44 protein-coding genes and 1 pseudogene are annotated in these 51,922 nt (G+C 31.8%); 23 read left to right on the top strand and 22 right to left on the bottom strand.

Translation table 11 applies throughout. The features are described 5' to 3' along the window. Positions 1-780: T9SS type A sorting domain-containing protein (locus KO494_RS15865; RefSeq protein ID WP_215968605.1), on the top strand; the 780-nt coding region annotated here is incomplete at its 5' end. A gap of 63 nt (positions 781-843) precedes the next feature. On the opposite strand, the gene KO494_RS15860 is transcribed toward KO494_RS15865, so the two are convergent. After that, entirely contained in the window at positions 844-2,577 is a 1,734-nt protein-coding gene (locus tag KO494_RS15860) for a M14 family metallopeptidase (protein WP_215968604.1), read from the bottom strand. A gap of 98 nt (positions 2,578-2,675) precedes the next feature. On the opposite strand from KO494_RS15860, the gene KO494_RS15855 reads away from it, so the two are divergent. Together KO494_RS15855 and KO494_RS15850 are read left to right on the top strand one after the other, a co-directional pair. Beyond that, positions 2,676-4,337: a SulP family inorganic anion transporter gene (locus KO494_RS15855; RefSeq protein WP_215968603.1), complete on the top strand. Its 1,662-nt coding sequence runs from the start codon at positions 2,676-2,678 to the stop codon at positions 4,335-4,337. 106 nt (positions 4,338-4,443) lie between these two features. Then, a complete protein-coding gene (locus KO494_RS15850) occupies positions 4,444-6,624 on the top strand; it encodes an ATP-binding protein (RefSeq protein ID WP_215968602.1) in 2,181 nt (726 codons plus the stop codon). Here KO494_RS15850 and coaD read toward each other — a convergent pair. Both coaD and KO494_RS15840 read right to left on the bottom strand, forming a co-directional pair. Then, complete coding sequence (coaD, locus tag KO494_RS15845; protein ID WP_215968601.1) at positions 6,614-7,072, bottom strand: pantetheine-phosphate adenylyltransferase; 459 nt, start codon at positions 7,070-7,072, stop codon at positions 6,614-6,616. The two genes, KO494_RS15850 and coaD, sit on opposite strands and share 11 nt — an antisense overlap. A 147-nt stretch (positions 7,073-7,219) precedes the next feature. Beyond that, on the bottom strand, positions 7,220-8,200 hold the full coding sequence (locus KO494_RS15840) for a D-alanine--D-alanine ligase (protein ID WP_215968600.1): 981 nt from the start codon (positions 8,198-8,200) through the stop codon (positions 7,220-7,222). Between the two features lie 142 nt (positions 8,201-8,342). On the opposite strand from KO494_RS15840, the gene KO494_RS15835 reads away from it, so the two are divergent. From KO494_RS15835 to yaaA, 3 genes are all read left to right on the top strand, one after another. Next, positions 8,343-8,897 carry a PASTA domain-containing protein gene (locus KO494_RS15835; RefSeq protein WP_215968599.1) on the top strand — a complete coding sequence of 185 codons (555 nt, stop codon included), beginning with the start codon at positions 8,343-8,345 and terminating at the stop codon, positions 8,895-8,897. Positions 8,898-8,968: 71 nt separating this feature from the next. Further along, the gene (locus KO494_RS15830) at positions 8,969-10,009 is read left to right on the top strand and encodes an RluA family pseudouridine synthase (protein ID WP_215968598.1); all 1,041 of its coding nucleotides are present in this window, start codon (positions 8,969-8,971) and stop codon (positions 10,007-10,009) included. 297 nt (positions 10,010-10,306) lie between these two features. Then, positions 10,307-11,065, top strand: a complete 759-nt coding sequence (yaaA, locus tag KO494_RS15825; RefSeq protein WP_215968597.1) for a peroxide stress protein YaaA — start codon at positions 10,307-10,309, stop codon at positions 11,063-11,065. 58 nt (positions 11,066-11,123) lie between these two features. Here yaaA and KO494_RS15820 read toward each other — a convergent pair whose 3' ends face one another. Continuing rightward, entirely contained in the window at positions 11,124-11,255 is a 132-nt protein-coding gene (locus tag KO494_RS15820) for a 30S ribosomal protein THX (RefSeq protein ID WP_215968596.1), read from the bottom strand. Positions 11,256-11,369: 114 nt separating this feature from the next. On the opposite strand from KO494_RS15820, the gene KO494_RS15815 reads away from it, so the two are divergent. The 3 genes from KO494_RS15815 to KO494_RS15805 all read left to right on the top strand — a co-directional run bounded on the left by KO494_RS15815 (position 11,370) and on the right by KO494_RS15805 (position 13,162). Beyond that, positions 11,370-12,092: a TRAFs-binding domain-containing protein gene (locus tag KO494_RS15815; protein ID WP_215968595.1), complete on the top strand. Its 723-nt coding sequence runs from the start codon at positions 11,370-11,372 to the stop codon at positions 12,090-12,092. Positions 12,093-12,164: 72 nt separating this feature from the next. Continuing rightward, a complete protein-coding gene (locus KO494_RS15810) occupies positions 12,165-12,509 on the top strand; it encodes a hypothetical protein (protein WP_215968594.1) in 345 nt (114 codons plus the stop codon). Next, on the top strand, positions 12,509-13,162 hold the full coding sequence (locus KO494_RS15805; RefSeq protein WP_215968593.1) for a uracil-DNA glycosylase family protein: 654 nt from the start codon (positions 12,509-12,511) through the stop codon (positions 13,160-13,162). The genes KO494_RS15810 and KO494_RS15805 overlap by 1 nt, the downstream gene beginning before the upstream one ends. A 1-nt stretch (position 13,163) precedes the next feature. On the opposite strand, the gene KO494_RS15800 is transcribed toward KO494_RS15805, so the two are convergent. The 3 genes from KO494_RS15800 to KO494_RS15790 form a co-directional block, all read right to left on the bottom strand. Beyond that, entirely contained in the window at positions 13,164-15,458 is a 2,295-nt protein-coding gene (locus KO494_RS15800; protein WP_215968592.1) for a TonB-dependent siderophore receptor, read from the bottom strand. After that, positions 15,451-16,347 carry a FecR family protein gene (locus KO494_RS15795; RefSeq protein WP_215968591.1) on the bottom strand — a complete coding sequence of 299 codons (897 nt, stop codon included), beginning with the start codon at positions 16,345-16,347 and terminating at the stop codon, positions 15,451-15,453. The genes KO494_RS15800 and KO494_RS15795 overlap by 8 nt, the downstream gene beginning before the upstream one ends. A gap of 83 nt (positions 16,348-16,430) precedes the next feature. Beyond that, positions 16,431-16,946 carry an RNA polymerase sigma factor gene (locus tag KO494_RS15790; protein ID WP_215968590.1) on the bottom strand — a complete coding sequence of 172 codons (516 nt, stop codon included), beginning with the start codon at positions 16,944-16,946 and terminating at the stop codon, positions 16,431-16,433. Between the two features lie 144 nt (positions 16,947-17,090). Between KO494_RS15790 and KO494_RS15785 the strand changes: the two genes are divergently transcribed. From KO494_RS15785 to KO494_RS15760, 6 genes are all read left to right on the top strand, one after another. After that, positions 17,091-19,163, top strand: coding sequence for a LamG domain-containing protein (locus KO494_RS15785; RefSeq protein ID WP_215968589.1), 2,073 nt, complete (start codon positions 17,091-17,093; stop codon positions 19,161-19,163). A 207-nt stretch (positions 19,164-19,370) separates the two neighbouring features. Further along, positions 19,371-20,699, top strand: a complete 1,329-nt coding sequence (gene ffh, locus KO494_RS15780) for a signal recognition particle protein (RefSeq protein WP_215968588.1) — start codon at positions 19,371-19,373, stop codon at positions 20,697-20,699. A gap of 133 nt (positions 20,700-20,832) precedes the next feature. Further along, entirely contained in the window at positions 20,833-21,711 is an 879-nt protein-coding gene (locus KO494_RS15775; RefSeq protein WP_215968587.1) for a bifunctional 5,10-methylenetetrahydrofolate dehydrogenase/5,10-methenyltetrahydrofolate cyclohydrolase, read from the top strand. 17 nt (positions 21,712-21,728) lie between these two features. Further along, on the top strand, positions 21,729-22,439 hold the full coding sequence (locus tag KO494_RS15770; RefSeq protein WP_215968586.1) for a TIGR02206 family membrane protein: 711 nt from the start codon (positions 21,729-21,731) through the stop codon (positions 22,437-22,439). 372 nt (positions 22,440-22,811) lie between these two features. Beyond that, positions 22,812-23,564 carry a T9SS type A sorting domain-containing protein gene (locus KO494_RS15765; protein ID WP_215968585.1) on the top strand — a complete coding sequence of 251 codons (753 nt, stop codon included), beginning with the start codon at positions 22,812-22,814 and terminating at the stop codon, positions 23,562-23,564. A 207-nt stretch (positions 23,565-23,771) separates the two neighbouring features. Continuing rightward, positions 23,772-25,511, top strand: a complete 1,740-nt coding sequence (locus KO494_RS15760; RefSeq protein ID WP_215968584.1) for a hypothetical protein — start codon at positions 23,772-23,774, stop codon at positions 25,509-25,511. Between the two features lie 3 nt (positions 25,512-25,514). Here KO494_RS15760 and KO494_RS15755 read toward each other — a convergent pair whose 3' ends face one another. The 8 genes from KO494_RS15755 to KO494_RS15720 form a co-directional block, all read right to left on the bottom strand. After that, positions 25,515-25,937: a VOC family protein gene (locus KO494_RS15755; RefSeq protein WP_215968583.1), complete on the bottom strand. Its 423-nt coding sequence runs from the start codon at positions 25,935-25,937 to the stop codon at positions 25,515-25,517. A 40-nt stretch (positions 25,938-25,977) separates the two neighbouring features. Beyond that, complete coding sequence (locus tag KO494_RS15750) at positions 25,978-26,928, bottom strand: DUF4440 domain-containing protein (RefSeq protein WP_215968582.1); 951 nt, start codon at positions 26,926-26,928, stop codon at positions 25,978-25,980. 170 nt (positions 26,929-27,098) lie between these two features. After that, positions 27,099-27,845, bottom strand: coding sequence for a pseudouridine synthase (locus KO494_RS15745; RefSeq protein ID WP_215968581.1), 747 nt, complete (start codon positions 27,843-27,845; stop codon positions 27,099-27,101). A gap of 73 nt (positions 27,846-27,918) precedes the next feature. After that, the gene (locus KO494_RS15740; protein WP_215968580.1) at positions 27,919-28,743 is read right to left on the bottom strand and encodes an alpha/beta hydrolase; all 825 of its coding nucleotides are present in this window, start codon (positions 28,741-28,743) and stop codon (positions 27,919-27,921) included. 1 nt (position 28,744) lies between these two features. Continuing rightward, on the bottom strand, positions 28,745-29,110 hold the full coding sequence (locus tag KO494_RS15735; protein ID WP_215968579.1) for a cupin domain-containing protein: 366 nt from the start codon (positions 29,108-29,110) through the stop codon (positions 28,745-28,747). Positions 29,111-29,150: 40 nt separating this feature from the next. After that, on the bottom strand, positions 29,151-30,122 hold the full coding sequence (locus KO494_RS15730; RefSeq protein WP_215968578.1) for a YitT family protein: 972 nt from the start codon (positions 30,120-30,122) through the stop codon (positions 29,151-29,153). 61 nt (positions 30,123-30,183) lie between these two features. Continuing rightward, positions 30,184-30,735 (bottom strand): hypothetical protein, encoded by a 552-nt coding sequence (locus tag KO494_RS15725; protein WP_215968577.1) that lies wholly within the window; start codon positions 30,733-30,735, stop codon positions 30,184-30,186. A 119-nt stretch (positions 30,736-30,854) separates the two neighbouring features. Beyond that, positions 30,855-32,378 carry a helicase HerA-like domain-containing protein gene (locus KO494_RS15720; RefSeq protein WP_215968576.1) on the bottom strand — a complete coding sequence of 508 codons (1,524 nt, stop codon included), beginning with the start codon at positions 32,376-32,378 and terminating at the stop codon, positions 30,855-30,857. A 181-nt stretch (positions 32,379-32,559) separates the two neighbouring features. Here KO494_RS15720 and KO494_RS15715 point away from each other — a divergent pair, with 181 nt between their 5' ends. Then, positions 32,560-33,192, top strand: a complete 633-nt coding sequence (locus KO494_RS15715) for a 7-carboxy-7-deazaguanine synthase QueE (RefSeq protein WP_215968607.1) — start codon at positions 32,560-32,562, stop codon at positions 33,190-33,192. A gap of 49 nt (positions 33,193-33,241) precedes the next feature. Here KO494_RS15715 and KO494_RS15710 read toward each other — a convergent pair whose 3' ends face one another. Next, positions 33,242-33,787, bottom strand: coding sequence for a DUF2911 domain-containing protein (locus tag KO494_RS15710; RefSeq protein WP_215968575.1), 546 nt, complete (start codon positions 33,785-33,787; stop codon positions 33,242-33,244). Positions 33,788-34,049: 262 nt separating this feature from the next. On the opposite strand from KO494_RS15710, the gene asnB reads away from it, so the two are divergent. From asnB to secDF, 6 genes are all read left to right on the top strand, one after another. After that, positions 34,050-35,723, top strand: a complete 1,674-nt coding sequence (gene asnB, locus KO494_RS15705) for an asparagine synthase B (RefSeq protein ID WP_215968574.1) — start codon at positions 34,050-34,052, stop codon at positions 35,721-35,723. Positions 35,724-36,106: 383 nt separating this feature from the next. Then, positions 36,107-38,056, top strand: coding sequence for a DNA topoisomerase (ATP-hydrolyzing) subunit B (gene gyrB / locus KO494_RS15700; RefSeq protein WP_215968573.1), 1,950 nt, complete (start codon positions 36,107-36,109; stop codon positions 38,054-38,056). 315 nt (positions 38,057-38,371) lie between these two features. Further along, positions 38,372-39,340 carry a hypothetical protein gene (locus KO494_RS15695; protein ID WP_215968572.1) on the top strand — a complete coding sequence of 323 codons (969 nt, stop codon included), beginning with the start codon at positions 38,372-38,374 and terminating at the stop codon, positions 39,338-39,340. Positions 39,341-39,463: 123 nt separating this feature from the next. Beyond that, a complete protein-coding gene (locus KO494_RS15690; RefSeq protein WP_215968571.1) occupies positions 39,464-40,390 on the top strand; it encodes a malate dehydrogenase in 927 nt (308 codons plus the stop codon). Positions 40,391-40,575: 185 nt separating this feature from the next. Then, positions 40,576-41,196 carry a hypothetical protein gene (locus KO494_RS15685; RefSeq protein ID WP_215968570.1) on the top strand — a complete coding sequence of 207 codons (621 nt, stop codon included), beginning with the start codon at positions 40,576-40,578 and terminating at the stop codon, positions 41,194-41,196. A gap of 165 nt (positions 41,197-41,361) precedes the next feature. Next, positions 41,362-44,331, top strand: coding sequence for a protein translocase subunit SecDF (gene secDF / locus KO494_RS15680; protein WP_215968569.1), 2,970 nt, complete (start codon positions 41,362-41,364; stop codon positions 44,329-44,331). Positions 44,332-44,614: 283 nt separating this feature from the next. On the opposite strand, the gene KO494_RS15675 is transcribed toward secDF, so the two are convergent. The 6 genes from KO494_RS15675 to folE form a co-directional block, all read right to left on the bottom strand. Further along, complete coding sequence (locus KO494_RS15675) at positions 44,615-46,198, bottom strand: hypothetical protein (RefSeq protein WP_215968568.1); 1,584 nt, start codon at positions 46,196-46,198, stop codon at positions 44,615-44,617. Between the two features lie 191 nt (positions 46,199-46,389). Further along, positions 46,390-46,884, bottom strand: a complete 495-nt coding sequence (locus KO494_RS15670; RefSeq protein ID WP_215968567.1) for a DUF192 domain-containing protein — start codon at positions 46,882-46,884, stop codon at positions 46,390-46,392. A gap of 6 nt (positions 46,885-46,890) precedes the next feature. Continuing rightward, positions 46,891-47,817 (bottom strand): prolipoprotein diacylglyceryl transferase, encoded by a 927-nt coding sequence (gene lgt, locus KO494_RS15665; protein ID WP_215968566.1) that lies wholly within the window; start codon positions 47,815-47,817, stop codon positions 46,891-46,893. A 143-nt stretch (positions 47,818-47,960) separates the two neighbouring features. Then, positions 47,961-48,209, bottom strand: coding sequence for a membrane protein insertion efficiency factor YidD (yidD, locus tag KO494_RS15660; protein WP_215968565.1), 249 nt, complete (start codon positions 48,207-48,209; stop codon positions 47,961-47,963). Between the two features lie 91 nt (positions 48,210-48,300). Next, positions 48,301-49,794, bottom strand: coding sequence for a cysteine--tRNA ligase (gene cysS, locus KO494_RS15655; protein ID WP_215968564.1), 1,494 nt, complete (start codon positions 49,792-49,794; stop codon positions 48,301-48,303). A 25-nt stretch (positions 49,795-49,819) separates the two neighbouring features. Then, complete coding sequence (folE, locus tag KO494_RS15650; protein ID WP_215968563.1) at positions 49,820-50,497, bottom strand: GTP cyclohydrolase I FolE; 678 nt, start codon at positions 50,495-50,497, stop codon at positions 49,820-49,822. 200 nt (positions 50,498-50,697) lie between these two features. Between folE and KO494_RS15645 the strand changes: the two are divergent. After that, positions 50,698-51,922 (top strand): annotated as a pseudogene (locus tag KO494_RS15645) (hypothetical protein); the annotation flags it as partial.

The following is a 51,922-nucleotide window of genomic DNA, read 5'->3' as shown; positions in this document are numbered from 1 at the left end:
GATGTAGCAGGAGCAGCAATAGTGGTAAGTGAAATAGATGTTTGTGCAGCTTCTGCAGGTACCATGTATAGTAGTAGCCCAATTAGTTGTTTAAGTTCTGGTGAGGCAACTATAAATGCAATGCAAAATGAAGCAGCGAATATACCTGAAGGATACCAACAGCTATTTGTTTTAACCGAAGCTTTTTCTTTAACTATAATAGGTGTTTCAGCGACTCCTGAATTTAATGTAACTAACTCTGGTTTTTATCGTATACATAGTTTAGTATATAATCCAGATACCTTAGATTTAAGTGTGGTTTTGCCAGGATCTACAACAGGTTTTGATGTGTTAAATATTATAGGCGATAACAATATTTGTGCATCTCTGGATGTACATGGAGCAATAAACCTTGTAATTGGTAATAGATGGTTTTGTTATTTCTTTAATTACTATCATAAAACTGGAATAGACGATAGTAAAACAGTAAATGCTTTTGTAGATACTTATAACAGTTTTGAGACTTTTAAAAAGGATTATATTCAAAACAATACAGAAATAAAAATGTATCCAAACCCAGTAATGAATAATTTAAATATGGATATTGTCTTATTTGATAATGAAGTAATGCGCTATACTTTATTAGATATGAGCGGAAGATTAATTAGTAATGGAACAATTAATACAGCAAATGATGGAAAAGAAAAATTAAATGTTAGTGCCTTACAAAATGGAATGTATTTAATGAGGCTACAATCAGATTACAGGACTGTAGTTAAAAAAATACAAGTCAATAAGTAAGTTTAATTGTTTAGTTACTTTTGAAAGAGTCGTTGTTAATATGTACAACGGCTCTTTCTATTTTTATTCTATACGGTAAACAGGGTATTGTAAATGTGCTTTTTCATAGTTTTCACTCTGTTTATGTAGCCAATCTAATTGTGCATACCAATTATTAGCAAAATCTTTATTATAAGATTTTTTGGTATTAAAAGCAATTTGCAATTTAGGGTTTCTTGCTAAAAGAGCTTTAGCTTTATCTTCCCAAACATAAGGTGAAAAATGTTCTTTTTGTTGTAAAATAGTATCGAAAAAATTCCAGTTAAAGAAAGAATCTGGCGCTTGTGGTTCTAAAGTTTCTAATAAATAACGAAGCGCTCTTTGATTTGTATTAATAATATAATCCCCTTTTTGAAATGTAATGTTTTTAGTAGAGGATTTTACCGAAGTATTATAATGAGGATAATGTCCTTCGTACGCTTGTTTTCTTGTTTCAAAAGCATCTATTTTATACGATTCGACTTCTATAATGGTATCGTTTTTTAATTCCGTAATTTCTACTTGATTTGCTTGTAATAAATCCATCACATGCCACCATCCTTGAGGAATGATATAGGCTCTAGGAATAGTAACGCTATCTGTTGGTTTAAAATAATTCTGATAACGTACTTCTTTAGTAAACGGTTTTGTATTGTTAAACTTTAATCTATCTTTTCCTGTTACAGTACTTGCAATTCTTTTTCCTTCAAAACCTTTAAAGTGTAATGCCGAAGCTTTAGTTGTGTCTACTTTCCAGTTTAAAGGGTAGGTTTTATTCGCGAGTAATTTTTGATTCGCATTTGTACGAAGCGCTTTAATGTTTTTACCTTCAGTTTCCGTAATTTCAAGCATACTTTTCATTAACTCATAAGTTCCTTCTACACGCTGTTTGTATGGTTTTAGCATGTGTGTTTCTACCATCATTCCTAATGTGTTAAACAGTGTTGTGTAACCAGTAGAATATCTTGGTGAATCCATAAATTGACTAAAACCAGTTTCTGGAACCGTATTAAATACATTAACATAAGGAGTGATATCCCAATTTTTAGCTGCAAGTTTTTCTTCTAAATTAGGCATCATATTGGTGTGTAAATAGTTTCCTAAATCACCACCAAGTTTGTTGTGCTGTGTAAATAAATGGGTTAATGTATATTGGTAATCAGCTCCATTACTTACATGGTTATCTATAAAAACATCAGGTTGTACTTTGTGAAATATTTCAGCAAAGGTTTTAGCGTTTTTGGTATCACTCTTAATAAAATCTCTGTTTAAATCATAATTTCTGGCATTTCCTCTAAAACCATATGCTTTTGGGCCGTTTTGGTTGGTTCTTGTGGTGCTGTTTCTATTTAAGCTACCACCAACATTATAAACAGGTATGGTTACTAAAACGGTGTTTTTTGGTATTTCTATTTTTCTGTTTACAAGGTCTCTAAATAATAGCATGGTTGCATCAATACCATCACTTTCTCCTGGATGAATACCATTATTAATGAATAGAATTTGCTTGTTTTTTCTTATTTCCTGAAAATTAAAATTCTTTTCAGGATTCCATGTAACAATATGTAACGGTTTACCAGCATCTGTTTCGCCTATAGCTTCTATAGTAACTTCAGGAAAAGCTTTGGCTAACTCTGTATAATATTGTATTACTTCAGGATAGGTTGCTGTTTCGGTGCCTTGGCTTTTTTCAAAAATAGTGGTAAAATTAAAATTAGAGTCTCTTTTTTCGGTTTTACATGCTGTAATTAAAATGAATAAGAAAAATATTTTCTTCATCTTCAAACGTTTTAGTAGATTGTTAAAGGACAAATATAGCAATATGCTCTTGCGTTTCTGTTAATTAACTTTACTTTTGCTGTTTCAAAAGTAAAGACATGACAGAGTTTATAAGAAAAATAGTTCCTAATGCAAAGGATGACGTTTTAGCAGGAATTACAGTTTCTCTAGCAATGATACCAGAAGTAGTAGCATTTGCGTTTGTAGCGCAAATAGATCCTTTAATGGCTTTGTCTGGAGCATTTATAATAGGAATAATTACCGCTATTTTTGGAGGAAGACCAGGTTTAATTTCTGGTGCAGCAGGTGCAGTTGCTGTTATATTTGTAACTATGATTGCAGATGGGCACACCAAAGGAATGCTAATGGATACTCCTATTGAAAATATGGGTTTTTTCTACCTAATGGCTTGTGTGGTGCTCATGGGAATCATTCAAATATTTGCAGGAGTTTTTAAATTAGGACGCTTTGTACGTTTAATTCCGCATCCAGTAATGATGGGGTTTGTTAACGGTTTGTCTATTGTTATTTTTATGGCTCAGGTAAAAATGTTTTCGCATAAATCCTTACAAGTTTCGGCTGCAGGTGTAAAAGAATATGTTAGCACATACATGCAAGGGGCAGAATTGTATACTATGATTGGTTTAGTGTTGTTAACTATGGGGATTATTTGGGGTTTACCAAAAATTACTAAAAAATTACCAGCAGCATTAACCGCTATTTTGGTAACGAGTCTTATTGTTATTGGCTTTAATATGGATGTTTCTACTGTAGGTTCTTATATTATTGAAGGAGGAGGAACTGGTTTAAAAGGGGAGTTTCCTACACCTAATATGGAACTTTGGGAAAAATTACCTTTTAATTTAGATACCTTAAAGTTTATTGCATTGCCTGCGTTTTTAGCAGCTTCGGTTGGTTTGATAGAAACTTTAATGACCATGAATTTAGTAGATGAGTTAACAGAAACTAGAGGAAATGGAAATAGAGAATGTGTTGCACAAGGAGCAGGAAATATTGTTTCTGGTTTGTTTGGAGGTACAGGTGGTTGTGGTATGATTGGCCAAACGGTAATTAATATTAATGCAGGAGGAAGAGGAAGATTGTCTGGTATAATGATGGCTGTTACCTTATTGTCGTTTATTTTATTTGCAGATAAATTAATAGAAATGGTGCCAATAGCAGCTTTAGTTGGTGTTATGTTCATGATGGTTATTGAAACCTTTGCTTGGTCTAGCTTTAGAATTTTAAAGAAAATACCAATGTCTGATGCAGTGGTACTTATAACCGTATCTTTAGTAACAGTGTTTGTAGATTTAGCGGTTGCAGTATTTGTAGGTGTAATAATTTCGGCCTTAGTTTTTGCTTGGGAAAATGCTAAGAAAATTAGAGCAAGAAAACGTGTTAAAGAAGATGGTACCAAGGTATACGAGATTTGGGGACCTCTTTTCTTTGGAAGCATTTTAGCCTTTAATGATAAGTTTGATGTAAAAAATGATCCTGAAAAAGTAGAAATAGATTTTGTAGAGTCTCGTGTTAGTGATCATTCTGCTATTGAAGCTATTTTTAATTTAGTAGGAAAATATGAAGCAGAAGGAAAAAGTATTAAGCTAAAGCATTTAAGCGAAGATTGTAAGTTATTACTGTATAAATCTAGCCCTAAATTTAGAGATGTTATTGTTGAGGATATAGAGGATCCAAGATATCATTTAGCTGCAAATCCAGAAGATTTCCCAAAACCACTTTCTGAGTATAAATTGTAATAAAAACGGATTTCTATATAAATTTTATTGAAAAGTATGTTTTTATTGTGTTAATCTATTCTTATGTTTTATAGGTTTGTTATATTGTATGCCATAAATTTAACCTATGAAACGTGTATTATTTGCAGTATTACTTCTTGTAACTACGCCTTTATTACTTCAAGCACAAGATATATCTGATAAAGAAGCTGATTCAATTAATGATGTGCTCTTACGCGTCAATGACTTAAATAATAAGAGTGAGTATGGTAAAGCTGTTGCATTAGCAAAGCAAACTCTTGAATATTTAGAGGATTCAAAAAGATATAAGCTTATAGGAAAAACACTTAATGGTTTAGCGTTTTCATATGCAGAATTAAAGGATAAAGACAAAGCTTTTCAATATTCTTTTCAAGCACTCGATTACTTTATAAAAGCAAAAGACACATTGAGTATTGTTGTTATATATAATGATATTGGAGTGACTTATGAAGATTTTGGCTTAATTGAAGAAGCCAATAATGCCTATCAACAAGCAATTGATGTTTCCAGATTAAGTAATAAACCCCATAAATATATAATTTACCCCAAAGTTAATATAGCTAAAAATTTAATTGAGTATTCTGGTAATTATAAAAAGGGATTGGCCTATTTAAATAAAGCTATTCATACTTCTAAAAAACTGGGCTTAGACGAAAAAAAGGACCATGTTTTTGTGCAGATTTTTCTAAGTTACGCTTATGCTTTGCATAAATTAAAACAGTTTGATGCCTCTGAAATCTATTTTCAAAAGGCATTAGATTTAGCTAGTAATGAAAAGTATTTACGTGCTATTGAAGGTATCTATAGTAAAAAAACAAAGTTGTATACAGAGGATGGAGATTATAAAGAAGCTCTTAATATGATGGGTAAATATATTGAAATTAGAGATTCTATTAATACTATAGATAATATGTCTCTAGCTAAAACCATAGAGGCAAGGTATAAAGTAAAAGAAAGCGAAGAAAAACTTAGCTATTTAACCAAAGAAAAAAACATTAAAGAAGCACAATTGGTAAAATATAACCAATTTATGGCGCTTCTTTGTATCTTAATAGCGCTATTAATTTTAACTACCTATTGGACTATAAAAAAGAATAAACAGTTACAATTAGCTCGAGATGTGGCAGAAAATTTATCTAAAGTTAAAAGTGATTTTTATTCAGAAATTAGTCACGAGTTAAGAACCCCTTTATATGCTGTTATTGAGTTGTCAAACCTGTTGCAAAAAGAAGATCTTAAGGTGCAACATAAAGAATATTTAGAGTCTCTTCAGTTCTCTGGAAATCAATTATTATCCTTAATTAATAATGTTTTAGAGCTCAATAAAATGGATTCAGAAACCATTAAAATTGAACAAACAAAATTCTATTTAAAAGATATTATTTCTAATACTATTGATAGTATCGAGTTTGCCTTGAACGAAAGTAATAATGAGATTTGTTTAGATTATGATGATACAATACCAAAAGAGCTTGTAGGAGATGCTTTAAAGTTAACACAGGTCTTTATTAATTTAATTTCTAATGCTACAAAATTTACTAATAATGGCACTATCACTGTAACTGCTAAAATGATTAAAGAGAGTGCTAATGATGTGAAAATTCATTTTGAAGTAATAGATACAGGTCTTGGTATAGCAAAGGAAAAACAAAGTCTAATATTTGAAAATTTCTATCAAGAACATGCTAAAATTGAAAAATCATATCGAGGAACAGGTTTAGGTTTGTCTATTGTAAAGGAAATTCTTAAAGCAATGGGAGGTGAAATAAAAATAGAAAGCGAAGAAGGAAAAGGTAGTACATTCTATTTTGATTTAAAATTTAATAAAGGAAAAGAAACCAGTAAATTAAATGATTTACAAAGTAAGCAATTAAAGGAAATTGAAGGTAAGCGCGTCTTAATAGTTGATGATAATAAAATTAATCAACTAGTAACAAGAAAAGTAGTAGATCATTTAAATATAAAATCTTCAACCGTAGATTCTGGACAAAAGGCTATAACGTTAATTAAAAAAGAATCTTTTGACTGTGTGTTAATGGATTTACATATGCCACAATTAGATGGATATGAAACCACAAAAATTATAAGAGAATTTAATACAGAAATTCCTATTGTTGCTTTAACTGCAGCATTTATAGATGATGTAGAAGAAAAAATAAAACAACAAGGTATGGATGGCTATATATTAAAACCTTTTAATAAGTCAGTTTTTGTAGTAACCTTACATGAAGCTATTTTTTCTAAAAACAAAGTACTTACTGTTTAACTCTAACGCTGTCAGGTACTAAAACAGTATAATCGCCATTATTTCTTATAACTTCTCTAACAATACTAGAACTTATAAATGATGTTCTTGCAGCGGTTAATAGAAAAACAGTTTCTATTTTAGATAATTTTCTGTTGGTATGCGCAATAGCTTTTTCAAATTCAAAATCGGCAGGATTACGTAAACCACGAAGTATAAATTGGGCTTTTATTTCTTTACAAAAATCTATGGTTAAACCTTTATAAGTAACTACTTTTACTTTTGGTTCGTCTTTAAAGGCTTCTTCTAAAAAGCGTTTTCTGTCTTCTAAAGAAAACATGTATTTTTTTTCAGAGTTTACACCAATAGCAACTATAACTTCGTCAAAAAGTTTTACACCGCGTTTTATAATATCATAATGGCCATTTGTTATAGGGTCAAAAGATCCTGGAAAAAGTGCTCGTTTCATATTTATTTTTAAATTCTGTAAACCTAAAAGTTTTAAACTTGTTGTTTAGGTGTTTACCGTGTAATTTATTTTATTCCCTCTAAGGGAGAATTTCTATTATCAAATATAATTATTTATAAGCGGCTTAATGCTGCTGTAAATAGCTTCTTATTTTAAAGCTTCTTCAATAGCATTGTTAAATAATTCAGGCAGTGTTATTCCTGCAACAGCAGCTTGTTGTGGTAAAATACTTTGTCTAGTTAAACCAGGAACTGTGTTTACTTCTAGTAAATGAGGTTCTCCATCTTTAAAAATAAATTCACTTCTGCTAAAACCTTTCATTTTTAAAATTTCATACACTTTTTTAGCAATAGTATTCACTTTTTCTTCTTGTTCTTTTGTTAATCTAGCAGGAGTGATTTCTTGCGATTCGCCTAAATACTTTGCTTTATAATCAAAGAAATCATTATTAGGTACAATCTCTGTAATTGGTAATACTTTGGTTTTTCCTTTATAGGTAATTACACCAACAGAAACTTCGGTGCCATCTAAAAAAGACTCTATAATAATTTCATCATCTTCTTTAAAGGCAATGTCTATAGCGCTCTGTAAGTCTTCCTTTTTATATACTTTGCTAATACCAAAACTACTACCTGCTTTGTTTGCTTTAACAAAACAAGGTAATCCTACTTTTTTAATAATGGCATCTTCATTTGTTGCGTCACCTAAGTTGATATAAAAACTTTCAGCGGTTTTAATTCCGTAAGGTTTTAAAATACTTAAACAGTCTCTTTTATTATAAGTAATACTCGCTTGGTACATACCACAACTGGTTTGAGGTATATTAAGTAATTTAAAATACGCTTGCATATAACCATCTTCTCCAGGAGCACCATGTATGGCGTTAAAAACACAATCAAAAGTAATTTTCTGCTTTGCTATAGTAACAGAAAAATCGTTTTTGTCTATTGTAAATTCAGCATCGTTTGCATCTACATAAACCCATTTGTTTTTAAAAATGTGAATTCTGTAAGCGTTATATTTATTAGCGTCAAGCAGCTCATAAACTACGTTTCCGCTTTTTAATGAGATTTCATATTCGCTAGAATATCCTCCCATAATAATGGCAATATTTTTTTTGTTGGTCATACTTTTTTAATTTCTGAGCATGCAGAAACCTTTATTAATTTATACTAAAATGGTATTAAATTTAGTTAAGCTAAAATATCATTAATTAATCAAAAGTAAAAACAGTTCTGTTTTTATATATTTGCCTATCTAAAATAAGATCATGAGTATCGTTAAATTTATTGCAAGTAAAACATTTTTAAAGCAACTTGGCTTAGCCGTTTTAGCTATAGTAGTACTAACTTTTCTTGTGTTAAGATGGTTAAGTTATACTACCAATCATGGTAGTTTTGAAACTGTTCCAGAACTAAAAGGGAAGTCTATAGAAGTAGCAGAAATAGATTTGAAATCAAATAATTTGGTAATGCAAATTCAAGATTCTGCTAATTATAATCCTAATTACCCAAAATTTTCTGTAATAGATCAAGACCCTCCTTCTGGCGAAAAAGTAAAAAAAGATCGTAAAATTTATATAACATTAAATCCTTCTGGATACCGTAAAATACAAGTGCCAGATTTAAGAGAGCGTACATTCAGGCAAGCAAAACCAATGTTAGAAGCCTTAGGTTTTTCTATTGGTAAAATAACGTATGTAGATTATTTAGGAAAAGATGAGGTGGTACGTTTAACTTTTAAAGGCGAAAAAATTAACGCTGGAGATTTACTACCAAAAACCTCTATAATAGATGTAGTTTTAGGAAACGGAAAAAGACCATAATCTTTCCGTATAAACGATTACAAAATAACAATTAAGCTTATTTTAAGCGAAGTCGAAAGACAAAATTAATAATGATAGAAGACTACACACCAGAAAACCAGAATGAACAAGATGACTTGTATGAGCATCATGCCTTTACTGTAGATAAAGGGCAGGCGCCTTTGCGAATTGATAAGTATTTAATGAATAAAATTGAAAACGCAATTCGAAATAAAATACAAACAGCTGCCAAAAACGGAAATATCTTTGTTAATGACCAACCTGTAAAATCTAATTATAAGGTAAAACCTTTAGATCAAATTCGTGTGATGTTTGAGCATCCTCCATTTGAAAACCTATTGGTAGGAGAAGATATTTCTTTAGATGTGGTTTATGAAGATGATGACCTCCTTGTAGTAAACAAACCCGCAGGAATGGTGGTGCATCCTGGTCATGGTAATTATTCTGGCACACTAATAAATGCGCTTATTTACAGGTTTGATAACCTGCCAAACAATTCTAGTGAGCGTCCAGGATTGGTGCATAGAATAGATAAAGATACTAGCGGACTTCTTGTAGTTGCAAAAACCGAAGAAGCCATGGCGCACCTTTCTAACCAATTTGCCAAAAAAACCAGTGAGCGCGAATATGTAGCACTAGTTTGGGGAAATATGGAAGAAGATGAAGGTACCATAGAAGGTAATATTGGTAGGCATCCAAAAAACAGATTGCAAAATACCGTTTATCTTGGTGATGAAGCAGATAACGGTAAGCCTGCAGTAACACATTATAAAGTTTTAGAGCGTTTAGGCTACATAACAATGGTTTCTTGCAAGTTAGAAACAGGTAGAACACACCAAATACGTGTGCACATGAAACATATTGGGCATACGCTATTTAATGATGAGCGTTACGGAGGAAACCTTATTTTAAAAGGTACCACTTTTACCAAATACAAACAGTTTGTAGATAACTGTTTTAAAATCTTACCAAGACAAGCGCTGCATGCAAAAACATTAGGCTTTGTACACCCAAAAACAGGTGCTTTTATGCGTTTTGAGTCTGAAATTCCAGAAGATATGCAACAATGTATTGAAAAATGGAAACACTATGCCAAGCATGTAGATAATTAGGCTTTTAATTACAGTAAGCCCAACCAAATAAAGTTTGAGTTGGGCGTTACACTACTTCGCAAAAGCTTTGTAGTGTCGTGCTTTACGTTATATCTTTTTTTCGTGCCTCAAAAAAGGATGCCACTGCAATCACTAACGCAAATTAGATTTCATAATAAACACTTATACTCGTATAGAATATTTCAGTTTACATCAGTTAAAAAGTAAAGAAGTAAGTTGTAAATTTGAGGTATAAGAAAAAGAATTTTAATTAAAAGTTGTGTCTTCCGTTTTTACGGAAATAAAAATAAATACGCCATGAAACTAGTAATATCTCCAGCAAAATCTTTAGATTTTGAAACCCAATTGCCAACAACAAAAAGTACAGAAGCTATTTTTTTAAACGAAGCAGAACGCTTAAATAAATTGCTTAAAAAAAAATCAGCAAAAAGCTTATCTACGCTTATGCATATTTCAGATAATTTGGGGCAACTTAATTTTGAGCGTAATCAAGAATGGAACCTGCCTTTTACAAAAGAAAACGCAAGACCTGCAGTATATACTTTTTCTGGTGATGTGTATAAAGGCTTAGATGCAAATACAATTCCAACAGATAAGTTAGACACCTTACAAGATACCGTTCGTATCCTTTCTGGGCTGTATGGTGTGCTAAAACCATTAGACTTAATACAAGCCTACAGATTAGAAATGGGAACCAAAATGCCAATAGGTAAAAACAAAAATTTGTATGAGTTCTGGAAAAAGAAAGTTACAAAAGCTTTAAATGAAGAACTGGAGGAAGGTGAGTTGTTTTTAAACCTGGCAAGTAACGAGTATTTTAAAGCTGTAGACGTAAAAGCATTAAAAGTACCAGTAATTACTGCAAACTTTAAAGATTTAAAAAATGGTAAGTATAAAGTAATATCCTTTTTTGCAAAGCAAGCAAGAGGTGCAATGGCTAGGTATATTATAGATACAAATGCCAAAACCATCGAAGATTTAAAAGGATTCAATTATGATGGTTATGGTTTTAGTGAAGCAATGTCAACAGAAAAAGAACTGCTGTTTATTAGGTAATAAATAACCTGAAAAGACAGTAACTTGTTGTTAGCTGGTTTAAAAAAATAAGTAAAGACTAGGCTTTAGCCTTTTTAGTAATATCTATCTTAGCTTCTGGTTTTATACGCTTTTTTATTCTTGGTCTTCTCGCACCAAAAGTACCTCTGTGTATTTTACCACGTTTTGTTTTTTTGTCTCCTTTACCCATAAATATTTAATTTTTTATCTTCCTTAAAGTAGGAAATTTTCAATTACATTTAAAATACAAAATTTATATTATTTTTTGTATCATTTTTTTAGCTTTAAAAATTATTTAACATCTATGTATTTTTATTTTATAGTAGCCTTGCAAGCATTTTGTATCTATCATCTTGTTAAAAATAGAAGAGCGTATTATTGGGTTTTCTTAATAATCTTCTTGCCTCTTATTGGTTGTGCTATCTATTTAATAACACAAGTGTATAATAAAAAAGATGCCGAAAAAGTATCTGAAGAAATTGTTACCATACTTAATCCTACCAAAAAAATAAAGGACTTAGAAAAAAAGCTGGAATTTGTAGAAACCTTTCAAAATCATGTGAATTTAGCAGATGCATATTATGAAATAGGAGACTATAAAAATGCAATTAAACAGTATGAAGCAGTTTTAGATAAAGACCACCAACATGATTTTTATGTTATTAGTAGTTTAATAAAATCTTATTCTAAAACAGAAGATTTTAATGTGGTGGTACGCTATGCAAAACAAATAGAGAATCAACCTGAATTTAAAAAATCAAAAATACAATTTCTTTACGGCTTAGCGTTAGAAAAAATAGGTCAAGACCAAGAGGCAGAAGCACAATTAAAGGCAATTGATGTAAGGTATTCTAATTATCAGGAACGTTTGGTTTTGGCAAAATTTTTAAAGGCTAAAAATAAAACAGAACAAGCAAAAGATATTTTAAATGAAATCTTTGCAGAATCTAAAAACATGACAAAAACCAATAAAAATAAATATAGTGCTACTATTGCAGAAGTAGAAAAACTAATACATACATATTAATTGGTTTTTAACTAAATAGGCGCGCTATTCTTTTGTTTGCATAATAAACAAAGAAATTATAAAAAAAGTAAAATGAGTACGGAAGAAAAAAAAGTAGTTTGGTCATTACAAAATAACAAACGTACAGAAGCAGAACGAAATGTTTTTAAGCCAACAGGTGTTAAGAAAAAACAGCTTTCCACATTACAATATATAATTATTAGCTTGCTAGTTGTTTTAATTTCTAGTTTTTCATTAACGTTTTTGGCAGAAGAATCATCAAAAATCTGTTTTATACCTAGTTTTTGTTTTCAGTCTAAAGAAAATACTTTACTATATACGCTTTATATTTTTGGCAATATACTTATTGTATTACTTGCTATTATAGTTGCTTATAGTATTGGTAAAAAAATAGGAGATAAAATAAAAAAAGAATAGTGTTTTTACACAAACATCCATACCAGCCATTCATACAAAAAGACACCAAAAAGTTAATTGTTGGCACGCTTCCTCCACCAAGATTTAGCCTTGGTGAGTTGTTAGAAAAAGACGTGCATTTCTGTTATGGGAGTTACTATAATTCGTTGTGGCTGTATCTAGATAAAATTCATAATTTAAATTTACGTTATGATAATTCACAAGCAGCTATTAACGAACGAAAAGCTTTTCTTATACAGCATAAAATAGGGGTTTGCGATATTGTTGCATCCTGCGAACGTGAAAAAATAGATGCTTCTGATTTGGGTATGCAAAACATTAAACTTCGAAACATTATTGGCTATTTAAAAAAACACCCAACCATTGAAACTCTTTTGTTTATTGGTGGAAACTCTAAAAACGGACCTGAATATTTTTTTAGAAAGCATATAAAAGAATATAATATAAAATTAAATTTAGTTTCTAATGAAGTGCCAAGAGTGCATCAGTTTTATTTGCAAGAAAGAATAATCAAAACGGTTTCTTTAACTTCTTCCTCAGGATCTGCAAATAGAGCCATTGGCAGTATGCCTCTATATAAACAACTTAAAGCAAGTAATCCTAAATTTAATACGTTTGATTTTAGAGTAATGCAGTATCAAGAATATTTATAATCTAAAAATACAAACGAAAGCTTAAATTTGGTGTAATGCCTAACGATTGGTTTTCTACTTTCGAAATGTTGTCATCTGTATCTAAAACATAGTATCTGTTAATCGTGTTTTTAGTGTTAAAAAGATTCCAAACAGAAGCGCCAATTTTAGCACGAATTCCTTCCGAAATTTTTAAATCTTTAGTTGCCGAAAAATCGACACGTAGATAATCTTTTAAAGAATTATTGTTTGGTAAACTGTAATTAATTTTACCAGCTGTAATGGTGTTGTCAGGTGTGGTATAAGGCTTTCCAGAATGCCAATTTACACCTAAGGCAAACTGGAATTTGTTTACTGTGTAGGTGTTAGAAAAATTAACAGCGTGTGGGATGTCTGCATTATTAGGAAAAGGGTTTTCGTTATTCAAGTTCTTAAACCTGTAATCGTTTTTGCTATACGAATAACTTAACCATGTATTGAAATTGGTAAACTGTTTATGAATTAAAAAATCAATTCCTTTTACTTGATAGCCTCCTATTGCTTTTACATACTGAAACTGGTTTTGAAAGCCTTGGCTTCTGGTGGTGATACCATCTACTTCTTTATAAAAAACTTCCGCACTAATTAGTAATTTATTCTTGTTGTAGTTTAATCCTAAAGATGCTTGTTTACTTTTTATGATTGGAATATCGGTGTTGTTTGCTAAAATCCAACGACGTTTTTCTATTCCTAAAAAATCATCCTGTAAATCAATGATTTGCGAGGAGGTTTGACTCTTAAATTCTCCAAGAAGTTCTACTCTAAAATGATTGGCAAACCGTTGGCTAAAACTTATTCTTGGTTCTGCTAAAAAGGCATCTAATTTTGGAATGAAATTAAATCGTATTCCCGCTTTTGCATTGGTGTTTTTGTTGTTAGATATTAGTTGTCCTTCAGCGAAAGCAGAATGACTTCTAATAACTTCCTTGATATAACTTCTAAATACTGGATTATTAACGTTTTCTAAATTACTAATGCCGACTTCAAAAAACTGATAGCCAATTTGAAGGTTCGTGTTTTTATTAACATCCCATTTTGTGTCTAGTTTTATAGCGCTATCAAATACTTTGTTTTCTTGAATTAAACGTTGGTTATTCAGAATGTCAAAATTCTTGGCATCTAATTTATAGTTAGAAATGGATGCGTGTAGGTTAGACGTTAATTTAGAACTCCATGTTCTTGTGTAGTTAATGCCACTAGCCAAATTACGCTGAATAAGGCTACTGTTTAAAGATTCATTAACATTGTTTATGGTAGATTGCTCTTCGTAATCTAAATTGTTATGAATGGTTAAAAAGCTAATTTGGAGTTTGTCTTTTTTAGAAAGGTTTACTAGCAATTTTCCTGAGAAATCATAAAAGTAAAAGTTTTCGTTTTTAGATATAGTATTGTTTTGTTCTTCCTGATTACTTTCAAAATCCGAATCTTGAAAAATGCGTTTAAAATACTGCTTGTAAGTTGGAGCAGTTACAAAATCGGTAAACGAACGTCTTACTGAAAGTTGTAGCTCTGCATGTTTACCAATTGGCGTTTTTATGTATCCATCGGCATGCACTAAATTAAAACCAGCTCCAGCTTTAAAATCATTTTGAAGGGTTTTAGATAATTGCATATCGATAACACTAGAAACACCATCTCCATATTGTGCTGAGGTTCCGTTTTTAGATACATTTACTTGGTTGGTTAAATACGGATTAAATGCGGAGATAAGTCCGAAAAAATGACCAGATTGATACATTTTAATACCATCCCAAAGTATGAGGTTTTGGTCGTGTGTTCCGCCTCTAATATTAATATTAGAAACCGTTTCATCTACACTTAAAACGCCAGGAAGCGCTTGGATGGTTTGCAACACATCGGGTTCTATTAGACCTGGTAAAATACCAAATTTCTCTGGTTTGATGGTAATACTTCCCGAAGTGTTTTTGTTTATTCCTGTGGTTAAATAATTCGTAATTACTACTTCTTCTAACCTTTGAATGGTAAAAGGTTGCACTTCTTGTCTTGCAATAGTGATAAACTGGTTGTTTAATTTGTTGAATTTTAACTGTGTTTGTTTTTCTAAAGCAGTTAGAATAACCTCTAAGTTTTCATGGCTATCCAAAAACACTTCAATATCTTTAATCGTGCTATCTGCATAAGAAAAACTAACTTTAAATTGTTGCTCGATTATAGTCAATACTTGCGCTAGAGGTAGCTTTTTGTTTTGTGAAAAAACAGTCAAGTAACCCAAAAAAAAGAAAATTAATAATAGCGCAATTTTTAGCGGTTTATTCACGCGATAAAATAATGGTTTTGTTTGTTTTTGTATAGCTTAATTGTAAAGGTTGCGTAATCGATTTTAGTGCAATGTCTATGTTTTTATGTGTAAATTTTCCTGTATATAAGGTATTGGTTTCAATATTGGTAGTATCAAATTGCACATGGTATTGTCTTTCAAATTCTTCTAAAACCTTGTTTAAAGGTACGCTTGAAAAAGCACTAATATGGCTTAGCCATTCTGGTTGTTTGACGAAAGTAGTTGTAGCTGTTGTCACTTTTCCATTTAATATTAAAAAAGAATCTCCAGCTTTTAAAATAGACTTTCCGGTATTGTAATTTATTTGCACGCTGCCTTCGTAACAAACTACTTCAAAATAATCTTCACGTTGTTTTACATTAAATTGAGTACCTAAAACGGTTATCGTTCCTGCGTCTGTTTTTACATGGAAGGTGCTACCTTTTTCCACTTTAAAGAAAGCTTCGCCATCTAGAGTAATGGTTCTGTTTGTATTCCAATTCTTTTTATTGAAGCTAATTTTAGAAATTGCATTTAAATGTACCAAGGAATGATCAGGAAGCTCGATACTCGATTTTTCAGCAAAATCTGTAGTAAAAGAATGGTCTAAAGTTGTGGTGTAATAGTAGATACCCAAACAAATAGCTAGAATAGCTGCGACTTTTAGCATGGGTTGAAACCATTTCTTTGTAGTCGATTTTTTCGCATTTATACCGCGTAAGGTGGTTTCTAAAACTGCCTCTGTATCAAACTCTGGAGCCTTAAAACCTTTGCTGTATTTGGCTAATTTAGTTAACGACTCATAATCTTCAAGCGCTTCAAATGCTTGAAGTTCTTTCGGACTTAAATCGTTATCTAACCATTTTAAAATTAATTCTTCTTTATTCATTGTATGCTATTCAAGTATATAACAAGTAGGGGTTAAAAATTCCTACCTTGAAATTAAAACTATTATTGCTGTAAAAACAGAAATCATAATTCTTCAATATCTTCTCGTAATTTTTTTAAAGCACCATAAATTCGTTTTTCAACTGCTTTGGTGCTAATATCTAAAAGCGATGCAATTTCTTTAAATCGTTTTCCTTCCACACGATTCATTAAAAAAGCAACACGTTGTGCTTCGGTTAAATTAGCAATGGCATTTTCTAGTTTTTTGCGGTATTCCTTTTCTTCCATTAAAAATTCTGGCGACTCATTAGAATGCTCTGAGGGTTTTATTTTCTGATGTTTTAAAACTACTTTTTGATGTGCAACGGCATTCAGCATTAAATTATTTGCTACTGTATATAAATAGCTTTTTGCTTTTTCAGGAGAAACAGTATTGCAATTTTGCCAAAGTTTTATAAAAGCATCTTGTACTTTGTCTTTAGGGTTTAAATGATCCCCAAATTTATAATACAAAAAGTGATGCAAGTCTTTAGCATATTTGTTAAATAGGGCGTTGAAACGATTTTCATTACAGACATTATTGTTTAAAGACTTTTGCATTAATAGATAAAAAGGTTTCTGCAAAGTAGGAATAATTTTTTTTAAAAGTCAAGGTAGGAATTTTTTAAGCGAAGATGTTATAGTAGTATAAGGCACATAAAAGTTGCTATGAAAAGAAACAGTTATTAATAAAAAAACTTAATTATGAAAACCAACCAGTTAAAATTTTTCTTTTTTTTCTCCTTGCTTTTTTTGTTGTTATTTTCGGCATGTCAAGAAGAAGTAGTAGAGATTACAGACCCAGATAATGAAGAAACGATTGCGCCAAATTCCAATTTGGCTAATTTAATGCGTAATGTTGCTTCTAATGATGGTTCTATAGATAATATTATCGATTATGCCAATTGTCTAGAGGTTGCTTTGCCAGTAACCGTTACTGCAAACGGTGTAACAATAACCATAGAAAGTATTACAGACTTTGATGCTTTAGAGTCTATTTTAGATGCTTTTTCAAATGACGACGACGACGTAGAAATAACGTTTCCAATAACGGTTATTTTTAATAATTATACCCAATTAGTTATTAATAATCAAACCGAATTAGAAGCACAAATAGAGAATTGTAATGACGAAGATGAAGAAGATGATGATATGGAATGTATCGATTTTCAATTTCCTATTTTCATTTCTATATATAATACAGCTTTTCAGGTTATAGATACGGTTACCATACAGGATGATGAAACCTTATATACTTTTATTGAAAATTTAGAAGGAGGCGTTTTAGCTAGTATAAACTTCCCAGTTACCATGTTGTTAGCTAACGGAGATACCGTTGTTGTAGAAAACAACGCAGAAATGGAAGCTGCCATTGAAGCTGCAGAAGATACTTGTGATGAAGATGATGATTACGATTGGAATGACGATGATGATTGTGCTGAAGCATATATTGCGTCTTCATTGATAGAATGTCATTGGAATTATGTTACAAGCTTATATGCAACTTTTGTTGCAGAACATTTTGTCTTTTTAGAAGATGGAACCGCAGAAATTTACAACGATGTAACTGGTGATTTAGTAACTACAGGAACTTGGAGCTTGTCTTCAGGTAGCAATATTACTTCTTTAAACCTAGAGTTTAATTTAGAACCATATGCGTCTTTAAATTTAGTTTGGGAAATGATTTCATGTGATGATGATAGATTTGAATTTTTTAATGAAAATAATAGTTTAGTGTTAGAACAGGATTGCGAAAATGATGCGATAGAAGATTGTAATGTAAACCTTGCCGAATTAGAAGGCTTGTTATTGCAATGTGAGATAGAAGCATATACTTATGACGCTTCTGATAATATTTTAGATGAAAATTATTTACTGTTTGAAGCTAATGGAGAAGTAATTGTTAATGGAGAACTTGCTGTTACAGAAGTTGGTTCTTGGACGCTTATTGAAACTAATTCTAGTTATGCATTAACTATTGGCGGATTGGCTTCTTTTGATTTATTAAATGGAGAATGGTTGCTTTTGGGATGTGAAGAAGATGCATTTATCTTTAGTCAGGAAACAAATTCAGGTAATATAATCATTTTGGAGCTCGAGCAAGATTGTCAAGATTGTAACAATCCAGAAGTTTTAATAAACGATTTGGTTATATATATGCCTTTTGCAGAAGAAGCTCACGATTTAATAAGTGGTTTTAATACAGAAAACGTTACCAACACATTTGTAGAAGATAGAGCAGGGAATTCTTCATGTGCTATAGCTTTTTCAGGAAATGATACATTAGAAATCCCTGTGAATACAAACAGTCAACTGATACAAGGAGATAGTTTTTCTATAAGTTTATGGTTTAAAATGCAAAATACAACGGCAGGAGATTTAGAACTGTTTTTTAGATCACCAGGAAATGCAACACAAGGGTTTCAATTGGGAGTTTATGATTTAAATACGCCTTTATTTGCAGATAATACAAGTTTTTCTCTTTGGGATAATGACTGGAATGGTGAAGTAGATGTAGCATGGGAAAACACCAATTGGCATCATCTAGTACTAACAGTAGATGCGGATAATACCGTTAGACTATATAGAGATGGTGTACAAAGAAATATCGATGAAAACTCAAGTCTAAATATTGGTTCTCAAGCTTCAGATAGATATATTATAGGGGAAGGATTTGTTGGTCATCTTGATGATTTAAGAGTGTATAAAAGAACTTTAAGTCCAAATGAAGTAGGAGAGTTATTTAATTTGGAAGGAGAATGTTATACCTGTTTATAAAAGAGGCTTAGCGAGTGACTTATTAATAAAAAAGAGGCTTCTTAAAAGAAGTCTCTTTTTTTTGTTTTTAATTGTGAAAACTAAAATAGAGCCAGTTGTTTTATAAGGATGTAATAAATATGCTTTAATTCCAATTAAACAAGCTTTTCAATTAAAGAAAAACAAAATATTTCTTTACTTTTGCAACTATTGAAATAAAAAAAATTTATGTTTAATAATTTAAGTGAAAAGTTAGATAAAGCGTTACATGTACTAAAAGGGCATGGAAGCATTACAGAGGTTAATGTTGCCGAAACCTTAAAAGAAGTGCGTAGAGCGTTATTAGATGCCGATGTTAACTTTAAAATTGCGAAAGAATTTACCAATAGAGTAAAGGAAAAAGCACTTGGACAAAACGTATTAACTAGCCTGCAACCAGGACAGTTAATGGTTAAGCTTGTTAAAGATGAGCTTACTGAGTTAATGGGAGGTGATGTAGAAGGTCTTAATTTAACAGGTACACCAAGCATTATTTTAATGTCTGGTTTACAAGGTTCTGGAAAAACAACTTTTTCTGGTAAACTTGCTAATTATCTTAAAAATAAAAAAACAAAGAAACCTTTATTGGTTGCTTGTGATGTGTATCGTCCTGCAGCTGTAGATCAACTGCATGTAGTAGGAGATCAAATTAAGGTTGAGGTTTTTAGTGATAAAGGAAACACAGATCCTGTGGCTATTGCACAAGCAGGTATAGCTCATGCAAAAGCAAACGGACACAATGTAGTAATTATTGATACTGCTGGTCGTTTGGCTGTAGATGAAGCCATGATGACCGAAATTTCTAATATACATAAAGCAATTCAGCCACAAGAAACCTTGTTTGTAGTAGATTCTATGACAGGTCAAGATGCTGTTAATACAGCAAAAGCATTTAATGATGTTTTAAATTTTGATGGTGTAATTCTTACCAAGTTAGATGGAGATACTCGTGGTGGAGCAGCAATTTCTATTAAATCTGTAGTAAACAAACCTATTAAGTTTATTGGTACAGGTGAAAAAATGGAAGCTATTGATGTTTTCTATCCTTCACGTATGGCAGATCGTATTCTTGGAATGGGAGATGTGGTTTCACTTGTTGAAAGAGCACAAGAACAATTTGATGAAGCGGAAGCTAGAAAACTGCAAAAGAAAATTGCCAAAAATCAATTTGGTTTTGATGATTTCTTAAAGCAAATTCAGCAAATCAAGAAAATGGGGAACATGAAAGACCTTATTGGAATGATTCCTGGAGCTGGTAAAATGATGAAAGATATAGATATAGATGATGATGCTTTTAAAGGTATTGAAGCCATTATTCATTCTATGACACCGCAAGAGCGTACTAACCCTAGTGTTATTAATGCAAGCCGTAAAAAGAGGATAGGTAAAGGATCTGGTACTTCGGTTCAAGAAGTAAACCAGCTGCTAAAGCAATTTAATCAAATGTCCAAAATGATGAAGATGATGCAAGGTGGCGGCGGAAAACGTATGATGAACGCAATGAAAAACATGAGGTAACTCATGTTTTTTTGTTTGTAGTATTTTGTAAATAAAAATGTGTCTCCTCGAGCGCAGTCGAGAGATTTCACTTATAATTTGATATGTATTAAGGTCTCGACTGCGCTCGACCTTAAAGATTTAAAATAACAACATGACAATTTTAGACGGAAAAAAAGTAAGTAACGACATTAAAGATGAAATTACTGAACAAGTAAAAAAAATGGTGGCAAAAGGAGAAAAAGTGCCACACCTAGCTGCAATTATTGTTGGTAATGATGGAGCAAGTTTAACCTATGTTGCAAGTAAGGTTCGTGCTTGTGAGCGTGTTGGTTTTGAGTCTACAATGGTAAGAATGTCTAATACCACTAGTGAAGTAGAGTTATTAGATAAGATTGAGGAGTTAAATACTAATAGCGATGTTGATGGTTTTATTATTCAATTGCCATTACCTCCACAAATTAACACACAAAAAGTGTTAATGGCAGTGAATCCAGATAAAGATGTAGATGGGTTTCATCCAATGAATTTTGGTAAAATGGCATTAGATATGTCTACCTTTATTCCTGCAACTCCATTCGGTATTTTAGAGCTTCTAGATCGTTATGGTGTAGAAACTAAAGGAAAACACACTGTAGTTATTGGTAGATCACATATTGTAGGTAGACCAATGAGTATTTTAATGGGAAGAAAAGGTTTTCCAGGAAACTCTACTGTAACCCTTACACATAGTCACACAAAAAATATTACACAAATTACAAGTCAGGCAGATATAATTATTTCGGCATTAGGTGTGCCAAATTTCTTAAAAGCAGAAATGGTAAAAGACGATGCTGTTATTATAGATGTTGGTATTACGCGTGTTGCAGATGAAACAGCAGCAAAAGGATACGTAATTACTGGTGATGTAGATTTTGAAAATGTAAGTAAAAAAGCAAGTTTTATAACTCCTGTTCCTGGAGGAGTAGGGCCAATGACTATTGCTATGTTGCTTAAAAATACTCTTTTAGCTAGAGAAAGACATATGCAGTAAACTGCTTATATTGCAGTATGAATTTTCTGCAAATTTTAATAGTAAACTTACAGCGAGTAACTATTGGTAGTGTACAACATGTATTGCCAATAATACTCGCTGTTTTGTTTTGCGTAATTTTATTTCGTTTTGCTAAAAAGGCTTATCAAAAACAAAAAGAACGCATTTTTGGTATGCTTGGTATTTTTGTTTCTTTAACAATAATAGCTTTTCATAGTTATAAAATAAGTTTAGGTAATTATAATGTTTCTACAGATTTGCCTTTGTTTTTGTGTAGCTTCCTTGCTTTAATTATTCCTGTATTTACACAATATAAAAAATACTGGATGTATGAAGTTTTGTTGTTTTGGATAATTGCAGGAACCTCACAAGGTGTAATTACTCCAGATATAGCAGAAGGTTTTCCTAGTCTTGATTATTTTAGGTATTGGATAGTGCACTTAGGCTTACTCATAATTGTTTTTTACGCAACCATTGTATTAAGAATGCGGCCTAAATTAAAAAGTGTATTTAAGTCCTTTTTGGCATTACAAATCTATATGTTTCTTTTAATGGGTGTTAATTACCTGTTAGATGCTAATTATTCTTATTTAAATCAAAAACCAGAATCTGCTTCTGCTTTAGATTATTTTGGAGATTGGCCTACGTATCTTTTTGTCGTTGAAGCTTTGTTGCTACCTTTCTTTCTTCTTATATATTTTCCTTTTTACTGGATTAAAAAAAAATAGTTTTTTAAATAAATTGACCTTTAAATGGTTAGCGTTTATTTTTATAGAATACTTCTTTTTTTTCTGAAAATAGAAATGTTTTTTATCAAGAAATGTTACAGTAAAACTGTTAGTTTGACTTTTTTAATTCAAAATAAAACTATTTTTTGTGTAAATGTTTGTTTTTTAGTCTTTTGAGGTAGAGGGATAATGCAAAAATACCGTTTGTATTTTGTAGGAAAATCAATACGTATTATCTTTTTTTCAAAATATAATATGTTTTAATAGTTATTTGTGTGATTTTAATAAAAATACAAAGGGTTTTAAAAAGGTGTTTTTTATAGAGTGAGTTTTTGCTAACTTTAAAAAGTATAACAATAATAAATATATTTTATGAAAAACAAATTACTTTTTTTAGCAACAATTTTTTGTGTGTGTATTGCTCAGGCTCAGAATACTAGCGCAACAGCACCAACTGTAGATGGATCTGGTTCGCTGGCAACAATTTTAGGTGTAACTTCACTTACAGCTTCAGGTTTACCAACTACTTGTACAGATGATTCTGGAGCAGATAGTTTTTATAAACATGTGGTTTCTGCTGGTGAAAACTCAGTGACTATTGGTTTAAGTACTAGTGTAGTAGGTTTGTCATTAAATACAGATGTAAGGTATCAAATTTTAAAAGAAAATAATACTGGTGGTTTAGATGCTGTTATTTGTAATTCTTATAACATTTCTGGTTTTGTAAGTGTTTCTGGTTCTTTTTCTGAAACAATAACAGGTGTTTCTGAAGGAGATGTGTTTTATTTACGTTTATTTAACCCTTCTGGTTTCTTATCAAGTGTTTTAAGTTCGCTTTTAGGAGGTTCTACGTTAGCAATGACGAGCGTGTATGACCCTTCACTAAGTATCACAGCTCATAATGATGCTGCATTTAAATATGTGGTTACTAATGATCAAGTGCAATTATTTAATAATGTAAATTATAATACATTTGAAATCTATGCAATAGATGGTAAACGTGTAATTGAAAATACATCAAATGAAGTTGTTAATACTATTGATATTTCTAGCTTAAATAGAGGTGTTTATGTATTAGTACTTAAAAAGGATACAACAAGAAAAACAATTAAATTTGTTAAATAATTTTGTGTAAATTTTTAAACAATAAATAGCACTTGTAGCGTGTTATTTTGTAAATGAAGTAGGTTTAAAAGTACTTGTTAGTAAAGTGCTTTTAAACCTACTTTTCTTTTTTTGTTGGTTTGCAAGCAATAAAATAGGAGATAGTTAAATAAATATTGCTTTACCATTATAAAAATAATGAGTATCTTTTTTGAAAATATATTCTTTATGAAATTATTAAAAGTAGCTTCCTTTTTTTTAGTTGTTTTTTTATTTACTTGTACTTCACCTTCCAAGAAGGAAACATCAAAAAATAAAATTGAGGTGTCTTTTTCAGATGCTGTAAATACACAAAACTTAGATGGTAGGTTATTGTTGATTTTTGCAGAAAGTGAAGAAACAGAACCGCGTTTTCAAGTGTCTGTAGGACTAGATGCACAACCCATTTTCGGCCTTAATGTAGAGGATTTAAAACCCAATGAAAAAGTAACGTTTAATGATACTGTTTTTGGGTTTCCGTATAAAAGTTTATCACAAATAAAACAAGGGGTTTATTATGTACAAGCCGTTTTACATGTATATGAAACTTTTAATTTATCTACAGGTCAAACCGTGAAATTACCAATGGATAATGGCGAAGGCCAACAATGGAAAACCTCTCCAGGAAATTTATATAGTACACCAGTAAAAGTAACCGTTACTGAAGATGGTATACAAGACTTACATGTTGTTTTAGATCAGGTTATTCCAGAAATTAAAGCTCCAGAAGACACAGCGTGGATAAAGCACATTAGGTTAAAGTCAGAATTACTTTCTGAGTTTTGGGGTAAAGACATGTATTTAGGTGCGCATGTGTTGTTGCCAAAGGGTTTTGATGAACATCCAGAAGCTAAATACCCATTAATGGTTTTTCATGGTCATTTTCCATCAGATTTTGGAGGGTTTAGAACTACGCCTCCTGATGCTAATTTAGAGCCTGAATATTCAGATAGGTTTCAATTAGAAGGATATAATATAATACAGCAACAAGAAGCTTATAATTTTTATAAACGTTGGAATGAACCCGATTTTCCTCGCTTTTTAATTATAGAAATTCAACATCCAACACCATATTATGACGATTCGTATGCAGTAAATTCTGCTAGTCAAGGACCTTATGGAGATGCTATAACCTATGAGTTAATTCCGCATATAGAAAAACTTTTTAGAGGTCAAGGCGAGGGCTGGTCTCGCTTTTTGTATGGAGGTTCCACAGGTGGTTGGGAGGTCTTGGCAGTGCAAGTAAAGTATCCAGATGCGTATAATGGTTGTTTTGCAGCTTGTCCAGACCCAATAGATTTTAGAGCTTATTGCCTAACAAATATTTATGAAGATGACAATGCGTATTATGCAAAGAGCAAGCATAAAAAGATGGAAGTTCCGTCACATAGAGATTATTTAGGAAACGTGAGTGCTACTGTAAAAGAAGACAATCACTTAGAGCTGGTTTTAGGAGATAAGTCACGATCAGGTGGGCAATTTGATATTTGGGAAGCTACCTATTCGCCACAAGCAAAAGATGGCTATCCAGAAAGAATATGGAATAAGTATACAGGAGAAATTAATAAAGATGTTGCGCAGTTTTGGAAAGAAAATTACGATTTGCGCCATGTTTTAGAACGCGATTGGGATAAGCTTGGCGAAAAGTTAAAAGGTAAAATTCATATTTACTGTGGTGATATGGATAATTACTATTTAAATAATGCCGTGTATTTAATGGAAGACTTTTTAGAAAGTACCACAGATCCTTATTATGATGGTGAAGTAGATTATGGAGATCGAGCAGAGCATTGTTGGAATGGTGATCATGAAAACCCTAATCATATTTCTAGATTGCGATATAATAGTATGTATGTGCCAAAAATTATGAAACGTATTTTAGAGACGGCACCAGAAGGAGCAGATTTAACAAGTTGGCGCTACAAATAATATTTACTTGGCAAATAACTGATTTATATCTTTAAAGGCTTTAAACTCTAACGCGTTACCTGCAGGGTCATTAAAAAACATAGTAGCTTGTTCGCCTGCTAAGCCCTCAAAACGAAGGTATGGTTCAATAATAAAAGGTATGTTTTTTTGTTTTAAGTCTTCCGCGAAAGCGTGAAAAACATCCCAATCTAAAACTACGCCATAGTGTGGTACAGGAACCGCTTTTCCGTCAACAGGATTAGTAGTTGTATCCTCGTTGGTTTTTGCTTTGTAATGTATCACTAATTGGTGGCCAAAAAAATTAAAATCTACCCAATGCGTACTACTTCTGCCTTCTTCACAGTTTAAAACGTCTCTATAAAATGTTCTGCAGTCTTCTAAATTATGTACAGGAATTGCAAGGTGAAAAGGAGAGATTTTAGCCATAATAACAAGTGTAATTTTTAGAAGTTAAAAGTAAGTAAAATTACTCTGAAACGGTATTCCAGATGTCTAAAAGTATTTTCCAGTCGTTATTTATTTTTTTCCATACAATAACATATTTACCTTTCCAAGAAACTTCTTTTTGCTCTTTTGTTAGTGTTTTTCCTTCGTAATAGCCATAATCATAAGCAAAACTGTCTTTAATTATTATTTCTGAAGGGGTTACTTTATGGTATAGTGTTTTTACGCCTTCTGGTAAAACCCATTTCTTTTTAATGTCTGTTTTTCCGGTAATAATTGTAGTGTTATTCGGAAAAATTTTAGCATCATCTGTATATTTATCAACTAATGCATCATAATCTGCTTGCATGCATGCTAGTGAAAAAGCTTCGGTATTTTTTCGAATAATTTCTTCGTCTGAAAGTGTTTTGTTTTCTTTAGTACAATCAATTTTCCAGAAAGGATACGTGATGTTTCCTGTTTTATCTATCCATTCACCAACCCATTTATAACCGGAATCATTAATATCATAAAAGGTTAATCTGCTAAATCCTTCAGTTCCATTTGGAGCGTTCTGTTCTTTTAATAATATAATATTACCAGCTTTATTTTTGTTGCCTTCCCAAGTGGATAAAGAGGTGGTTGGAGATCCTGAAGAATAATAATGTACATACCATTTGCTGCTGTCTGCTATAAATTGGCGGATGCTTCCAGAGTGTTTTCCATCTGCTTTTATGGTTTCATCTTGTACTGCATTACCATTCATAATATATTTCCAACGCCAAATCATATCTACTGGTTCTGCCCAGGTTTGGTCCTGTTTTCTAGATGTAGATTTGCAATTACATTCGCCAATTAAGGCCTGATAATCCTTGGTTTGTTCTGGAGCTTCAGGGTTTACTTGTCCATAAGGAAATGTTTCAGAAGCTTCATATTCATTTTGAGCAACAATGCTTAATGAGAGCAAAAGTAGGAGTGTAGTTAGTAGTTTCATATGTTCAATTTATTCGTTTTTAAACTGTCATATGTAAACATTCGTAGTGTTTTTATACGTAATGCAACTAAAACGGAATGTTTCATGATTGACTTTTGTTTTAAAGTTAATCATGTTTTGTTGTGTTAATCTCTTGTTTAAGAATAGATTAACATCTTTTTTTAAGGTTGCTACTTTTTGTTTTCTAGAAATGTTTTAGTTGAAGACTCTAAAAGAGCATTTAATTCTTTTAATTCTTCAGGTGTAAATTCTCGGTATTTACCAACAGGAACATCTAATTTTATATTCATGATTCTTACACGTTTTAGCGTGTTTACTTCGTAATTTAAATATTCACACATTCTTCGAATTTGTCTGTTTAAACCTTGGGTTAAAATTATTTTAAATTTATAGGTTCCTAATTTTTCAACAACACAAGGACTGGTAGTTTTTCCTAATTCTTCTAAAGGAATTCCGCCAGACATTCTTTCTAAAAAGGTTTGCGAAATAGGTTTGTCTACTGTAACAATATATTCCTTTTCGTGATTGTTGCTAGCGCGAAGTATTTTGTTTACTATATCTCCATCATCTGTAAGAAAGATTAATCCTTCACTAGGTTTGTCTAATCTTCCAATAGGGAATATGCGTTTTGGGTATTTTATATAATCTATAATATTATCTTTTTCTACTCTGGTATCTGTGGTGCAAACAATGCCTACAGGTTTGTTAAAAGCTAAATAGGTAAAAGACTCTTTGGTGTTTATAACCGGTTTTCCGTCTACATGTACTTCATCTGTTGGTGCTATTTTGGTTCCCATTTCTGGTACAACGCCATTAATAGTTACTCTTCCAGCGTCTATAAGTCTGTCTGCTTCTCTGCGTGAGCAATAACCAACTTCGCTTAAATATTTGTTTATACGTTTAAGATTCTCTTTCATTTGGCAAAGATACTATAAGTTTATTCGCTAATTAGGTGTAACAGGATATGCTCTTGTTTTATTCTGCTATTTTTTAATAAGTGATATACTTATTAATGTGTTCTGTAATGGTTTCATTGTTTAAAGAGTGACCAAAACCTTGTGTGGTTATAAGTTGTGCGTTAACGTAATTTTTATCAAAGTGTATGGCGTCTTGATACGGAATAATTCTGTCGCGTTCATCATGAATAATAAGTGCTGATGTTTTAATTTCTTTAGAAAAATCTGCTGCAGAAAAGTATTCTGGTGCATGGCCATATTTTTCTAATACAATATCACTTATTTTATTGTGTACTGTTTTATTGTAACCCATCATGTCTACATAGCGATTAAAAACACCTGTAAAGTTAGCTGGAGCGCCTAATAAAATAAGTTTTTCTAAGGCTGGGTTTTGGTATTTGTGCTGGTAAAATACAGTTGCCATACCACCAACAGAATGACCAATAATAATATCTGGATTAAACTTTTTAGAGACAACATGAATAAATTCTGAATATAGAATAGCATTAAAGCGTTTACCGCTTGAGCGACCATGAGCAGGAGCATCAAGAGCAACTATGTTGTAATTTTGTTCTTGTAAGTTTTTAATTAAAGGTTTCCATCTTGCAGCATTGCTTTCCCAACCATGAACTAGTAGAATGGTTTTGTTTTTTCCAAGCCATCTATAGGTCATGATGTTTAAATCTTCATATTCTAATTCTTCTTTAAAAGCAGTGTCTAAAAAATCATAATCTTTTTCTTTTACTTTTCCTTTTAAAGGTTTAGAAAATAAAGAAAGCGCTAAGTTTCCAGCTGTCTTAGGTGAAATAAAACTTACGGTATTTATAAATAAGCCAACGGTTTTTGGTATAAAATTCATTTTAATCTTCTCTGTTTACTAAGTCCATAGAAAATGCAGGTAGGCAAATAGCAATGTATTCACAGGCAATTGTAAATGGATTGGAGTACTGAACTCGTGTATTTTTACTAATTTTAATAGATTCTCCGGCTTGCAAAATTACAACTTCGTCTTCAATAATAAATTGTTTTTTGCCTTTAATTATATATGTGTACTCGTCAAATTCAGGTGTTTGAAAAGGCTCACTCCATCCAGCAGGAGCAACCATGCGAGCTATACTTATTTGTGCGTTGTTATCACTAGCTAGGCCAAAGTGTTCTTCTATTACTTTTCCGTCTGTAGTTGGTACTACAAATGGTGTTTTTTGTATGGTGTATTTCTTTTTCATAAAAATAAGGAAAAAATAATTATAGGTATTTTGGTAGTATTTACTTTAAAGGTTTTCGTTTAATCATTCCTCCTTTTAAATCTTTAACAATACCTATAACTACAAATGCGTTTTTGTCTATTTTATCAATTTCTGTGTAAAGTTTTGCTAACTCTAATCTTGTCATTACTGTATAAATAATGTCTTTGTCGTAACTTTTTCCGTTAGAACCAAAACCACCTTTTCCTGCATATATTGTGCAAGCTCTAAGTAGTTTTTCTGTAACCATAATTCTAATTTCGTCATGTTTTTCAGAAATTATGGTAATACCAACATATTCTTCAACACCATCTACTACAAAATCTACTGTTTTGGCAGCAGATAAATAAGTTAGTATAGCGTAAAGCGCAGTTTCTACAGATAAAACATAAGCACCAAAAGAGAAAATAATAATATTTATAAGCAATAAAACGTCACCTACAGTAATTGATATTTTTCTGCTTAAGTAAATTGCTAAAACTTCGGTGCCATCTATTACGCTTCCTCCACGCATTGCTAAACCAATACCTAAACCTAAAAAGAAACCACCAAATACAGCAATTAATAGTTTGTCTTCTGTTATTATTGGGTAGTTTACAAAGTGAACTACAATGGCTAAAAATGCAATGGCAATAACGCTTTTAATGGCAAATTTTACTCCTATTGTTCTTGTGCCTAATATAAGAAAAGGAATATTTACTAGAAGTAATAAAACACCCAGAGATAAAGAGGTAATGTTTTGAAGCAGTAAAGAAATACCTGTTGCTCCACCATCGATAAATTGGTTTGGTAACAAAAAACCTTTTAGTCCAAATCCTGCTGAAAATACACCAATAATTATAAACAGATACTCTTTTATAGCATGTGAAAACTCTACTTTTATATTGTTAATTATTGGCGTAATTTGTTTTTCGGTATATGGTATAGGTGCTTGTTTAGCTTTAAGCCTTTGCTTTGCTAGATCTGTTAATAGTTTACCGAATAATGGATTCATTTGTTCTTTTTGTTACAAGGTGTTTTGGTTAGCAATGTTTAGTGTTTTCTGTTGCTGCAAATTACCAACCTATCATGAAATGTTTAATTTTTGCGGTATCTGGAATATGAATAGCTTCTATTTTTTTACTCATATCAATACGTAATTCTGCAGGTAATTCCATTTTGTCAATGGTGAAAAAAGCGTTTATTTCGTCTACAAAAACTACTACATTGCGCAGGGTATTTTGTATGCTTGAAATGGTGTAATTGTTTTTTATATCTGCAAAAGTACTTGTTGTGTTTAATCCTTTTTCTGTTTTATATCTTTGGTCTATAACTTTAACCGTGTTTATGGTTGCTGTAGAGTCTAAATCTTGGTTTGGCGAAAGTGTTAATAATTGTTTTCCTGTTTTGTCATAAATTTCAATGTCACTGATGCGTCCTGTAAATCCGTCTCCACTAATCCTTTTTACAACAGAATCATTAGCAAAAACAGTTTCTAGGTCTTTTACTTTTGTAGAGTCTGTTAAAAGTCCAATATTGTTTTTAGAAATTAAAAATGGGTTTACTTCTTTTTTGCATGAAATAAAAAAGATAGCAACTAGGCAAAGGGTGAAAATTGTGTTTTTCATAGGTGTTTCCTGAGAAAGCAGGAAGCTTTTTTTTTGATTTCGTGTAAACGAAAATATTGATGATTGTTTTTTTTTTTTTTGAATATATATAATACGCTTAATTTTTCGACTGAAGCTTTTTACTTCATTACTTTTTTTAAAATTCCGAAAACAGAACGTATAAATGTAGCACTTGTAAGCACTTTTACAATAGGATTCATTCTGGTGCTACTAGAACTTTTTCGCGTAGATTTTTTGCGCTCCTTTTCTTTTGCCTCTCTCTCGTCTTCTTTAATTTTTAGTTCTTCGGCTTTTTTAATTTTTTTATTTAGCATCTCATAAGCAGACTCTCTATCTATGGTTTCGTTATATTTTATAACTAATTTTGAGTCGTCTAAAAGCGTGTTTAGTTCTGTTTCTGTAAGCACATCCATTCTGCTCATAGGAGCACGCATCATGGTTGCTGCAAGAGGTGTTGGTCTTCCTTTTTCATCTAATGCAGAAACTAGAGCTTCTCCTGTACCTAAAGAGGTTAGTATCTCTGCGGTATCATAATAATCTGTGTCAGGATAGTTTTGTGCAGTAAGTTTGATTGCTTTTCTGTCTTTTGCTGTAAATGCACGTAAGGCGTGTTGTACTTTTAAGCCTAACTGGCTAAGCACTCCTTCTGGTACATCTGTAGGGTTTTGAGTTACAAAATATAAACCAACACCTTTACTACGTATTAGTTTAACAATACTTTCAATTTGGTTTAACAAAGCTTTAGATGCCTCGTTAAAAATTAAATGTGCTTCGTCTATAAACATAACAAGTTCTGGTTTTCCAGAATCGCCTTGTTCAGGTAGTGTCTCGTATATTTCAGCGAGTAAACTAAGCATGAAGGTAGAGAATAATTTAGGTTTATCTTGAATGTCTGTTAAACGAATAATGTTAATGTAGCCACGACCATCTCTTGTGGTTCTTAGTAGGTCTTCTATATCAAAACTTTTTTCTCCAAAAAATAATTCTCCTCCTTGTTGTTCAATTTCTATTACTTTACGTAAAATGGCACCTGTAGATGCTGTAGAGATTCTACCATAAGCTTCTTGAAATTCTTGTTTTCCTTCTTGGGTAGCGTATTGTAATATTTTTTTAAAGTCTTTAAGGTCTAGTAAGGGTAACTTATTGTCGTCACAATATTTAAAAATTACAGCTACAACTCCTGATTGAGTTTCTGATAGGTCTAAAATTCTAGAAAGTAAAACAGGTCCAAATTCACTAACTGTAGCTCGTAAACGAACGCCTTCTTGTTCAGAAAGCGACATTATTTCTACAGGAAATCCTTTTGCTTCAAATGGCAAACCTATTTTTTCATGACGTTCATCTATTTTTTCATGTCCAGGACTAGGTTGTGCCAAACCACTTAAATCTCCTTTAATATCCATTAGTAATACAGGAATGCCTTTGTCACTTAAGTTTTCAGATAAAACTTGTAGTGTTTTAGTTTTTCCAGTACCTGTAGCACCTGCAATTAAGCCATGTCTGTTCATGGTTTTTAATGGTACTTTTACAAAGGCATCTTTAATGGTTTCTCCATCTAATATTGCAGAGCCTAAGGTTATAAAGTCTCCTTTTGTTTTGTTTCCTTCTGTTATATGTTTAAAAAAATCGTCCTGTTTACTCATAATGTGCTTAAAATTTGTATAAAAATAGTAATCTTTAGTGTAAAAACATTTAAAAAAACTAGCAACTTTTGAACGGAAACTAACAAAGGAGTTCCTGTATTAAAGGCTTGTGTTTTTATCTTAAAAAATTAAATGATATGCTTTTTAACTTTACATGCTTAAATCACTATCTTTGCGCTCTATGACAAGAAGTGAGAGACAAGAGTTATTGGATAAAGGCTTGCTATTACCATTAATGGAGGAGTTTTATACCATTCAAGGAGAAGGTTTTCATAAAGGTACAGCAGCATATTTTGTAAGAATTGGTGGCTGTGATGTTGGTTGCCATTGGTGTGATGTAAAAGAAAGCTGGTTGCCAGAATTGCATCCTGCAACAGAAACAATTAAAATTGCAGAAAATGCAGCTAAATACAGTAAAACCATTGTAGTTACAGGAGGAGAACCTTTAATGTGGGATATGGACCCATTAACCAATGCGTTAAAAGAAAAAGGACTGCAAGTGCATATTGAAACTTCTGGTGCTTATAAGTTGTCTGGTGTTTGGGATTGGATTTGTCTTTCGCCAAAAAAGAATAAGCTACCTACAGATGAGGTGTATGCACAGGCACATGAGCTAAAATGTATTATTTATAATAAAGACGATTTTAGGTTTGCCGAAGAACAAGCAGCTAAAGTAAATAAAGATTGTATTTTATACTTACAACCAGAGTGGAGTAAGAAAGATAAAATGGTTCCTGAAATTGTAGATTTTGTTATGGCTAATCCACAATGGAAGGTATCTTTACAAACACATAAATATTTAAATATTCCATAAAAAAAAAGCGTCTTGAATTTCAAGGCGCTTTTTTTATGGATTAAAGTGTTTATTTGGTAAACGGAACAGCAATTCTAGCTTTATCCCATCCTAGGTGCATATCTACACCGTTTTCAGATTCGGTAAATGCAATAGAAAAAGACTCTAAAGATTCTTTTCCTTCGGTTACAGGAACGCTAATTCTTACAACATCATTGTCTTGGTTGTAAAAGTAGCTTCCCCAAACATTAAGGTCTTTACTAATTATTGCAGTCCATTCTTTTTCTCCAGGAATTACATAAAAAGTGTAAGTTCCAGCAGCAACTTTAGTTTCTCCAAGCATCATATCTGTGTAAAGTGTTAATTCTGTAGCTTCATTTGCTCCAGTACGCCAAACCTTACCACTAGGAGCTAATTTTTCTAAGCTTCTATCTTTAAGTTGTGGTCTGCTATATACTACTTTTATTAGTTTGTTAGCGTCTTTGTAGTCTGTAGGAAAAGCAGCAGCATCCATTGGGCTTTTGTCTAAGCCTTTAAATTCTTGAGCACTAATGTTTAAAGTGAAAAGCATGAAGAGTGCCATGCTAATTGTTGAAAGTAATGTTGGTGTTTTCATAATGTGTTTTTTTAGTTTATTGAATTGTTAAAGATATACCTTATTGGTTTTTAATCATGTTAAAAGTCGTAACCATAAGTACAAGTTTACATTTTTATAAAAAATAATAGTAAAAATGTCAGTTGTAATTACATTTTGTTTGTTAATTTTATTAAAATGTTTATAATTGTAAGCATTTATATGTTTTGTGTTTTTAATATGAAACAACATTTGCATATTTGCTTCATCAATAAAACAATAAAGAATAAAAATATATAATATTATGTGTGGAATCGTTTGTGCTTTCGATCTTAAACAAAAGAGTGAAGATTTAAGACCTCAGGTTTTAGAAATGTCTAAAACCATTCGTCATCGTGGACCAGATTGGTCAGGAATTTATAGTGATGATAAAGCAATTTTGGCGCATGAGCGTTTAGCAATTGTAGATCCAGCTTCAGGAAAACAGCCCTTATTTAGTCCAGATAAAAAACTAGTACTAGCAGCAAATGGAGAGATATATAACCATAGAGCACTGCGTAAACAATTTGAAGGAAAGTATGATTTTCAAACACAAAGTGATTGCGAGGTTATTTTAGCTTTATACCAGGAAAAAGGTGTTGATTTTGTAGATGACATGAACGGAATTTTTGGTTTTGCAATTTATGATACCGAAAAAGACGAATACTTTATTGCTCGTGACCATATGGGAATTATTCCTTTATATATAGGTTGGGATCAAAACGGAACCTTTTATGTAGCCTCTGAGTTAAAAGCGTTAGAAGGAATCTGTACTAAAATTGAATTATTTCCTCCAGGACATTATATGTCTAGTAAAGATGGTGAGTTTGTAAAATGGTACAACAGAGACTGGAGTGCATATGACGCAGTAAAAGAAAACGAAACAAGTATTACAGAAGTTAAGGAAGCATTAGAAGCAGCAGTGCATAGACAATTAATGAGTGATGTGCCTTATGGAGTTTTACTTTCTGGAGGATTAGATTCTTCGGTAACTTCTGCTATTGCTAAAAAATATGCGCAAAAACGTATTGAAAGTGATGATACTTCTGATGCTTGGTACCCACAGTTACATAGTTTTTCTGTAGGATTAGAAGGTTCACCAGATTTAGCTGCAGCACAAAAAGTAGCAGATCATATTGGTACAGTACATCACGAAATTAAATTTACAATTCAAGAAGGTTTAGATGCTATTAAAGATGTTATTTATAACATTGAAACCTATGATATAACAACCATTCGTTCTAGTACACCAATGTATTTAATGGCAAGAGTTATTAAATCAATGGGAATTAAAATGGTGCTATCAGGAGAAGGAGCAGATGAAATTTTTGGAGGTTATTTATATTTTCACAAGGCACCAAATGCACAAGAATTTCATGAAGAAACGGTACGTAAATTAGATAAATTACATATGTACGATTGCTTAAGAGCAAATAAAAGTTTAGCGGCTTGGGGAATTGAAGGTCGTGTACCGTTTTTAGATAAAGAATTTATGGATGTTGCTATGCGCATTAACCCTCAAGATAAAATGATTAATGGGGAGCGTATGGAAAAATGGGTGATTCGTAAAGCATTTGAAGATATGTTGCCAGAAAGCGTAGCATGGAGACAAAAAGAACAATTTAGTGATGGTGTTGGTTATAGTTGGATTGATACATTGAAAGAAATTGTTGAAAAAGAAGTAACTGATGAGCAAATGGAAAACGCAAAATTCCGTTTCCCAATTCAAACACCACAAAACAAAGAAGAATTTTATTATCGTTCTATTTTTGAATCGCATTTCCCTAGTGATGCAGCAGCTTTAAGCGTGCCTCAAGAAGCAAGTGTGGCTTGTAGTACAGCAACTGCTTTAGAGTGGGATGAAGCCTTTAAAAACATGAATGAGCCTTCAGGGCGTGCTATAGCAAACGTGCATGATAAATCTTATGCAACATCTTAAATTTCGCGCATGTTTTATTGAATTCTATATAAATTAAGTGTTTCAAAACCTCGCTTCTGCGAGGTTTTGTGTTTTTATATTTTTCTCTGCTTAAATAAAAATGCAGAAATCGGTTTTAAGGTGGTTTTTAGCTTGTTTAAGGCGTTTTTTAATAATTAACAAATGTTAATAATTTTTGCGCTCTGTGCTTAAATTAGCTTGAAAAACGTTTTTAATTTCGTATCTTTGGTTGTATTCAAAAGGATGCTGTAAAGCGTCTTTTTTTATGTAAAAAAGCGCTTGATTTTAAAACATAGTTTCAAAAAAATAAAGCTAGCTTATTGGTTTCCGTTTAAAAACGGAATTTTTTAAAACAAAGATTCGAACTAAAATTTATTCAAATAATGAGCGAAAAAAAAGAAGAGTTTAATAAACATAATTACTCGGCCGATAGTATTCAGGCGCTAGAAGGTATGGAGCACGTACGTATGCGTCCTTCTATGTATATTGGTGATGTTGGTGTGCGTGGTTTACACCATTTAGTTTATGAAGTTGTAGATAACTCGATTGATGAGGCGTTAGCTGGTCATTGTGATAATATTACAGTAACCATTAACGAAGACAACTCGATTACCACAGAAGATGATGGTCGTGGTATTCCTGTAGATATTCATAAAAAAGAAGGTATTTCTGCATTAGAGGTTGTAATGACCAAAATTGGAGCAGGTGGTAAGTTTGATAAAGATTCATATAAAGTTTCTGGTGGACTTCACGGAGTTGGTGTAAGTTGTGTTAATGCACTTTCAGAACATTTAACAGCAACCGTTTATAGAAATGGTAAAATTTGGGAACAAGAGTATGAAAGAGGGAAATCTTTATATCCTGTAAAAGCAATTGGTGATACAGATAAAAGAGGTACTATTGTTACTTTTAAACCAGATGCTACAATATTTAAACAAACACTAGAGTATAATTACGATACCTTAGCAAGTAGAATGCGTGAATTGGCCTATTTAAATAAAGGTATTACCATTCATTTAGTAGATAAAAGAAGCACTAAAGAAGACGGTTCTTTTGAAGGAGAAACGTTCCATTCTGAAGAAGGTCTTAAAGAATTTATCCAGTTTTTAGATGCTACAAGAGAACCTTTAATGAAAGATGTAATTTCTTTTGAAGGTGAAAAAAATGGAGTGCCTGTAGAGGTTGCAATGGTATATAACACATCATATGCAGAAAACTTACACTCTTACGTAAATAATATTAATACACATGAAGGTGGTACGCACCTTTCTGGTTTTCGTCGTGGTTTAACACATACCCTTAAAAAGTATGCAGATGAATCTGGAATGTTAGACAAATTAAAGTTTGATATTGCAGGAGATGATTTTCGTGAAGGGCTAACAGCAATTGTATCTGTAAAAGTACAAGAGCCACAGTTTGAAGGACAAACTAAAACAAAATTAGGTAACCGAGAAGTTTCTGCATCTGTAAGTCAAGCTGTATCAGAAATGTTATCTGATTATTTAGAAGAGCATCCAGATGATGCTAAAATCATTGTGCAAAAAGTTATACTTGCAGCACAAGCACGTCACGCAGCACAAAAAGCGCGTGAAATGGTGCAACGTAAAACAGTAATGAGTATTGGTGGTTTGCCAGGAAAATTATCAGACTGTTCTGAACAAGACCCAGCAAAATGCGAAGTATACCTGGTCGAGGGAGATTCGGCAGGTGGTACTGCAAAACAAGGTCGTGATAGAGCTTTTCAAGCTATTTTACCATTACGTGGTAAGATCTTGAATGTAGAAAAAGCGATGACGCATAAGGTGTTTGAAAATGAAGAGATTAAGAATATTTTTACAGCTTTAGGTGTTACTATTGGTACAGAAGAAGATAGTAAAGCATTAAACCTTTCAAAATTAAGATACCATAAAATAGTAATCATGTGTGATGCCGATATTGATGGTTCTCACATTGAAACACTAATTTTAACTTTCTTTTTCCGTTACATGAAAGAATTAATTGAAAACGGACATATTTATATTGCAACACCTCCTTTATATTTAATAAAAAAGGGAGCGAAAAAACAGTATGCATGGAATGATGATGAACGTAAAGCTATCATGCAAGAGTTTGGAGAATCTTCAAAAATACAACGTTATAAAGGTCTTGGAGAGATGAATGCAGAACAACTTTGGGATACAACAATGAATCCTGAATTTAGAACATTACGTCAAATTCATATAGAAAACGGAATTGAAGCAGATCGTGTGTTCTCTATGTTAATGGGAGACGAAGTACCACCACGTAGAGACTTTATAGAGAAAAACGCAATCTATGCTAATATTGATGCATAGTTAGTTTTTACTTAAGTAATTTATAAAAGCCTGTAAAGTATCCTTATTTTACAGGCTTTTTGCTTACTAATGACGATGTTGTACCCTAAAAAATATTTCAAGAAGCAAAAAAGATTATGATACATAATCAGCCTCAATATGCAGATAATATTTAAGATTGCTATTCCTGGCAAGCTTATAAAAGCTAGTTTGGTTTGTGTTAAAACAAAGCATTTGTAGTATTGTTTTTGTTTTGTTTATTTTTTTTAAAAATACGCAGTATTAAGATTAAAATATTGTTAGTTTAGCAAACTAATTTTAAAATAAGATATAGAAATGAAAAAAGGATTGTTATTATTAAGTTGTATTTTTCTTTTATTACAAGGCTGTTCCAGTGAATCTGAAAACGATGACTCTAGTGCTTGTGGTACTGTAAACTTAATAAGTGTTACGCAAAATGGAAATACTTTAAATTTTAATTACCAATCCCAGAATGCTTTTAATTATTATGAGATAGGATACGATCAAACAGCTAGTGTAGCTAATCAAGGAAATAATTTGTTTTTCAATTACAGTTTTACAACTACAAATGCTTCAAATGCAAGTATTGATGATGAAAATTTATCCTTTTTTGCAGAAAACAATCAAACATTAAGTTTTTATATAAGAGCACAATGTACAAATGGCGATTTAACAGATTGGCAAGGGCCTATTGTTTTAAATGTAGACGAATTTTGTGAAAAGCCATACGATTTTGATGTGCAAAACGGAACCGCTTTTTGGGAAACTTATAACAACCAAACAAATGCTTCTTACTTTCAAGTACAATATGGAAGCCAAGGATTTCAAATAGGAAATGGAGAAGTAATAACAACAAATGATGAAAGTACATCTGATGCTGCATTAGCTTCAGGAAATACCTATGATTTTTATGTGAGATCATTTTGCACAAATAATTTAGGGTTTAGTAACTGGGAAGGCCCAGTAACATACTATGCAGAATATGACCAAAACCTATGTAACCCTCCATCAAACGTAACCACAGAAGTAGAGCGCAATGCTTCTGGGCAAGCTATTGGTGCCGTTTTTCGTTGGGATTATAATGGTGAATCAAACTTTGAACATGTTGTAGTATTAAATAATAGCACTCCAGACTCTGGAACTATTTATACTTCAGATACTGGTGGATGGCCATTGTATAACTTGTCTCAAAATACAGACTTTGATTTTTATATTAGAGCTGTATGTACAGATGGTACTAGAACAGAATGGGTTGGACCAAAAGATATAAATATAGGCTATTAATAAAAAAATAGACTAACCATATTAAAAGCGCAAGTAAAACACTTGCGCTTTTTCTGTTTTAAAACATTAATTATTATTAATTTTACAGTTATTAAAATTCAACACAAATTTAAAATATAAAAAATGAAAGTAACAGTAGTAGGAGCAGGAGCAGTAGGTGCAAGTTGTGCAGAATATATTGCGATTAAAGATTTTGCTAGCGAAGTTGTAATCTTAGACATTAAAGAAGGTTTTGCAGAAGGTAAAGCTATGGATTTAATGCAAACCGCATCATTAAACAATTTTGATACAAAAATTACAGGAAGTACAAACGATTATTCTAAAACCGCAGGATCTGATGTTTGTGTAATTACTTCTGGTATTCCTAGAAAACCAGGTATGACTCGTGAAGAGTTAATTGGTATTAACGCAGGAATTGTAAAAATGGTGTCTTCTAGTTTAATTGAGCACTCGCCAAATACCATCATTATTGTTGTATCTAACCCAATGGATACCATGACATACTTAGTACACAAAACTACTGGGTTACCAAAAAATAGAATTATTGGAATGGGTGGAGCTTTAGATTCTGCTCGTTTTAAATACAGATTAGCAGAAGCTTTAGGAGCACCTATTAGCGATGTAGACGGAATGGTAATTGGTGGACATAGCGATAAAGGTATGGTGCCATTAATTGGTAAAGCAGCAAGAAATAGTGTAAAAGTTTCTGAGTTTTTATCAGAAGAGCGTATGGATCAAGTAGTACAAGATACTAAAGTTGGTGGTGCTACACTTACAGGCTTATTAGGTACATCTGCATGGTATGCTCCAGGAGCAGCAGTATCAGGAATGGTTCAAGCTATTGCTTGTGATACTAAAAAGATTTTCCCTTGTTCTGCATTATTAGATGGTGAATTTGGTTTAAGCGATTTATCTATTGGTGTTCCTTGTGTTTTAGGAGCTAACGGAATTGAAAAAATTGTAGAGATTAGCTTAACAGATGCTGAAAAAGAAAAATTAGCAGAATCTGCAGAAGGTGTAAAAGCAACTAACGGATTGTTAGAACTGTAAACAATAAAAAGCGAACCTTAAGGTTTTTATTAACCAAATAGGTGGTCATTAATATTTATATAAAGACTGTAGAAATACAGTCTTTATTTTTTATATTTGGCAAATCATAAATAAAAACATAATACCTTTAACTGCAGGTATTATACAAGTTAAATAAGACAGTTAAGAATAGTGTATATTTGCGCATGAAAAAGTGGTACATCTGTACTTTAATTATTGCTTTTGCTTTACTAGGTTATATTAGTAAAGAGCAAACTGCTATGCCAAATCAGAAAATTGTACTACAGTTTTCTAACACAGCCATTTCTTCTATTGAAATTGAAAACACCGTTGCAATTGTAAAAAAACAATTAGTAGACTTTGGTGTAGATAATATTCATGTTTCTAAAATTGAAAACGGACAACTAAAAATCACTTATTATAGTGATGCAGATGTTGTTAGTGTTAAAAATAAGCTCTCTAAAGCAGGAGGTTTAGCTATAGACTATACTTCTAAAAACAATAAGGAATATCCTAAAATACCTGTGTCTAAAGACGCATATAATCTAGATGTTTATAAAATTCAAGATGCTAAGCATACTAATTCTGGGTTTGATGGTAAAGTAGCTTTAGAACCTAAGATAGAAAGTGATCGTTACTTTAACCCTAATGTATATTTTTTCGCTTGTTTAATTCAAGATGCAGAGGTAACAGCGTATGCGCAAGTAGCCTATAAAGTACATGCAAATATTGCAATAGCAATAGATAATACTTCATACAAAATACCCGAAGTTAGAGCAGGACCATACAAGAATAAAACTTCATAAAACTGTAGTTCTTTTAGTAGCAAATACATAATGCATAGTAAAAGAACCCAAAATCTTATTTAAATATAAAAAAATGTCAAAAAACAATGCGTAAATGATATATTTGCGCTCCTGTTTCGAGCACTCGAAACAGGTGTAATAAATTGACCATAAAAAAATATAAAAATGCAAAACAAAGGATTAGTAAAATTATTTGCACTACTGTTTGGTTTGGTGAGTATTTACCAATTATCATTCACGTTAAAAAACAGTAGTATTGAAAGCGATGCAGAAGCTTTTGCAAATGGAGATACTGTAAAAGAAAACAAGTACTTAGATTCTATATCTAACCAAGAAGTTTATAATATTGGAATAGCAAAATATACCTATAACGAGGTAAAAGAAAATGCTATGAACTTAGGACTTGACCTTAAAGGTGGAGTTAACGTTATATTACAAGTTTCTGTAAAAGACATATTAAAAGGATTGGCTAATAATACAACAGATCCTACTTTTAATAAAGCATTAGATGATGCTACAGAACTTCAAAAAAATAGTCAGAATACGTATTTAGAAGATTTTTATAACTCTTTTGAAGCTATAAAAGGAGATACTAAATTAGCTTCACCAGATATTTTCTACACAAGAGCTTTAGATGGAGAAATTGACGGAAACATGACAGATGCTGAGGTTAAACCAGTTATTTCAAGAAAAATTGATGAGTCTATTGTTTCTGCTTTTGAAGTACTACGTAAACGTATTGATGAGTTTGGTGTAACTTCACCTAACATTCAACGTTTAGGAAATTCTGGTCGTATTCTAGTAGAGTTACCAGGAGTTAAAGATGCAGAGCGTGCTACAAAATTATTACAAAGTACAGCACAATTAGAGTTTTGGGATGTATATAACAAAAACCTTTTTGGAAGCTTTTTAACACAAGCAAATGAAACAATAAAAAGTATTGAAAAGTCTAGCCAAGTAAATACAGAAGAAGTAAAAGAAGCAACATCTGAAGAAGATAAAATAGCAGACCTTTTAGGTGATGATCCAGATTCTACTGCTGTAGCAGCAAACCCGCTTTTAGATAAATTAATTGCTTCTCCAGATCCAGCAGCAATTGCTTTAGTTAATATTAATGACAAAGAAACTATTAGTGACTATTTAAACTTACCACAAGTAAGAAACTTACTTCCTGCAGAACAACGTTATGTAAAATTTGCATTTGGTAAGCAAAAAGGAGATAGCGAGTTAGTAGATTTATACGCTTTAATTGGTAATAGAGAAAACGTACCAGAATTAGGTGGTGGTGTTGTTGTAGATGCAAGACAAGATTATGATCCGTTAGGAAAACCTCTTGTAAGCATGCAAATGAATAGTAAAGGAGCTAAAATCTGGGAAGAAATGACTGGAAGAGCTTTTACACAAAGAAGTCAAATTGCTATTGTTTTAGATAATGTAGTATACTCTGCACCAGGAGTAACAACAGGAGCAATTGCAGGTGGTAATTCACAAATCTCTGGAAACTTCACACTTAATGAAGCAACAGATTTAGCAAACGTTTTAAGAGCAGGTAAATTACCAGCAAGAGCAGAAATTATTCAAAGTGATGTGGTTGGGCCTTCTTTAGGGCAAGAAGCTATTGATAGTGGTAAAATGTCATTTCTTATAGCGCTTTCTTTAGTACTTATCTGGATGGTTGTTTACTATGGTAAAGCAGGTTTATTTGCAGATATAGCAATGGCTTTAAATATTCTTTTAATATTTGGTGTACTTTCAGGTTTAGGAGCTGTATTAACACTTCCTGGTATTGCAGGTATTGTATTAACTATTGGTATGTCTGTTGATGCAAACGTACTTATCTTTGAGCGTATTAGAGAAGAGCTTGCAAAAGGTAAAGACCAAGCAACTTCTATTAAAGATGGTTTTTCTAATGCACTTTCATCTATTTTAGATGCCAACGTAACTACAGGTTTAACGGCTTTAATTTTATTTGTATTTGGTACAGGACCAATTAAAGGTTTTGCAACAACCTTAATTATTGGTATTGCAACTTCATTATTTACAGCAATCTTTATTACTAGATTATTGGTAGACTGGTATGCTAATAAAGGCGGAAAATTAGAATTTGCAACAGGATTAACTAAAAACCTATTTAGAAACATAAATATTGACTTCTTGAAAAAACGTAAGATTGCTTACATCATTTCTGGAGTATTTATAGTTTTAAGTTTAGGTTCTTTATTTACAAATGGATTAGATCAAGGTGTAGATTTTGTTGGTGGTAGAACATACCAAGTTCGTTTTGAAGAACCAGTATCTGCATCAGAAATTGCAGGAGTTCTTTCTGCCGAAGATGTATTTGGTAGTGCAGATGCTAAATTAATAGGAGATAGTAATGATGTAAAAATTACTACTAAATTTAAAATTAATGAAGCTTCTTCAGAAGTAGATGAAGAAATAAGATTAAAATTATTTAATGCATTACAACCACATTTATCTAATATTAGTTATGATGAGTTTATCAATCTTAACGATGACAATAAACAAATTGGTGTAATGGAGTCTTATAAAGTAAGTCCTTCAATTGCAGATGATATTAAAAAAGCATCCTTCTGGGCAATCTTAGGATCTTTAATAGTAGTATTCTTATATATCTTATTCCGTTTTAAAAGATGGCAATTCTCACTTGGTGCTGTAGTAGCAGTATTTCATGATGTATTAATTGTATTAGGTGTATTTTCACTTACTTACAAATTCATGCCATTTACAATGGAAATTGACCAAGCATTTATTGCTGCCATATTAACCGTTATTGGTTACTCATTAAATGATACGGTTGTTGTGTTTGATAGAATTAGAGAATTCTTTAATGAGCATACTTCTTGGGATTTTGATAAAACAATTAACGCATCATTAAGCAGTACATTAAGCAGAACTTTAAATACCTCTTTAACTACATTAGTAGTATTATTAGCAATCTTTATTTTTGGTGGAGATTCTATTAGAGGCTTTATGTTTGCATTAATAGTAGGTGTTGTAGTTGGTACCTATTCATCACTATTTATTGCAACTCCAGTAATGTATGATTCTGTAAAAAGAGGAAATGCTATGGATGCTTTAAAAGTGAAAGAAAAAGAAGAAGAATTAGAAGCTTAAACAACTAATATATTTCTATAAAAAAAAACCTTTCTGTGTTAAACGGAAAGGTTTTTTTATTTACTATAGTTTCATAATTTGGGCGTTACCCTACTGCGTTTTAACTCCGTAGCGTCAGGCTTTCCGCTATATCTTTTGTTGTTTGCGTATAGTAATGAAAGTCTTATGCTTTTAATGGCATACGTATATTGTATAACCTCCTTGCTATCCAAAACAAAAGGATGCCGCATCAATCCTTAACGCGAGGCCTATTTGGTTGCTTTAGTATTAGCACTTAAATAATTTATTGCTGGTTAAGTTTAATTCTAAATTTATATCCAAACTGTAACGAAGGATAATCAAAATCATGGTTTCTAGTATTGCTTGTGTATGAAAATCTTAAATAAATAGTATTATTTTTGTTTTCAACAGGATAATAAAAAATTTCTACTTCAGGAATAATATACCAACTAAAAGGGTCTAAATCTAACTCTTGATCTTGAACCGGTAATTCATATAAAAACTTGTTTCCTAAGCTTATTCCAAAATTATCAAATTCATTCATTTTCCCTTTTATTTCTATAAATGAATTGAATAAATGCACTGTATTGGTTATATCTGTGGTACTTGTAATTTCTTTTAATCGAGTCCAACTATATTCAGAACCAACATTCAGAAACTCTAAATCATAGCGATCACCAAACTCCCTTTTTATTATATTTAATTTTAAGCCAACACTTAAAAAAGATTGCCTATGAAAATTTGTTAATGCTCTAGATTGTACACTATCTAATATAACAAAGTCATTGTCTTTAGTAAATTTAGAATATTTAAGTGACGGTTCAACAAAAGCAAAATTAGATTGTGTGTTGAGGTTAAAATGAGCTTTTATTTCGGCTTGCGCTACACCATTTGCTTCTTCTCCATTAAGGCCAATGACATCTGTAAATAAGCGTCCTTCTAAATAGGAGTTAAGATGCACGTCTTTGTATACAGGAATTTTTTTTCCTACAGAATCCTTTTTAAATTTTTTCTTAATTATAGTGTCCTTCGGAAAAAACTTTTTTCCCATCATATAATCATAAGCTAACAACTCAGATAGTTTTAGGTAGTGTGTTGGCTCTTTTTTTGGGTATAATAATTCTAGATAGCGTTTATTGTTAAAGCCTCCTTTTAAACCTTGTGATGCATCATTAATTTTAAAAATATCAATACTTCTGTTTTCTTTTCCAAAAACTACTTTTATGCTATCCATTGTGCCAAAAACACGAATGTCTTTTATAGAGCCTCTTCGTATTTTTATTTCTAAAGAATCTGGTTTAAATTTTCTTTCAGATTCAGGTATAAATTTATCATTTGCTACTTTTTTAGTAGTATCCTTTTCCTTTTTAAGTATATTTTCTTCTTCCTTTATACTTACTATAATTTCATCATTATAGCTTTTTAAATACCTAAAATAACCAACAATCCTCGATTTTTTTTCTTCACTATCAATAGAATCCATAATAGCTTTTACTTGCTCTTTATAAGACTTTTCTTTTTTATTTAAAATAATAGTCCATTGGCTTTTTACTATTGTAACACCATCTGCATCCTTTTCATTAACCGTAATTTCAATAGGTGTATCTTTTGTTAATGCTAACGAATCTTTAATGGTGAATTTGTCTTCACCACTAATGGTATATTCTTTACCTAAAGCATATTGCGTGTTTTTGGCAATAACGGTATACTTTTTTAAAGTGTCTATTTTTAATATTTCAATGCTGTACTTTTTGGGTTCTTCTCTTTCTAAAACTAATTTTTCACCAGTAGAGGGATCAGAAAGTTTTATTTGAGAATAAGTGAGGTTACATAATGCAATACATATAACAAGGAGTATGTTTTTCATAACATTTAAAATGGATTAGCAGCTTAAATGTAATGAAAATAAACTAATTATCTTTAAATCAATTAGTTGTAAGTTGTGTTGCTTTTTTAAAATGAATTAGAGCTAATATAATTGTAAGTAGTTTTTTTGTAAAAAAAAGAGATGCTAATAGTGTGGTTCTGTAGTAGTTTTTAAAAAATATACTACTAATATTATTCTTTATTTATTTCGGTATATTCTATTCTGTCACCAACTTCTAAAAGCCATTTTTGCGCTAATCCAGCATTAATTTCTAAAACGTATTGAGCAGGAACTCTAGAAGGTAAAGAGGTTTCATCAAAAGGTTTCGCGTTTTCTTGAAAACTAACAATGTGTTTATTATTGTCTAAATAAATTAAATCTAAAGGTATTCTAGTGTTTTTCATATAAAAAAAACGCTCACGCATGGTAGGAAAAACAAATAGCATGCCTTGCTTTTCTTGCATCGTATTTCTATACATTAAACCTGTCTGTATATCGTAATCTGTATCTGCAATTTCAATGTTTAAGGTGGTGACAATAGAGTCTGTTGCTGCTTTATATATAGTAAGGTCTCCTTCTTTTTTAAAAGAAATTTCAATAGGTTTTATGTCTTTTTTTTTGTCTTTACAAGCGCTTAAAAACAGAAAAGAACATAAAATAGTATAAAATAATATTCTTAATCTCATAGTCATTTATTTTACTGCTGTTTTAGGTTTGTAAACAAACATAAAGTATAAACCAATTAAAATAAATGGTATGCTTAGCCATTGTCCTGTGTTTAAAGCCCAAGTAGCACGTTCATCTACTTGTGCTTCTTTTACAAACTCTACAAAGAAACGAACAGTCCAAAGCATCACTAAAAACAAACCAAATAAGAAGCCTGTTTGGTTGCCTTTATTGGTTTTAGAATAAAAAAACCATAGAATTAAAAAAACAAAAATGTAACTAAAAGATTCATACAGTTGTGCTGGATGTCTAAAAGGTACTGCATCTAATAAATTTTGAAACTGCGCATTGTTAGCAATAGCATTATATGCTTCTTTAGGTGTTTTCATTCCTGTTAATTTAACCGCTTCATATTGGTTGTATTCTTCTTGAATAAAACGCACACCAAAAGGAGAATCTGTGATTTTTCCTATAATTTCTGAATTGATAAAATTTCCTAAGCGAATAAAAATAGCGCCACTAGCCACAGGAATGACTACGCGATCTAAAATCCACATTAAAGATTTGTACTTGTATTTTCTTCGGTATAAATACATACCAATAATAATCCCAATTGCAGCACCATGACTTGCTAATCCTTGAAAACCGGTAAATTCAAACTTTGGTACAAATCGAAAAGGTAAAAAGATGCTAAAAAAGTCTTGTGAAATAAGTTCCGACTGGTAAAAAATAACATGTCCTAAACGCGCACCAAGCATGGTGGCGATTATGGTGTATAAAAAAAGAGGATCTAAATAATCTGGATTAATATTTTCTTTTTTAAAAATACGCTTCATAATTTGCAGTCCTAAAAGGAAGGCAATAATCCACATAACACTATAGAAATGTAATTTAAAATTACCAATGATGTCAATACCTGTTATCGGATTCCAATCGAAAGTTAAAAAATGCATAGAGTTTGTTTTGTGATGGTAAATATAGGCAATTGCCAATGGATTAAAAAGAAACAAAAGCTAATGAAGTGTTATTTTTTTAGAAGCTTATTTAGTTAGAATTTGGAATAAAAATTTTCTAATATTATTAAGTAAATATGCTGTCAGTCTTTTTGGTTTTCTTCTTTATCAGGAACAGGGTCGTAGCCAGAACCTCCAAAGGGATGGCAGCTAAAAATTCTTTTTAAAGCTAATTTTCCGCCTTTTAATAAACCATGTTTTTGCAGCGCTTCTATGGTGTAATGTGAGCATGTTGGTTGATACCTACAGGTAGAAGGTGTTAATGGTGAAATTACCGTTTGGTATACCTTAATAAGGAATAGAAAAGGAGTTATTAGTAGTTTTTTTAACATGTGTTGTCATTCCTGCAAAAGCAAAAATCTTATTTAATTAAACGTAAATTTTTTAAAATAGATTCCTGCTTTTGCAGGAATGACAAAGTAACTAGTTGGTAGAAAAAGTAGTACCTTCTTTACCATCTTTAAGGTTAATTCCAGCTGCAGCTAATTCGTCTCTAATTTTATCAGACAAAGCAAAGTCTTTATTTGCTCTAGCTTCTTGACGTAATTTAATTAAAAGAGCTACAGCACTAGAAAGTTTATCTGTTCCTGTGTTTGTTTCTGTATTGTTTTGTAAACCTAAAATATCAAAAACAAAAGCATGTATTAACTTGGTGAATGCTTCTAAGTCTTCTTTAGAAATGGTTTCGTTTCCAGACTTTATTTTGTTAATGATTGTTACTCCTTCAAATAACCAAGAAATTAATATTGGAGTATTGAAGTCGTCATTCATTGCTTCGTAAAACTTGGTCTCTAAAACAGCTAAAGTATCTTTGGTGTTTTTAGATGTTTCCTTAGTTGTAGGTAAGGTTTTTAAAGAATTTACGGCTTCCATTAACCTATTAAATCCTTTCTCACTAGCTTGTAAACCAGCATCTGTTAAATCTAAAACACTTCTGTAAGAAGCTTGCATCATGAAAAATCGAACCACACTTGGGCTGTATGCTTTAGACATAATGTCGTTTTTACCAGAAAGAAGTTCGGCAGGATTGATATAGTTTCCTGTAGATTTACTCATTCTAGCACCATTAAGTTCTAGCATGTTGGCATGCATCCAGTATTTTACGGGGTCTTTTCCTTTTGCAGCTTTGTTTTGTGCAATTTCACATTCGTGATGCGGAAACTTTAAGTCCATTCCGCCTCCATGAATATCAAAATATTCTCCAAGATATTTCGTGCTCATTGCGGTACATTCTAAATGCCAGCCAGGAAAACCATCACTCCAAGGTGAAGGCCAACGCATAATGTGAGTTGGTTCGGCTTTTTTCCAAAGCGCAAAATCTTGCGGATTTCTCTTGTCGCTCTGTCCGTCTAATTCACGAGTGTTGTGAATTAAATCTTCTAGCTTACGTTTGCTTAAAATACCATAATCGTTTGTTTGATTGTACTTGTGTACATCAAAATAAACAGAACCATTAACTTCATAACCAAAACCATTGTCTATAATGGTTTGAATAAGTTCAATTTGCTCAATAATATGACCGGTTGCAGTAGGCTCAATACTAGGAGGAAGAAGGTTAAAGGTGTTAAGTACATTATGAAAATCTACAGTATAACGCTGTACAATTTCCATTGGTTCAATGGCTTCTAATCTTGCTTTTTTAGTAATTTTATCTTCACCAACATCTGCATCATTTTCTAAATGCCCAGCGTCTGTAATATTTCTTACATAGCGTACTTTATATCCCAAATGCAACAGGTAACGAAAAATCATGTCAAAAGACATAAAGGTTCTAACGTTTCCTAAGTGTACATTGCTGTAAACCGTTGGTCCACAAACATACATACCAACATAACCATCTGTAATGGGTTCAAAATGTTCCTTTTTACCAGTAAGTGAATTGTATATTTCTATGTTTTGCTTTTGTAAGGTTTGCATAAAGTAGGCTTGTTTACTTTAACTACTAAAAAGTAGTCTCTAATTTAATATAATCTAAAAATTCTCTACGTGTTTCTTTTTCTTTGAATTTACCTCCAAATTCACTAGTTACAGTACTAGAATCTACATCTCTAATACCTCTAGAATTTACACATAAATGCTTGGCATCAATTACACAAGCAACGTCTTCCGTATTTAATACTTCTTGTAACTCTTTTACAATCTGTATCGTTAGTCGTTCTTGAACTTGTGGTCTGTTTGAAAAATAATCTACAATTCTATTCATTTTAGATAAACCAACAACCGTTCCGTTAGAGATATACGCAACATGTGCTCTACCAACAATAGGTAATAAATGATGCTCACAAGTAGAGTAAACAGTGATGTTTTTTTCTACAAGCATTTCTCCGTATTTGTATTTGTTATCAAAAGTAGAAGCACTAGGCTTGTTTTTAGGGTCTAAACCACTAAAAATTTCTTTAACAAACATTTTAGCGACTCTGTTAGGAGTGCCTCTAAGACTATCATCTTTTAAGTCAAGGCCTAATGTTTCCATAATATGTTTAACATCGGCTTTAATAATATCTATTTTTTCCTCATTTGAAAGTGCAAATGCATCTTCACGCATTGGTGTGTTTGTAGATGTGCCAACATGGTCGTCACCTAATGCATTAATTTCGTCTAAATTGCTTTCTAGTTTCATTAAAAATAATAATAATTATAATTAGCAAAGATAAGTAATTCCCATTTGTTATGGTTTGAATTAAAGTATAATTAATTTAAGAATGATTTCGTTTTTTTGTTTAATTTTTGGTGTTTTTTGACATTAAATATTTAATATTGAGTAATTTGTATGATAAATAAGGTTTTTTCTTATCGCTTAAAAATATATAGTTCTTTTTTATGAAGAAATTTTTACTTCTTGTTTGTATGCTCTTTGTTCAGTTTATGATAGCTCAAGGACCTGGTTGTTCTAATGTTGATGCTGGACCTGCGCAAATAAATGTAGATTGTAATACTGGTTGCACTGATTTAACAGCAACATTTCTTGAAACAGGTGAAACAGATTCTTATGCGGTTTCATCCATACCGTTTTCTCCTCCATCTTCTTTTTCTGGGTTAACAAATCAATTGTTCTTGTTTTCTGATGATGTTTGGTCAGATATTATACCATTAGGTTTTGAGTTTTGTTTTTATGGTAATCAATATAATAATATATTAGTCGGAGTTAATGGTGTCTTGAGTTTTGAAACAACGTTAGCAAATTCAGGAAATGAATACATTTTTGCAGATACATTACCAAATAATTCTAATTCAGCTTTAGGCGAAGCTAATATTTTTGGAGCTGGTCATGATATGGATCCTTCTGCAAGTGGAGGTATTCATGAAATTGCTTGGGAAATACAAGGAGCTGCTCCATGCAGAAGGTTTGTTGCATCCTATTATAATGTCCCTCAATTTGGGTGTACTACAGAATTGTCAACTCAAATGATCGTTTTATACGAAGGAACAAATACTATTGAGGTATATATTGAAGAAAAACCAACCTGTTTTTGGCTAAATGGTAATGCTGTTGTTGGTATACAAAATAATGCAGGGACAGAGGCATTTTTTCCTCCAACAAGAAACACCAGTAATTGGGTTGGCACTAATGAAGCTTGGCGTTTTACGCCTAATGGAACACCAAATTATACCGTAACTTGGTTGGATGGAACTAATAGTCCAATAGGTAATACACCAACTATTAATGTTTGTCCAGCAACAGATGAAACGTATACAGTTCAAGTGGAGTATACCAATTGTGATGGTACAATGTTTACAGATAGTGATTCTATTGATGTTACTATAAGTACAGCGTCTAGCGTAACATTAACAAGTAATACATCTACCTGTTCAGGCGGAAACGCAGTATTTACCATTACAGGAACAGCAGGAGACATCGTAGATTATACGGGAATTTCAGGAACACCAGCAAGTCCAGTCACCTTGGATGCTTCCGGAATGGCAACCATAACAGTAGCAGGAGTAACCACAGACCAAACCATTAATTTAACCAATGTAACCAACCCAACAACAAGCTGTTCAGGAACATTAACCAACACAGAAACCGTAACGATAAGTGCAACAC

Origin of the sequence: Lacinutrix sp. C3R15 (genome assembly GCF_018860825.1) — a bacterium.
GTDB lineage: Bacteria > Bacteroidota > Bacteroidia > Flavobacteriales > Flavobacteriaceae > Oceanihabitans.
This window is presented reverse-complemented; position numbering and strand designations above follow the sequence as displayed.

Bases quoted from the DNA above. Each gene is read 5' to 3' on its own strand.
- KO494_RS15860 (WP_215968604.1), bottom strand. From the start codon at position 2,577: ATGAAGAAAATATTTTTCTTATTCATTTTAATTACAGCATGTAAAACC.
- KO494_RS15855 (WP_215968603.1), top strand. From the start codon at position 2,676: ATGACAGAGTTTATAAGAAAAATAGTTCCTAATGCAAAGGATGACGTT.
- KO494_RS15850 (WP_215968602.1), top strand. From the start codon at position 4,444: ATGAAACGTGTATTATTTGCAGTATTACTTCTTGTAACTACGCCTTTA.
- coaD (WP_215968601.1), bottom strand. From the start codon at position 7,072: ATGAAACGAGCACTTTTTCCAGGATCTTTTGACCCTATAACAAATGGC.
- KO494_RS15840 (WP_215968600.1), bottom strand. From the start codon at position 8,200: ATGACCAACAAAAAAAATATTGCCATTATTATGGGAGGATATTCTAGC.
- KO494_RS15835 (WP_215968599.1), top strand. From the start codon at position 8,343: ATGAGTATCGTTAAATTTATTGCAAGTAAAACATTTTTAAAGCAACTT.
- KO494_RS15830 (WP_215968598.1), top strand. From the start codon at position 8,969: ATGATAGAAGACTACACACCAGAAAACCAGAATGAACAAGATGACTTG.
- yaaA (WP_215968597.1), top strand. From the start codon at position 10,307: ATGAAACTAGTAATATCTCCAGCAAAATCTTTAGATTTTGAAACCCAA.
- KO494_RS15820 (WP_215968596.1), bottom strand. From the start codon at position 11,255: ATGGGTAAAGGAGACAAAAAAACAAAACGTGGTAAAATACACAGAGGT.
- KO494_RS15815 (WP_215968595.1), top strand. From the start codon at position 11,370: ATGTATTTTTATTTTATAGTAGCCTTGCAAGCATTTTGTATCTATCAT.
- KO494_RS15810 (WP_215968594.1), top strand. From the start codon at position 12,165: ATGAGTACGGAAGAAAAAAAAGTAGTTTGGTCATTACAAAATAACAAA.
- KO494_RS15795 (WP_215968591.1), bottom strand. From the start codon at position 16,347: ATGAATAAAGAAGAATTAATTTTAAAATGGTTAGATAACGATTTAAGT.
- KO494_RS15790 (WP_215968590.1), bottom strand. From the start codon at position 16,946: ATGCAAAAGTCTTTAAACAATAATGTCTGTAATGAAAATCGTTTCAAC.
- KO494_RS15785 (WP_215968589.1), top strand. From the start codon at position 17,091: ATGAAAACCAACCAGTTAAAATTTTTCTTTTTTTTCTCCTTGCTTTTT.
- ffh (WP_215968588.1), top strand. From the start codon at position 19,371: ATGTTTAATAATTTAAGTGAAAAGTTAGATAAAGCGTTACATGTACTA.
- KO494_RS15775 (WP_215968587.1), top strand. From the start codon at position 20,833: ATGACAATTTTAGACGGAAAAAAAGTAAGTAACGACATTAAAGATGAA.
- KO494_RS15770 (WP_215968586.1), top strand. From the start codon at position 21,729: ATGAATTTTCTGCAAATTTTAATAGTAAACTTACAGCGAGTAACTATT.
- KO494_RS15765 (WP_215968585.1), top strand. From the start codon at position 22,812: ATGAAAAACAAATTACTTTTTTTAGCAACAATTTTTTGTGTGTGTATT.
- KO494_RS15760 (WP_215968584.1), top strand. From the start codon at position 23,772: ATGAAATTATTAAAAGTAGCTTCCTTTTTTTTAGTTGTTTTTTTATTT.
- KO494_RS15755 (WP_215968583.1), bottom strand. From the start codon at position 25,937: ATGGCTAAAATCTCTCCTTTTCACCTTGCAATTCCTGTACATAATTTA.
- KO494_RS15750 (WP_215968582.1), bottom strand. From the start codon at position 26,928: ATGAAACTACTAACTACACTCCTACTTTTGCTCTCATTAAGCATTGTT.
- KO494_RS15745 (WP_215968581.1), bottom strand. From the start codon at position 27,845: ATGAAAGAGAATCTTAAACGTATAAACAAATATTTAAGCGAAGTTGGT.
- KO494_RS15740 (WP_215968580.1), bottom strand. From the start codon at position 28,743: ATGAATTTTATACCAAAAACCGTTGGCTTATTTATAAATACCGTAAGT.
- KO494_RS15735 (WP_215968579.1), bottom strand. From the start codon at position 29,110: ATGAAAAAGAAATACACCATACAAAAAACACCATTTGTAGTACCAACT.
- KO494_RS15730 (WP_215968578.1), bottom strand. From the start codon at position 30,122: ATGAATCCATTATTCGGTAAACTATTAACAGATCTAGCAAAGCAAAGG.
- KO494_RS15725 (WP_215968577.1), bottom strand. From the start codon at position 30,735: ATGAAAAACACAATTTTCACCCTTTGCCTAGTTGCTATCTTTTTTATT.
- KO494_RS15720 (WP_215968576.1), bottom strand. From the start codon at position 32,378: ATGAGTAAACAGGACGATTTTTTTAAACATATAACAGAAGGAAACAAA.
- KO494_RS15715 (WP_215968607.1), top strand. From the start codon at position 32,560: ATGACAAGAAGTGAGAGACAAGAGTTATTGGATAAAGGCTTGCTATTA.
- KO494_RS15710 (WP_215968575.1), bottom strand. From the start codon at position 33,787: ATGAAAACACCAACATTACTTTCAACAATTAGCATGGCACTCTTCATG.
- asnB (WP_215968574.1), top strand. From the start codon at position 34,050: ATGTGTGGAATCGTTTGTGCTTTCGATCTTAAACAAAAGAGTGAAGAT.
- gyrB (WP_215968573.1), top strand. From the start codon at position 36,107: ATGAGCGAAAAAAAAGAAGAGTTTAATAAACATAATTACTCGGCCGAT.
- KO494_RS15695 (WP_215968572.1), top strand. From the start codon at position 38,372: ATGAAAAAAGGATTGTTATTATTAAGTTGTATTTTTCTTTTATTACAA.
- KO494_RS15690 (WP_215968571.1), top strand. From the start codon at position 39,464: ATGAAAGTAACAGTAGTAGGAGCAGGAGCAGTAGGTGCAAGTTGTGCA.
- KO494_RS15685 (WP_215968570.1), top strand. From the start codon at position 40,576: ATGAAAAAGTGGTACATCTGTACTTTAATTATTGCTTTTGCTTTACTA.
- secDF (WP_215968569.1), top strand. From the start codon at position 41,362: ATGCAAAACAAAGGATTAGTAAAATTATTTGCACTACTGTTTGGTTTG.
- KO494_RS15675 (WP_215968568.1), bottom strand. From the start codon at position 46,198: ATGAAAAACATACTCCTTGTTATATGTATTGCATTATGTAACCTCACT.
- KO494_RS15670 (WP_215968567.1), bottom strand. From the start codon at position 46,884: ATGAGATTAAGAATATTATTTTATACTATTTTATGTTCTTTTCTGTTT.
- lgt (WP_215968566.1), bottom strand. From the start codon at position 47,817: ATGCATTTTTTAACTTTCGATTGGAATCCGATAACAGGTATTGACATC.
- yidD (WP_215968565.1), bottom strand. From the start codon at position 48,209: ATGTTAAAAAAACTACTAATAACTCCTTTTCTATTCCTTATTAAGGTA.
- cysS (WP_215968564.1), bottom strand. From the start codon at position 49,794: ATGCAAACCTTACAAAAGCAAAACATAGAAATATACAATTCACTTACT.
- folE (WP_215968563.1), bottom strand. From the start codon at position 50,497: ATGAAACTAGAAAGCAATTTAGACGAAATTAATGCATTAGGTGACGAC.